Raw genomic sequence first — 48,343 nt, 5'->3', positions numbered from 1 at the left:
ACTGGATCAGGCCGCATCAGTACAACGACGGACTGCCACCTGCGGTGGCCGAAGAAAAACTTAACCCACTGTCCGGGATGGGTTGACCACTACACAATGAGCTTATCGAATTGCAATCCAGCGGCTCGGAAGAGAACGTCGCGCTCGACAAGCTCTCTCCCGAACTGATGCAAGGTTGTGCGATCACGGCGGACACCAAAGGCAATGCCAGCGCATTCGAGAAAACGGAAGCCTGCGACAAGGTCTTCTACAAAGGTTTGATGCCTCTGCTCGGCAAGGTTATGCCAGTCGAAACCGCCAGGCAGTGTTCGGTAACGCTGAACGGTCAGCAGGTCTTTAGTGGCCGCTTCGTTTTCGACTGAGCACTTCAAGACCCTGAATAAAAAAACCACGCTTGGCGTGGTTTTTTTATGGCTGCCCGAATCAGGCCGTGGCCTTCTCCTGTAGCGGCGCGGTGGTGCGGTTGACTCGCGTCTTGGCGCCGAAGAACGCCACGCCGAGAAAATGCAGCGGGCCGATACGCTCCAGCACCAGTTTGAACGCCACCGGCAGCAGCAGTCCCAGCGCCATGCTGACGGTGAAGACCAGCCACTGCTCCTCGACCTGCAGTTTGTTCAGCACGATGCGCGCCCCCGCCGTGCCGAAGACGTGGAACAGGTAGATCTCGAAGGAGAAGTAACCCAGCCAGGCCAGCGGCATGCAGTAGAAGCGCCGGGCGATCAACAGGCTGATGGCGGCCAGGCCCAGGGCGGTGCCGACCAGGGCTAGGTTGGCGTCGTCGAGGTCGAGCAGCGCGAACAGATAGGCCTGGTCGATGCCGACCAAAATCACCAGCGCCGCAGCCATGGTTATGACGCTGCTGCGGGTGATCAGTTGCGCGCTGAAGCGATAAAGCCCCAGGCCCAGCAGGAAGAAGGGAAACAGCTCCACCGCCCGGTCGAGGCTGAACAGGTTCGGAAAACCCTCCGACGCGAAGGACGCCGCCAGGGCCGCCGCGAACACCAGGCCATAGTTGCGCAGGCTAAGCAGCAGGCCTGCTTTCTCCAGCAGCGAGATCACCACGAAGATGCAGAAGATTGCCTGCAAGAACCAGAAGTGCGCATAGCTGAAGAAGTAGATGCTGAAAATGTCGCTCAGCTGCGGCTTGTCATTGGTGTTGGGTACGACCATCTGCAAGACGAAGAACAGCGTCGAGACCGTCAGCAGCGGTATGCCGATGCGTTTGAATTTGCCCTCGTAGAAGCGCGACAGGTCACTGCTGGCGTGCAACGGACGCAGCGCATACACATAGCCGGAGATGGCGGTGAACAGCGGCATGCGAATGTAAACGAGGGATTCATAGAGGTAGCGCAGCACGGAGTCGTCCGGCACCTTCATGCCCAGGTCAGACGAACTACCGATGACATGGCCCGCTACCATCAGAAACAGCGCCAGTCCGCGAATGGTCTCTATTCGCAGATCCTTTTCAGGCGTGGTCTTGGTCATGCTGAGTCCTCTGTACTAGCTAAGCGAGACAGCGTTTCCACGAAGATGGGGAACGAATGCCGACGAATCGCTCATCTGAGCCCGGTGAGCTTCGAGTAGTTCATCAGATGCCTTGCGATAGCGCATACAGACGATTGATTTTCGATAATCCAGCGAGCCCCCCCATACACAGCCACCCGGCGCTACTTCTCCGCGTGAGGAAGATTTCGCGCGCATGGCGCTCTCCCACAAACGGCTGAGTGTCAGTGACTGCTTTGAGAATGGACGACCACAACGGCAGGCTGTCGGCGATCAGGCGTTCTTTTCGCCTGCGTCGCCTTTAGACAGAAAGGCGCAACGGCGGGCCTCGGGACTCGCCGTTGCGCTGCCGGTTACAGCGTAGGGACGGTGCCGCCGTCGATCCGGTGCTCGGAGCCGGAAACCGAGGTGGCCCGCGGCGATGCCAGAAAGACGATCAGGTCGGCTACCTCCTGAGGCGTCGCGGGTCTGCCCAGCGGGATGCCGCCTAGGGCGTCCATGACGATCTGCCTGGCACCCTGGTAGTCGGTACCCGTCTGTTCAGCCAGGCGCCCGGCAAAGGCTATGGACGCCTCGGTCTCTATCCAGCCGGGTGCGACGCTCAGCACGCGCACGCCCTTGGGTGTCACTTCCCGGGCCAGGGACTTGCTGTAGTTGGTGAGCGCTGCCTTGGCGGCTGCATAGGCTGTGGTGGATTCGGGCAACGGCATCATGCGCTGGATCGAGCTCACATGCAGGATGACGCCCGCGCCCTGGGCCAGCATGGACGGCAACAGCGCGCGGTCCAGGCGCACGGCCGGCATCAGGTTCAAGTTCAGCTCAGCCAGCCAGTGCTCGTCACTGAGGGCGGCAAAACCACCAGCGGGCGCGCTCGAACCACCAACCGAGTTGATCAGGATATCGACACCACCCCAGTGATCCAAGACGCTCTGCGCGAGGTGCGTGACGCCTTGCGCGGTGGTCAGGTCGGCGCCGATATAAGTGACGCCCTCTACCGGCGCTGCCGATACGTCGCGCGCCGATGCCATCACCCGGGCGCCGGCTGACACCAGGGTCTGCACCACGGCGGCGCCAAGGCCCTGGGTACCGCCGGTGACCAGCGCACGCAGGCCGTCGAGTCGAAGATCGAAATTCATGCCGTGATCTCCAGCGATGCGATCAGGCCGCGTTCGAGACGAAAGCGGTACAACAGCACGGTCGGGCTGCCCGGAAAGTTGCCGGTGACTCGGGTGCGCACGAGCTGGCAGCCGTCCTCCCGGTCGATGGCGATGGGCTCGCTGGTGGCGCTGTACTTGGCCGATACCTCGGCCACGAAGGCCTTGATGGCATCTATGCCCGCGTAGCGGTGACCGAAGTCGGTCATGACCGCGTGCGGCGTGAAGCAATTCGCCAGGGCAGCGGGATTGTGCTCAGCGGCGAAGTAGGCTGCGATGGGTTCGGGGAGGTTCAGGGTAGACATGCTGTCGGCTCCATGGGATCAGTGACGGCCCTAGGATGCGCAGCGGACAGCATTAAATGAATCGCCTAGAATCCGCATTGGCTATGTAGAGAAAAGCACATAATGCGTGGATCGGAATTTGCCGAGCTGAAAGCCTTCGTGGCCATCGTCGAGCGCCAGAGCTTCGCCCGCGCGGCCGAGTATCTGGGGCTCTCGCCCTCGGCGCTGAGCCAGACCATTCGGCAGCTCGAAGCGCGCCTTGGCGTGCGCCTGCTCAATCGCACGACCCGCAGCGTTGCGCCATCGGCCCACGGCGAGCGGCTCTATCGGCGTGTCGCCCCGTTGTTTCAGGAAATGGCTGTTGCGGTCGCCGAAGCCAGTGAAGCGACCGGCCAACTCGGTGGCACGCTGCGCATCAACACCCCCGGCATCGCCGCCAGAACCCTGATTGCGCCGCGGCTGGCGCGCTTCCATCAGGCCCACCCGAATGTGCTGCTCGACATCGTGGTCGACGACGCACTGGCCGATATCGTGCGTGGCCGTTTCGACGCCGGCATCCGTGTCGGCGGTCGGCTCGAGAAGGACGTGGTGGCCGTGCGCCTCACCCCCGACCTGAACATGATCGCGGTGGCATCTCCCGACTACCTCGCCCGCCGGGGCACGCCGAAGACTCCTGCCGAGTTGCAGCATCACGCCTGCATCAACTGGCGCCTACAGATGGATGGAAGGCCCTATCGCTGGGAATTTCAGGAGCGCGGGCATCCGCTGGAGGTCGCGGTGGATGGCCCCGTAATCACCAACCACCCGGATATCGGCATCGCTGCCGCCCTGCAGGGCCTCGGCATCGCCTACCACTTCGAGCGCGAAGGCGTGGGCGAGTTGCTGGCCCAGGGGCGGCTGGTACAGGTGCTCGCCGATTGGTCGATCTCGCGCCCGGGACTGTTCCTCTATTACCCGAACCGGCAATACCGCCCCGCAGCACTGAGCGCATTCATCGACTGCCTGCTGGATCGCGACCTGCCCTGAGGTGACCGGTTTCCCAGCAGCGATACAGCAATCGCCGCTAGACGATACAACATAACATTACTATATTGTCCGGCCATTTTTACACCGGGCAGTGCGGCGCTGGCTCCTGCCCGTCAATCGGACTCGCCAAGGATTAGCCCATGCTTCTCAGGAACCGCCCTCGCCTTTCACTGCTCGCCGGCGCCTTTGCCACCTGGCTGACGCTGACCGCAAACCCTGTCGCCGCCGAAGACCGCGTATTCGACGTGGTCGCGCCATTCGAGATCGGCGGGCTGGATCCGGCGATCTCCGGGTTCATCTTCCAGCGCATGCAGATCACCGAAACCCTGCTCGAAGCCGACGCCAAGGGCCAGCCGCTGCCGGCCCTGGCCGAGCGCTGGAGCGTATCGGACGACGGCAAGCAGTGGACGCTGTCGATCCGCCAGGGCGTGAAGTTTCATGATGGCAGTGAGCTTACCGCGGCGGTCGCCGCCCACGCCCTGGAGGCGGCGCGCAAGAAGCCCGGCATGCTGCGCGACGCGCCGATCACCGCGATCAGCACCAAGGGCAACGACGTGGTGATTGCCCTGAGCAAGCCCTTCAAGCCACTCGCCGCACTGCTGGCTCACTCGTCCACCAATATCCTGGCCAGCGCGGCTTACGATGCCGAGGGCAATGTCAAACAGATCATCGCCACCGGGCCTTATCGGCTGACCTTGCTGGAGCCACCGCAGCGGTTGGCGGCCGAGCGTTTCGCGGATTACTGGGGTGAGAAGCCGAGCATCGAAAAGGCCACCTACCTGGGCGCCGGGCGTGGCGAAACCCGCTCGCTGATGGCCGAGAGCGGTGGCGCCGAGCTGGTGTTCCAGCTCGACCCACCGAGCATCGCGCGCCTGCAGCGCAACCCCAATGTGCAGGTGCTGATGGGCCCAGTGCCGCGGGTGCTGGTGCTGGCAGCGAATGCCGGCAGCGGCGCAACCGCGCCGATCGAGGTGCGCCGCGCCCTGAGCCTGGCGATCAACCGTGAGGGCATCACCGCTGCCGTGCTGCGCGCCCCGGGCACCGGCGCGACACAGATGTTCGCCGGCAGCGTGCCGGCCTGGCACGACGCCAGCCTGCCGCCGCTGAAGTACGACCCGCAGGCGGCCCGTGACCTGCTCAAGGCCCAGGGCTGGGCGCCGGCTGCCGACGGCATTCTGGAAAAGGACGGCCAGCGCCTGCAGCTCAAGCTGCTCACCTACTCCGACCGCCCGGAACTGCCGCTGATCGCCACCGCCCTGCAGGCGCAGCTGCGCGAAGTGGGTGTGGACGTGGAGGTCGCGGTGACCAACGCCAGTGCCATCCCTGCCGCCCACAACGACGGCACCCTGCAACTGGCCCTGTACGGGCGCAACTACGCCCTGGTGCCCGACCCGCTGCTGACCCTGATGGCCGACTTCGGCAACGGCGGCGCCGAGTGGGGCCCGCTGGGCTGGAACAACCCGCAGTTCGAGCAGACCCTGAGCGCACTGCTGGCCAGCGATGACCCGGCCGCGCAACAGCAACTGCGCAACAAGCTGATGGCGCTGGTGCAGAACGATCTGCCGCTGATTCCCATCGCCTGGTACCGCCAGTCCATCGCCGTGTCCCAACAGGTCGAAGGCGCGTTCATCGATCCGTTCGAGCGCACCTTTGGCCTGAGCGACATGCGGTGGCGTCCATGATGCGGTTGCTGGGCTTTCGCCTGCTGCAGGCGGTGATGGTCGCCGTGCTGATCGGCGCGCTGACCTTCCTGCTGATGAGCCTGCTGCCCGGTGATGCGGCCTATCGCATCGCCGCCGGGCGCTATGGTTACGACATGGTCAACAGCGCGGCGGCCGAGGCGGTGCGCGCCGAACTGGGCCTGGATCAGCCGGTGCTGTGGCGCTTTACCGCGTGGATTGGCGACCTGTTGACCCTTGACCTCGGTAACTCGCTGGTCACCGGCCGGCCAGTCATGGACATGGTCGCCCACGAACTGGGCAGCTCCGTGCGCTTGGCGGTTGGTGCCGTGCTGCTGTCCTTTGTGATCGGCCCGCCGCTCGGGGTGATCGCCGGGCTGCGCCCGGGCGGCATGCTGGACCGTGGTTTGCTGCTGCTCAGCACGCTCACCCGCGCCATTCCGCACTTCGTACTCGGGGTGATTCTGGTGCTGATCTTTTCGGTGTGGCTGATGGTGCTGCCGTCGGCCGGCCATGGCAGCCTCCCCCATACCATCCTGCCGACGCTGACCCTGGCACTGGGTCTGGCGGCGGTGTCTTCCCGCGTGGCGCGGGACGCCACCGTAGCGGTGGCGTCGTCCGCCTACTTCGCTTTCGGCCGCCTCAAGGGCCTCAGCGGCACCCAGGTATTTATGCGCCATGGCCTGCGCAATATCGGCGTACCGGTGGTGACCTATCTCGGCGTGCAGCTGGTGTACCTGATCGAAGGCGTGGTGGTGGTCGAGACCCTGTTCGCCTGGCCGGGCATCGGCCACGGCTTGGTGCACGCCATCGTCCAGCGTGACGTGCCCATGGTGCAGGGCAGCGCATTGGCCATGGGGCTGATGTTCGTGCTGCTCAATACCGTGGTGGACCTGCTCAACCACCTGATCGACCCGCGCCGGAGGACCGCATGAGCCTGGAAATCGCCATCGCCGAAGCGGCACCCGTATCGCGCTCGACCGTTCGTTTCATCGGCCTCGCCCTGCTCGCGGCGCTGGTCGCCTTCGCCATCTGCGTACCGTTTTTCTGGGACGTGGATATCGCCAGGCAGGACTACAGCGCGATTCTCGCTGGCGTGAGCAGCGCCCACCCGCTGGGCACCGATCACCTGGGCCGCGACATGCTCGCGCGCTTGGCCGCTGCGGTGCGCCTGTCCCTGGGCCTGGCGCTGGTCAGCGTCGCCACCGCGGCCATTCCCGGCGTACTGCTGGGCATCCTGGCGGCGTGGAAAGGCGGCTGGGTCGACAAGGGTCTTGGGCTGCTGGCCGAGATGTTTCTGGCCCTGCCCGGCCTACTGCTAGTACTGCTGATCGTGGCCATCTACCCCGGTTCGTTCCTTGCCCTGTATGGCGCAGTGGCGCTGGTGCTGTGGATCGAATACTTCCGCATGACCCGCGCCCTGGCGCGCACCGTACTGGCCTCGCCGGCGGTAGCAGCCTCGCAGCTGCTCGGTTTCGGCCCGGCGTACATCATCCGTCGTCACCTGTGGCCGGAGCTGGCACCAACGCTGATGACCATCGGCGCCTTTGGCGCGGCCGCGGCGATCATGGCCATCGCCGCCCTGGGCTTCGTCAGCGTGGGGGTCAAGCCGCCCACCGCCGAGCTGGGGCTGATGATCACCGAGCTGCTGCCGTACTTCGCCGAAGCGCCGTCGGTGATCGCCCTGCCGATCACCGTGATTTTCCTGATCGTTCTGTCACTGCTGCTGATTGCCGGGGGGCGCAAGCCATGAAACCACTGCTGAGCACCCGCTCCCTGGCCATCCGCACTGCCACGGCGCAACTGGTCGAACCGCTGTCCGTCGATCTGTGGCCGGGCAAGGTGTTGACCATCATCGGCGAGACCGGCTCGGGCAAGAGCCTGTTCGCCCAGGGCATCGTCGGCAACCTGCCAGCGGGCCTCTCGGCCCACGGCGAGATCGAACTGGCCGGCGGCCTGCGCGAACAAGGCCAGGCCAGCGGCCGGCGTGCCGCCTGGGGCCGCGAGCTCGCCGTGCTGCCACAGGAACCCTGGCTGAGCCTGGATCCGACCATGCGTGCCATCGACCAGGTGGCGGAAACCTACCGCTACGTGGTCGGCAAAAGCGCTCAAGAATCCCGTCAGCAAAGCCGCCAGGATCTGACGCAGTTGGGCATCGAACAGGCCGAGGCGAAGTTTCCCTTCCAGCTCTCCGGCGGCATGGCCCAGCGCCTGGCCTTCGCCGCTACACACGCCGGCGGCGCCAAGGTGATGATCGCCGACGAGCCCACCAAGGGCCTCGACAGCGCGCGTATCGGCGAGGTGATCAACCTGCTGCAGGCGGGCATCGCCGATGGCGGCACGCTGCTGATCATCACCCACGACATCGAGGTGGCACGTCGGCTAGGCGGCGAGGTGATGATCATGCTCAAGGGCCAGGTCATCGAGAGCGGCAGCGCCACGCAGGTGCTCGATGCGCCGACCCACGAATACACCCGCCGGCTACTCGCTGCCGATCCGTCGCGCTGGCCGCGCCGTGAGCCGTCAGTGCCGAGCGGCGAGCCCGTGGTGCAGGTGCGCAACCTGGCCGTGGAGCGCGGCGACCGCGTGCTGTTCGAAGGGTTGTCGTTCGACGCGCGCCCTGGCGAGGTGGTCGGCGTGACCGGCCCCTCGGGCTGCGGCAAGTCGACCCTGGGCGACGTCATCCTTGGCCTGATGCAGGCGCGCAGCGGTAGCGTGGGCAAGCAGCGCAACGCGCCGCGCGTAGCCTTCCAGAAGCTCTATCAGGACCCGGTGGCGGCCTTCCCGCCAACCGTCACCCTGGGCCGCTGCCTGGCTGATCTGGTCAAGCTGCATCGCCTCGATGCCAGCCGTATCGACGCTCTGCTGGCGCGCCTGCGTCTCGACCGCGGCCTGCTCGACCGCCTGCCCGGCAACGTCTCCGGTGGCGAGCTGCAGCGCTTTTCGCTGCTGCGCGTGCTGCTGCTCGACCCGGTGTTCATCTTCGCCGACGAACCCAGCTCGCGCCTCGACCTGATTACCCAGCAGGAGATGATCGAGCTGCTGGTGGAAACCGCCCGCGAACGGCGCACCGCGGTGCTGCTGGTCAGCCACGACGAGGCGCTGATCGAGGCGGTAGCGGATCAGCGCATTCGCCTGGGGCACTGACCGGCATGGTTTTGCACGGCCACTTCAGGCCTGTGCAGAACCGTCGTGCGCCGCGAGCAGCTCGGCGATCCAGCGCACTTGCTGCTCCAGCTTTTCCTCGGCTACGCCCTGGCTGGATCGAGCCTGGCCGGCCAGGGTCTGCTGCTTGAGGCGCAGCAGGCGCCGCCATTTGGCGACGAACACCGGGTCGCGCGCCTGCAGCAGCTGCGGGCCGAAATACAGCTCCCGTTCGCTATAGCGCGTCGGCTGGCCGGGCTCGGCGACGATGATTTCATAGAAGAAGCGGTTCTCCTGCAGCAGCTCCTCATGAAGGATGCGGTAGCCGTTGTCCATCAGCCATTGGCGCAGCGGCTGCTCGCCACCGTTGGGTTGCAGGATCAAGCGTTCGGTGCCGCCGAGGCGTGCCCTGTCGCGCGCCAGGATGTCGCGAATGGTCTCGCCGCCCATGCCGCAAAAGCTGATGGCGTCGATGCGGTCGGCAGGCTCGATGGCGGCCAAACCATCGGCCAGACGCACGGCGATGCGCTCCCCCAGGTCATTCTCGCGAACGCTGCGCTCGACCGCGCGCCATGGCGTGAGCGCGACCTCACCGGCCACCGCGGCGCTGATCAGGCCGCGGTTCATCAGCGCGACGAGCAGGTAACCGTGGTCGGTGCCGATATCGGCCAGCCGCGCGCCGGCGGGCACCTGGGCAGCGACGCGCTCCAGGCGGGCGGATAACTTGCGTTCGTTCAACTACAGCCTCATGAGTACACTAGCGGGCTCGACCGAGCCGGCGGGCGATTCTGTCGGGCAATGGCGAGTGAGGCAACCGCCGGAGAGCAGTTTGGGGGGCGATGCGGTGAGCGCGCCACCATATTCCCAGCGTACCGGCGACGCGCTAATCGAGCATTGCGATCAGGTGCAGGGACTGGCCGCCACGCGACGGGCAGCGAATGGGCGAATCACGCTGAGCAAGCCAAGCAGCGCGATGGCGGCGCCAACCCACAGCGGCGCACGCAGCCCAAAGCCGGCTTCGATGGCCGCGCCACCGGCCCAGCTGCCGAATGCCAGCCCAGCGGTGATCACCGAGGTATGCAGAGTGTTGACCAGCGCGCCAGGCTCGGCGGCCTTCATCACCCGCGCGACCATGGCCGGGTTGAGCGCTACGCCGGTGAGGCCGATGGCGATAAAGCAGCTCAGGTTGAGCCATAGCTGGTCGCCCGCCAGAGCGAAAACGCTCATCAGCAGCACCATCATGGCCAGGCCCAGGCCCAATACGCCAAAGGTGTGGCTGTCGGCGAAGCGCCCCACCACCATGTTGCCGATCAGGTTGGCAATACCGTAGAGCGCCAGCATCGGCGCGACCTGACCTGGCGCCAGGCCGACCTCTTCGATCAGGATCGGCGTGCAATAGCTGAAGGCCGCAAAGGTGGCGCCGATGATCAGCCCGCTGGTCAGGTAGGCGCCCCACAGACGGCGGGTGCGCAGGGTTTTCAGCTGGTGGCCGAGCTTGGCTTCACCGCCGGCTCCGGCGGTTGGCAGGCGCATGGCGGCCAGCAAGGTGCAGATCAGCGCCAGGCCGACGACGGCCAAGGAGCTGGCACGCCAGCCGTGGTGCTGTTCGATCCAAGCGGTCATCGGCACTCCAGCAACCGGCGACAGCATCAAGCCGGCGAGCACCACGGATACCGCCCGGCCGCGATCTTCACGAGCGACCATCGCCGCACACAGGGTCATGCATAGGCCGATACACGCGGCACTGGAGACGCCCATGATGATCCGCGCCACCGCCAATATCGCGTAGCTCGGCGCCGCCGCTGCCAGCGCGCCCGCCAGCACGTAAACCGCCAATAGGCCGACCAGCGCATGCTTGCTGCTGATGCCCCGCGCCAGCAGCAGAAGGGTCACAGGTGGGCCACCCAGCGCCATGCCGAGGGCATAGAAGGCGATCAGGTTGCCGACCTCGCCCAGGCTCACCGAGAACGCTGCGGCCAGGGCGGGCATCATGCCGGCGACCATGAATTCGGCGGTGACCAGCGAGAAAATCGTCGCGCCCAGCAGGTAGATGGTGAACGGCAGTTTGGAACGAGCGGACATGGGCAACCTTGAGTCTGGAAAAACGGGTCGCCACCCTATGCACTCACGCCGCGAGGGTCAAATGATCGTGGTGCATAACAGTCATGCCTGTGGGCAATGCAGTGCTGTGGGCCGGCATGGGTATCGCCCATGCGATCATTTTACCAATGCTTGATGGCCCCGCGCTGCCGGGCGGCGCTGACTGCATGCAGGCTCGGGCAAGCCGGCCGCATCATCCCACCTAGCGTCTGACTCACAGGCGCTGTACCTATGCCACCAAAACGCCCAGCAATGGCGCGTTACGCGTGACGTCTGCTTCATTCGGTTACATCCGCTGCCTGGGCGTAGCCCAGGCGATGCCAGGCTGAACTGCCAACTCGCTGTTAAGCCTCGCGATTTCCTGCACGAACAAATACTGGCCCGCTCCTTGCTAAATTGGCTAAACGGATAATTGGATACATTTATTCAGGATCGCCAATATGCTTACCGCCCCGCTTTACGCCCAGCGCCAGCCCGTAACCGCCGAGGAAGAGGCCTACAACTTTCTGCTCGGGGCAATCTGTGCCGGGCGTTACTGCAAGGGCGACCGACTGGTGGCCGAAGACATCGCCGCCGAAATCGGCACCAGCCGTATGCCGGTGCGCGAAGCCTTTCGCCGCCTCGATGCCCAGGGCCTAGTTACCTTGCGCCCCAACCGCGGCGCGGTGGTCAGCGGCCTGGACATCGAGGAGATGCGCGAAGTCTTCGAGATGCGCAGCGCCCTCGAGGGCCTGGCGATGCGTGTTGCGGTAGGCAAGGTGACTGAGCGCCACCTGACCCTTTTGGAGCGGCTGCTCGACGACATGGACGAATGCCGCGACGACACCGCCCAGTGGGTGGTGCGCCACCGCATCTTCCACGAGTACCTGTGCAGCATCAGCGAACGCCCGCGACTGATGAAACAGATCGTCGCGCTCTATTCGCTGATCGAGGCGCCGATGCGCCTGTGGCTCGAGCACGGTGAGAAGCCGCTCAGCGGCCGCGAAGAACACGTGCAGATTCTGACCGCCCTGCGCAGCCGTGACGCCGACCTGGCCGAACGGGTGATTCGCGAGCACATCGAAGGCACCTTGCCGGCCCTGACGCTGTTCCTGCAAACCGAACAATAACAAGCGGACGACCGCCGACGGTCGCCTCTTTCCACTTCACTGCTGCCCTTTCGATCACAGCAAACGGAGTACCACCATGCGCCTTCCATTCTCTCTCGTCGCCGTCGTTTCACTGGGTCTGACCGCTTCGCTGGCCTCGGCCGCCCCCGCCGTTCCGGATCGCCTCAAGGACGTCAGCAAGCTGACCTATTGCTCGGGCATGGACTCGCCACCTCTGGTGTCTTTCGACGCCGCGCAGAAGCCGACTGGCCTGGCCATCGACCTGGGCATGGAAATCGCCAAACGTTTGGGCGACAAGCAGGTGTCCTGGCGCGTCACGCCGTTCGCCGGTCTGCTACCGGCGCTGCTTGCCAAGCAGTGCGACCTGATCGTCGACCAACTGTTCGACAAGCCAGAACGTCGCGAAGTGATCGATATCGTCAACTACATGTACTCCAGCCAGTCGGTTGTCGTGCCCAAGGGCAACCCCAAGAATATCCAGGCCCTCGATGACCTGTCCGGCCGCAAGATCGCCGTGCTCAACGGCTCGACCATCAAGACCCTGCTCGACGCTGAGAACGCCAAGCTGGCGGAGGCCGGCAAAGCGCCGATGAAACTGGTGGTCTACAACGCCGACACCGATGCCTTCCAGGCGCTGCGCATCAACCAGGTCGACGCCTACGGCACCACGGTGGAAACCGCCGGCTACTACGCGGCGATGGCACCGGATCTGTTCCAGGAAGGCGTGCCGGCGTTCGGCCGCATCCTTACCGGTATCGGCGTGCGCAAGGACGACCAGCAACTGTCCGCCGCCGTGCAGCAGATCATCGATGACATGCGCGCCGACGGCAGCTACATGGCGCTGCTCGGCAAATGGCACGTCGCCAGCGACAAGCTGGACTGAGGGGCGGCACGATGAACTTCAACTGGGACATCTTCTGGCAGTACCTGCTGCAACCCAGCGACGTGTACTTGCGCGCGCTGTGGATGACCTGCGTCATCGCCGTACTGGCGATGGCCTTGGGCTGCGTGATCGGGCTGCTGACGGCGCTGATGCGGTTGTCCAGCAACCCGTTCATCCAGGCACCGGCACGCCTCTATGTGTGGCTGATGCGCGGCACGCCGCTGCTGGTGCAGATCGTCTTTCTGTACACGGCGCTGGCGGCGGGCGGCATCTTCCGCTTCGAGGATCTGGATCTGGGCTGGGTAGTGATACCCGGCAACCTGCAGGCCGCGATCATCGCCCTGGGCCTCAACGAAGGCGCCTACATGGCGGAGATCATGCGGGCAGGCATCGGTGCGGTGGACAAGGGCCAGTACGAGGCCGGCCGTTCGCTGGGCATGACCTTCGGCAAGCTGATGCGCCGCATCGTGCTGCCCCAAGCGTTTCGCATCATCGTCCCGCCGCTCGGTAACGAGTTCAACCTGATGCTCAAGAACACCACCCTGGTCAGCGTGATCGGCGTGCAGGAGCTGCTGCTCAGCACCCAGATGATCACTTCGGCGACCTTCCGGGTGTTCGAGCTGTACCTGGTCGTGGCCATCTACTTCCTGGCGCTGACCACCCTGTGGGGCTTCTTCCAGACCTGGCTGGAGCGCCGCTTCGGGCAATCCGACCGGCGCCCGGCCACGGCCTCCAAGCGCATGTTCGGCAGCTACACATCAAAACTCTTGAGGGGTCGTTGAAATGCAGAGCAGTAATCAGGACCTGATCATCGAAGCGCTGGATATCGAGAAGTCCTTCGGCGACCTGCAAATCCTCAAGGGCGTGTCGCTGCAGGTCAAACGTGGCGAAGTGGTGGTATTGATCGGTGCCTCGGGCTCGGGCAAGACCACCTTCATCCGCTGCATCAACCTCTTGGAAGATATCCAGGGCGGGCGCATCCGCGTCAACGGCCGGCCCATGGGTTACCGCGAGCGTGCCGATGGTTCGCTGGTGCGTGAAAGCGAGCGCAACATCGCCCGCCAGCGTCGCGATATCGGCATGGTGTTCCAGCGCTTCAACCTGTTCCCGCACATGACCGCCCTGCAGAACATCATCGAAGCGCCGATCCAGGTGCTCGGCGTCAGCAAGGCGCAGGCCCTGGAGCACGCCCGCCAATTGCTCAAGCAAGTGGGCTTGGCCGACAAGGCCGATCACTACCCGTCGATGCTCTCCGGCGGCCAGCAGCAGCGTGTGGCCATCGCCCGCGCCCTGGCGATGAAACCCCAGGCGATGCTGTTCGACGAGCCGACCAGCGCCCTGGATCCGGAAACCGTCGGTGAGGTGCTGCAGGTCATGAAGCAGCTCGCCGAACAGGGCATGACCATGGTGGTGGTCACCCACGAAATGGGCTTCGCCCGGGAAGTGGCCGACCGCGTGGTGGTGCTCGACCAGGGCGAACTGATCGAACAGGGCCCGCCCGAACAGATTTTCAGCGCACCCAGCCATCCGCGTACGCGGGCGTTCCTGAGTCGCGTACTGCCGGAGGTAACCGCATGCTGAGTTTTTCTGCCCACCGCTATCCCTATGCTTCGCAGCGCCAGAGCGTGTTCGCCCGGCGCGGCATGGTGGCGGCTTCGCAACCCCTGGCCGCCGAGGCCGGCATCGACATCATGCGCCGCGGCGGCAATGCCATCGACGCCGCCATCGCCACTGCCGCTGCGCTGACGGTGGTCGAGCCTACCGGCTGCGGCATCGGCGGTGACGCCTTCGCGCTGGTCTGGGTCAAGGGCCAGCTGCACGGCCTGGACGCCAGCGGCCACGCGCCGGCAGCGCTGAACATCGACGCGGTGAAGGCCGCCGGCCACACGCAGATGCCCACCTACGGCTGGACACCGGTCACCGTGCCCGGCTGCCCGTCGGCCTGGGCCGAACTGTCCCGGCGCTTCGGCCGCCTGCCGTTCGCCGAATTACTCGCACCGGCGATCAGCCTGGCTGCCGATGGTTTTCCGCTGTCGCCGGTGGTCGCCCACCAATGGCAGGTGGCCCTGGATGAATTTTCCGCACACCGCGAGCCGGCCCTGCAGGCCTGGTTCGACACCTTCCTGATTGAGGGCCGCGCGCCGCAAGCCGGCGAACTGTTCCGCAATCCGGCCCAGGCACGCACCCTGCAGGCGCTGGCCGACAGCGGGTGCGAGAGTTTCTACCGCGGCGAGCTCGCCGATGCCATCGACCAGGCCTCGCGCGCCGCCGGCGGCTACCTGCGCAGGGAAGACCTGCAAGGCTACAAGCCGCGCTGGGTCGACCCGATCAGCGTTAACTACCGCGGCTATGACGTGTGGGAAATCCCGCCGAGCGGCCAGGGCCTGGTCGCCCTTATGACCCTGCAGATTCTCCAGGGCTTCGAGTTCGATCACCGCGACAGCCTGCAAACCTGGCACCGCCAGATCGAGGCGCTGAAGCTGGCCTACGCCGACGGCCTGCACCACATCACCGACCCCGAGCACATGCGCGTCGCCGTGGCCGACCTGCTCAGCCCCGGCTATGCCGAGCGCCGCCGCCAGCTGATCGGCGCGCGTGCGATCAAGCCTGAAGCCGGCGACCCGCACGCCAGCGGCACCGTTTACCTGGCCGCCGCCGATGCCGAGGGCAACATGATCTCGTTCATCCAGAGCAACTACCACGGATTCGGCTCCGGTGTAGTGGTGCCGGACACCGGCATCTCCCTGCAGAACCGCGGTCAGGAATTCAGCCTGGACGCCAACCACGCCAACGCCCTGGTCGCCGGCAAGAAGACCTTCCACACCATCATCCCCGGTTTCCTCACCAAGGACGGCGAGGCGGTCGCGCCGTTCGGCGTAATGGGCGGCTATATGCAGCCACAAGGGCATGTGCAGATGGTCATGAACCTGGTCGACTTCGGCCTCAACCCCCAGGCCGCGCTCGATGCACCGCGTTGGCAGTGGCTGGGCGACAGGAAGGTCGGCATCGAACAGGGCGCCTCGCGGGACCTGGCCGCGGCGCTGGCGCGCCTGGGCCACGAGGTGAGCGTGGCCTGCGACTCTACCGACTACGGACGTGGGCAGATCATCGTGCGTGATCCGAAAACCGGCGTGCTCTGTGGCGGCACCGAGCCACGCGCCGACTCGCATATCGCCGTGTGGTAGCCCTCAGTGCCGCGGCACTGGCGGCTGCAGTGGTGGTGACTAGCGCCAGAAGTCGTCGAGGTTGCTGAAGCCCCACTCGGCCGGATCCTCGCGGCCGACGATGCGGTCATTCGCACCTGGCCGCGACAGATCCAGCTCCTGCTGGGTGATCGCCGTCTTGCTCTTCGCCGAGAAGAACACCCGCACCACCGGCGTGGTGAGTTTACCCGGCAGCAGATCGACCACCACGCCAAGGCGCCCCGACTCCAAACGCACCAGCGAACCGAGTGGGTAGATACCCACCGAGCGCACCAGAGCGTGGAATACGTGGGTGTCGAAATGGCCCGTCCACTGCGCCATGCGCGCCAGGGATTCAGCCGGGTTCCAGGCCTGTTTGTAGGGCCGGTTGGAGGTGATGGCGTCGTACACGTCGCACACCGCACCCATGCGCGCCAAGAGGCTGATTTCCTCGCCGGCGAGCTTGTCCGGGTAGCCACTGCCGTCGTATTTCTCATGGTGATGGAGGCACACGTCCAGCGCCGTGGCCGGTAGCGAGCCAGCAGCCAGCAGCATGGCGTACCCACACTGCGGATGGCCGCGCATGATGGCGAACTCGGCATCGGTCAGGCTACCGGGCTTGTTCAGCACCTCCAGCGGCATGGCCATCTTGCCGACATCATGGAGCAGCCCCGCCAGGCCGGCTTCTCGGGCACGCTCTTCGTCCAGGCCCAGCTGCCGCGCCAGTGAGAGCATCAGCGCACACACCGCTACCGAGTGCATGTAGGTGTATTCGTCCTTGTGCTTGAGCCGCGCCAGGCCGAGCAACGCCGAGCTGTTGCGCGCCAGCGACTCGCTGATGTCGGCAACCAGCGGCATGCAGCCCTCGACATTGATGGCATTGCCCAGGCGCGCCTCCTGAAACAGCTCGGTGACCGCCTTCTTGGAACGGTTGATCAGCTTGGTGGCGCGCTGCAGCTCATCACGCACGCTGCAAGTCTGCACCGGAACCGGCTCCGGCACGGCGGGCGGCACCTGCGGCGCTTCGACGGCGACCAGGGCCGCAGGCGAAGCAGCACCCGGAGAGGCCGCGACATCCAGCCCTTTGCTGATATCGATCCATACGCCACTGACACCGCTCTGGCGCACGCGGGCCAGGTCTTCGGCGTCTTCGATGACGAAACGACTTTTCCAGAACGGGTGCGACAGCCAGTTGCCATCGAAACCCTGGATGAACATGCCAACGCGAACAGCCTGCGTGGGGATCTTTTTCAGCATGGGCGCCTCGACACGACTCAGCGAACACGTTGATGCCTGCTCATTAATCTAGCGCATCTTGACACTGTTCAGTGTCAGAGTTGGCTGGCGCCCTCACAAATTCCAGGTTAGTTTGGCCGCCCTGTTCTCCATGACGACTTTTGCCATGCTGCCACGCAATCTTCATCGCCTGACCATCCTCGGCCTGGTGTTCTTCATCCTCGGGCTGATCGGCGTCGTCTACGCCCTGTACCAAATCTACAGCGGCCCACGCCCGGCGGATCCGGATCTCACTCGTAGCCTGGTGATCGCCGCGGGCATGCAGCTGACCGGCTACGTGCTGCTCAACCGCAACCGCTGGAAGATGATGGTCGGCAAGTCAAAAAAATAGGCATGAGCCTGGGAGTCAGACTCATGCCTTCGCTTGTCGCTGAATGATCAGCGGAACGGCGGCTCGTCGAAGCTACGCAGCTTGCGCGAGTGCAGCGAGTTGAGCTGGCCGCGAAGCAGATCCAGCGCGGTGATGCCGATGTGCAGGTGCTGGGTCACCGCCCGCTCGTAGAACGCACCCGCCGCGCCCGGCAGCTTGATCTCGCTGTGCAGCGGCTTGTCCGACACGCACAGCAAGGTGCCGTACGGCACACGCAGGCGATAGCCTTGCGCGGCGATGGTGCCGCTTTCCATATCCACCGCTACGGCACGCGACAGATTGATCAGCGGCCGCTCCTGGGCCCAGCGCAGCTCCCAGTTACGGTCGTCGTAGGTCAGCACGGTGCCGGTGCGCAGACGACGTTTGAGGTCATCCCCGCGCTCGCCGGTCACCTGGGCGGCGGCATCCTGCAGCGCCTGTTGCACTTCGGCCAGTGCCGGTAGAGGAATGTGCGGCGGCAGCACGCGGTCGAGAATGCCGTCGCGGCGCATGTAGGCGTGAGCCAGCACGTAATCGCCAATGGTCTGCGACTGACGCAAGCCACCGCAGTGGCCGATCATCAGCCAGCAATGCGGGCGTAGTACAGCCAGGTGATCGGTGATGTTCTTGGCGTTGGACGGGCCGACCCCGATGTTCACCAGGGTGATGCCATCACCATCGGCGGCCTGCAGGTGATAGGCCGGCATCTGGTAGCGGTGCCAGACCACGGTCTCGATGATCGCTTGCATCTCGCCTTCGGCCATGCCGCGCGAAATGACGATGTTGCCCGGCAGCACCATGCGCTCGAAACGCGACTCGGCGTTGAGCATGTCCAAGCCGTGGCGGATGAACTGGTCGACATAGCGATGGTAGTTGGTCAGCAGAATCCACGGCTGCACATGGCGCCAGTCACTGCCGGTGTAATGCACCAGGCGCCGCAGGGAAAAGTCCACCCGTGCGGCGTCGAACAGCGCCAGCGGCAGCGGGTCGGTGTTCTCCCAGTCATACAAACCGTCGGCAGTGCCATCGGTGGCAGCGGACAGGTCGGTACTCGGGAACACCCGCGCCAGCTCGGCGGCGGTCACCCCGGAGCCGGCCAGCTCGTCGCCCTGCTCCACCACGTAGGGATAGGGAATGTATTGCTGGCTGACGCCGACCTCGACGGTCAGGGTGAAGTCCGCCATCAGCGGCTGCAGCTGCTCGAGCAGGTACTTACGAAACGCCGCCGGGTGGGTGATGGTGACGCTGTAGGTGCCGGGCACCTGCACCTTGGCGTAGGCGCGCACCGTGGTCGGCACTTCGCCCTGGCAATCGTAGGTCAGGCGCAGTTCGGGGTAGCGAAACAGCTCCTGCTCCTCGGCAGTGGGGCGCACGCGGTCTTTCAGGTAGCGCTTGAGCGCCTGGCTCAGGCCCTCGGTGGCGCGCTTGTGCAGCGCAGCCAGACGGTCAACGGCTTCTTCGGCAGAGTTGACGACGATAAAAGCGCCGTCTGTAGAAAGGGACATGCACGGTTCCTTATCGTGAATTTCACGGATCATAGCTGACACTTATTACTGTGAAGGTGCAAGGGGCGCTCATAACGGCCAGGCCTCGGCGATGCGCTCCAGCGCCTGTTTGAGTTCGGCGCGGCTGCGTGCGGCGGCCAGGCTGATGCGAATCGCGCTGGCCTGGGCCGGGCCGACGGCGAACACGTCCGCCGGCACCACCTCCACACCCGCAGCCCGGCAGGCGGTCACCAGGGCGGCGCTGTCCGGCGGTTGCAGCCACAGGTGCGGCGACACTTCGCGGCCGGGCGGCGTGCGCGGACCCAGCACACGGCTCGCCAGGCGCCAGCGCTGCTGCAATTCATCACGCTGCCAGACCAGTTTGCGCGCGGCGGTGCCATCCTCGATCCACTCGCAGGCCAGCGCCAGGCACAACGGCGACACTGCCCAGCTGGTGGCGTGGCCTTGGGGATCGATGCGATTGAGCAGTGCCTGCGGCCCGTGCATGAAGCCAAGGCGCAGGCCCGGTGCCACGGTTTTCGACAGGCTGCTGACCAACAGGCTGCGCGTCGGCGCTGCGGCGGCCAAGGGCGCCTGGCTGCCAAGGGCGCCATAGACGTCGTCTTCGATCAGCCACAAGCCATGGCGCTCGATCAGTTCGGCGATACGTTGGCGACGTTCAGCATCCATGCTGCTGCCGGTAGGGTTCTGCAGGCATGGAGTGAGCACCAGCACACGCGCGCCGGTGGCGCGAATCTGTCGGTCGAGATCCTGAGGGAGAATGCCGCGCTCATCCATCGCCACACCATGCAGCGGCAAGCGCAACTGGCGCGCGGCGGCCTTGATGCCGGGCGCGGTGAAGGCTTCGGCCAGCACCGGGTCGCCGGCCTCGCAGAGCGCCAGCAGCGCTGCCGAAACGCCCTGCTGTGCACCGGCGCACAGCGCCACCTGGGACGGTGGCGTATGCAGGCCGCGCTGCTGCAGCCATTGGCTGACGGCAATCCGACCACGCTGTTCAAGCTCGGCCGACGCATAGGCCTGCAGGCCATCGAGGCGGCCCTCAGCAATCAGCCGCTGCAATGTGCGCGACAGGTCGTCACTGCCGCCATCGTGCACCGGCACATTGGTCGACAGGTCGATGCCGTCGGCTGGCAGCCGTGGCTGCTTGAGGTGGAACAGACTGGCTTCATGGCTATCGGCCAACACGTAAGTGCCGCGGCCGACTTCGCCGGATACCAAGTGCCGCCGCGCCGCCTCGCGATACGCCTGCATCACCGTGCTCGGGTTGATGCCCAGCGTCCAGGCCAATCGCCGCTGAGGAGGCAGCTGTTCGCCGGGCTTGAGCTCGCCGTTGCCGATAGCGCTGGAAATCGCCTCGACCAGCGCCAGATAAGTGGGCAGCGCACTGCCCTTTAGGTCAGGTAACCACATTGCTTGCCATGCAATATAAAGATTTACCCATACAATGCCCGAGCCGTAGCATCTGGTCAAAGCCCCCCCCCGGAGCACCACCCGATGTTCGACCTCGCCGCCCTGCGCCAAGCCACCACGCTGATTCGCCCGAGCATTCCGGCAACGCCGCAGTTCGCCTGGCCGCTGCTCGCCGAACGTCTCGGCTGCGAGGTGTGGGTCAAACACGAAAACCACACCCCGACTGGCGCTTTCAAGGTGCGCGGCGGGCTGGTCTACGTGGATGCACTGATGCGCCGTGAGCCGACCATCACCGGGCTAGTCTCGGCCACGCGCGGCAATCACGGGCAAAGCATGGCGCTGGCCGCGCGCAAGGCCGGGTTGCCCATCGTCATCGTGGTGCCGCAGGGCAACGCCCGCGAGAAGAATGCCGCCATGGCCGCGCAGGGCGCCGAGGTGATCGAGCAGGGCCGCGACTTCGACGAAGCCCGCGCCAAAGCCGCCGAGCTGGCCACCGAGCGCAACCTGCATTTCGTGCCGTCGCTGCACCCGGATCTGATCCGCGGCGTGGCCACTTACGCGCTGGAGCTGTTCGAGGCCGCGCCGCCGCTCAAGCGCATCTACGTGCCCATCGGCCTGGGTTCGGGTATCTGTGGGGTGATCCGCACCCGTGATCTGCTCGGCCTGGATACCGAGGTGATCGGTGTGGTGAGCACCGCCGCCGATGGCTATGCGCAGAGCTTTGCCGCTGGGCGAATCATCTGCACCGACAGCGCCGATACCATCGCCGATGGTATGGCCTGCCGGATCCCACAGGCTGAAGCACTGGAGATCATTCGTGCAGGCGCCGCGCGGATCGTGCGGGTCGATGATGACGAAATCCGCCAGGCCATGCGCATCTATCACGAAGACACCCACAACTTGGCCGAAGGCGCCGGTGCGGCGGCCCTGGCGGCATTGATTCAGGAACGCGAGATCAATCGTGGCGAGCGCGCCGCAGTGGTGCTTAGCGGCGCCAACGTCGACCGTGCGGCGCTGGCCGCGATCCTCGCGTAAATCGCAGCCCCGCAGTGAGGCGTGCTAAACGCTGATCGACAACGACGCGCCAACGGAAACGGAAATGGAAAGGCCACCGCCGCTCATCTCGGTGGCGGCCTTCTCGACATCGGCCAATTGCTTGTCGATGCCCTCGATCAGCTTCTTGCTCTCGTCGTCCGGCTTGCCACTGATTTGCGAGCGCACCATGGCCAGCAACTGCTTGAGCTGGGCGGCCACTTTCTTCAGTTCTTCGGCGTCGGCGCGACGCTGACGCTCATTGCGCTCGTTACGGGTCTGATTGATAGCAGCTTGCGCCTGCTCGCTGACCTCCTCTTCGCTGGCGACGGGTTCGTCACCCTCCTCGGCTTCTTCACCAGCAGCCAGCTCGGCAGCCTCGGCATTCACCTCAGGAGTTTCAGCCTCGACCTCGACCTCTGCATCCGGTGCAACTTCAGTCACCGCATCGACCGTTTCCGTCCCCTGAGCAGCAGTGCCCTCGCTCTCGCCACTCGCGGCCTGAGCCGTATCGATCGTGGAGCTGCCACCGCCGGATGGCTCCTTGAGCACCGCGGCAGCTTGGCCTAGTTCCTGAGCCAGTTGCTTGATCTGACGCAGCGCCCCTTTCGCCGCTGCCGGCCCAAGGGCCATGACCAATTGCTTGAGCATTTCGATGCGTCGCTTGATGTCTTCGAGGCGCTGGCGTGCCGCGTCCTTGCGCGTCTCGGCCTGCCTGGCCTGCATTTCGCTCAACTTGCCAAAGGCCTCACGCATAGTTTTCGCGCGTTTCTGGGCGTATTCGCTGAGGGTGACGGTAACCGAGGGCTGCTGCTCGGGCTCGCTGGCCGGTTTGGCTTTCGAGTTGCTGCTATCGGTAGTGCGCCCAGGCGAGACCTTGAGCGGTGGCGCGGAGCTTGCGCCGGAGGGGGTGATCGTCGACATGCTACGTCCTGTGCCTGGCGAGTATGGTCATGGTATCGACCCGCAGACGGCAAACTTGAAGTTCGCCGCCAGCTGGCGACGCTCACCATACGCCAAAAAGCAGAAAGCCCCAGCACAGGCTGGGGCTCTCCGAGAATCAGTGGCGCAGGTAACGCCGGTGAAGAATCAGTACTTGCTGCGGAAATCGCGCAGCTCGTCCTCGACTTTTTCCTTGGTCCAGCCGTAACGCTCCTGCAGCTTGCCAGCCAGGTATTCGCTATGGCCTTCGGCGACGTCAACGTCGTCGTTGGTCAGCTTACCCCAGCGCGCCTTCATATCGCCGCTGAGCTGCTTCCACTTACCTTTGATGATGTCGGAATTCATGATTCATTCTCCTGTTATCGAGAGAGACGGCAGGCCCCAAAGGGCCTGCCCGAACACATGATCAGTCGGCAGCTTTCAGGCCGTCAGCGGAGACCGCTTGAACGCCTTTGATTTCCTTGGCTTTGGCAACAGCCAGGTCACGCTCAGCTTCGGTTTTCACGACGCCGGACAGGGAAACCACACCTTTGTTGGTCTCGACCTTGATGTCCAGAGCGCTGAGGCCGTCGTCAGCCAGGAAGGACGATTTGACTTTGCTGGTGATCCAGGTGTCGGAAACAGCTTCTTCAGCCTTGTCCATGGTGTTGGCAGCCAGCATGGTCGGCTGGGTGCTGTTGTAGGTATCGGCGAAAGCGGTACCCGCCACGGACAAGCTCAGGGCGGTCGCAGTGATAGCGGCAAAAGCGAACTTATTGACTGGCAGTTTCATGGGCAACACTCCTGTTTCATTCAAGTTCGCCACATCCAACTTCTGGACTGTGGCTTCCTCCTGAATATCGCAAGCGCTGTGCCAGGTTTTTAAATCAAAAATAATCATTAAAAATCAATAATTTAAGCAATTATGTGAATTCTATTTTCCGTGCAAACTGCATGTTAAAGCGTAGCGGCTCAGGCAGATTGCACGAACTGCCAAAATGCCATTGCAGCGCGTGGAAAGTTTCGCCCCGCCCATAAAAAATGCCGGTCATGAGACCGGCATTTTGCAAGCGACAAGCGATAAAAGCGCTTACTTGACGACCTTCAGGCTCGGCCGTCCGCTTGGCCGCGGCGGCTCGTCGTCCGGTGGCGTGTCCTGCTCTTCGACAACCTCGACCTCGTTTTGCACGGGCGGTGGCTCTTGATCGAAGACCATGCCCTGGCCATTTTCCCGCGCGTAGATCGCCAGCACGGCAGGCGACGGCACGAACAGGCTGTGGCCGACGCCACCAAAGCGGCCCTCGAAGCTGACCGCCTCGGTGCCAAGATCCAGTTCACGTACTGCGGTGGGCGATACGTTGAGCACGATCTGCCCGTCACTGACGAACTTGGTCGGGACCTGAACACCGGGATACTCGGCGTTGACCAGCAGATGGGGGGTGCAACCGTTGTCGACGATCCACTCGTACAGCGCGCGAATCAGATAAGGACGACTGGAGTTCATCAAACCTCCTGAACGGGGTGCGCCTACTGCGGCGCCCCGGAAAAATGGGTCAGCGCATGTCTCGTTCGACAGACGACAGGCTCTGGCGAAAACTCGCGCGCGCAAACTGCCGGTCCATGTAATCGAGCAGCGGTTTAGCCGGCCTTGGCAATTCGATCCCCAGCACCGGCAGGCGCCAGAGGATCGGCAACAGGCAGCAGTCTACCAAGCTCAGCTCGTCGCTGAGAAAAAATGGCTTCTCGGCGAACAGCGGAGAAACCCCGGTCAGGCTTTCGCGCAATTCCTTGCGCGCCTGCACACGGGCCGGCTCTTTGCTGCGCGGGTCGAGAATCAGGTCGACCAGCGAGCACCAATCGCGCTGAATGCGGTGCATCAGCAGGCGCGTGTTGCCGCGTGCCACCGGATACACCGGCATCAACGGCGGGTGCGGGTAGCGCTCTTCCAGGTACTCCATGATCACCGTGGGCTCGTAGAGCGCCAAGTCACGGTCGACTAGAGTCGGCAGCGTCGCGTAGGGGTTGGCTTCGAGCAGCTTGTCAGGCAAGCGGCCCTGCTCCACGTCGATGATTTCCACAACGACGTTCTTCTCGGCAAGCACGATGCGCACGCGGTGAGAGTAGTGATTGGCGGCGTCGGAAAAACAGGCCAACCGGTTGGTCGCAGCCAAGGCGATCCTCCAGATTTGTGAAACATAAAATCGCCGGAAACGCTGTCGCAAGCGACGGCTCCCGGCTGCCCATGAATGAGTTTTCAGGGCATAAAAAAGCCCGCGGGGTACGCGGGCTGAGCATGATACCGGAACCGACAGTTTAAAAACGTAAGCGAGGCCGCCGGCGCAGGTAGTTTTTAATGCACGTCTTTCCAATACTCGCGCTTGAGCAGATAGGCGAATACGAAGAAGAACGCCAGGTAGATCAGCACGTAAGTGCCGATGCGCCTCATGTGCAGCTTGTTCGGATCCGCCGAGTAGGCCAGGAAAGTCACCAGGTTGCGCACCTTGTCATCGAAAGCCTGGGGGCTGAGCTGGCCGCTGTTCGGCTCGAGCACCAGCTGGTCGCAGGCTTCATGAGTCAGCGGTGTGCCGGTCAGTGGGTCGAACTGCTTCTTGCCGTTGTCGACCACCTGCACCTGCTTGCAGCCCATGTACTGACGCCCCTGCAGGCGACCCAGCACGTTGGGCATGCCGACGTTGGGGAACACCAGATTGTTGGCGCCCAGCGGCCGCGCCGGATCGTCATAGAAGGTACGCAGATAGGTATACTGCCAGTCGTTGCCGCGTACCCGGGCGACCAGGGTCAGATCGGGCGGCGCGGCGCCGAACCAGCGCTTGGCGTCCTCGGGCTTCATGCCGATGGTCATGTGGTCGCCGATCTTGGCGTCGGTGAACACCAGGTTCGCCATCATTTGTTCTTCGGACACGCCGATGTCCGCAGCAACGCGCTCGTAGCGCTGGAACTTGGCGCTGTGACAGCCCATGCAGTAGTTGGCGAAAGTACGCGCGCCATCCTGCAGCGCAGCCTTGTCGGTCAGGTCGATATCGGCGTTGTCCAGGGCCACGCCGTGGCCACCGGCCGCCAGCGCGAATGCCGGCAGTAACGCGACCACACATGCAGCAAATAGCTTTCTCATCAGCCGGTCACCCTTTCAGGAACGGGTTTGGTCTTTTCCATCCTGGTGTAGAACGGCATCAGGATGAAGTACGCGAAATACAGCGCCGTGCACAGTTGCGACAGCAGCGTACGGCCCGGCGTGGGAGGCAGAACGCCGAGCACACCGAGGATGACGAAGGACACGCAGAACACCAGCAACCACAGCTTGCTCAGCCAGCCCTTGTAGCGCATCGAGCGCACGGGGCTGCGGTCCAGCCAGGGCAGCACGAACAGCACGGCAATGGCGGCGCCCATGGCGATCACGCCCATCAACTTGTCGGGGATGGCGCGCAAGATTGCGTAGAACGGCGTGAAGTACCACACCGGAGCGATGTGCTCGGGGGTCTTGAACGGGTTGGCCTGCTCGAAGTTGGGCTTCTCGAGGAAGTAGCCGCCCATCTCTGGGAAGAAGAACACCACGAAGCAGAAGACGAACAGGAACACCACGACGCCGACGATATCCTTCACCGTGTAGTACGGGTGGAAGGGAATGCCGTCGAGCGGGATGCCGTTCTCGTCCTTGTACTTCTTGATGTCGATGCCGTCCGGGTTGTTCGAGCCGACTTCGTGCAGCGCCAGAATGTGCAGCACCACCAGGCCGAGAATGACGATCGGCAGGGCCACCACGTGCAGAGCGAAGAAGCGATTCAGGGTGATGCCGGAAATCAGGTAGTCACCGCGAATCCACTCAGTCAGCTCGCCGCCGATGTACGGAATGGCGCCGAACAGCGAGATGATCACCTGGGCGCCCCAGTAGGACATCTGCCCCCACGGCAGCAGGTAGCCCATGAAGGCTTCGGCCATCAGCATCAGGTAGATCAGCATGCCGAAGATCCACACCAGCTCACGGGGCTTCTGATACGAGCCATAGAGCAGGCCGCGGAACATGTGCAGGTAGACGACGATGAAGAACGCAGATGCGCCGGTGGAATGCATGTAGCGCAGGATCGCACCGTGGGGCGTATCGCCGGTGCGCACGTCGCGCATCAGCCCCTCGACCGACGCGAAGGCACCCTCGGCAGTCGGGTTGTAGCTCATGGTCAGCCACACACCAGTCAGCAATTGATTGACCAGCACCAGCAGCGCCAGGGAGCCGAAGAAATACAGGAAGTTGAAGTTCTTCGGCGCGTAATACTTGGCGAGGTGGTCGTTCCACATATTGGTGGCGGGGAAGCGTGCGTCCACCCACTCCATGAATTTGCTCATCATGCTTGCTCCTGATCCACACCGATGATGATCACGTCAGCCGACTCGTAGGTGTGCGCCGGCACCGGCAGGTTCAGCGGCGCCGGTTGCGACTTGTAGACGCGGCCGGCGAGGTCATAGCGCGAACCGTGACACGGGCAGAAATAACCACCGACCCAGTTCTCGCCAAGGTCAGCAGGTGCCACCTCGGGACGGAATGACGGCGCGCAGCCCAAGTGCGTGCACAGCCCGACCAGCAGGAGGATTTCCGGCTTGATCGAGCGGGTTTTCGGGTCAACGTAACGAGGCTGCACCGAATGCTGGGAGTCCGCATCGGCCAGCTGCCCTTCGATCTTGGTGAGGTTCTCGAGGATCGCCTCGGTGCGCCGCATGATGAACACCGGCTGGCCACGCCATTCGGCGACCATCTGCTGGCCCGGCTCGATCTTGCTGACGTTGACCTTGACCGGAGCACCCGCGGCCTTGGCCTTGGCACTCGGGTACCACGACCCCACAAACGGAATTGCAGCCCCCACCGCCCCGGCGGCCCCAACCACCGAAGTGGCTGCCACCAGAAAGCGACGCCGGCCCGCATTCACGCCGTCATTGCTCATTCAGTCGTCTCCCATCGGCTTTCCGGCCTGTTGTTCAGGCCTCTAATAAGTAAGTGTCTGTCGCGAGGCAGCAGCGGCCAGAGGGACATAGCGGCGCCATACGCGCACTCGCCCGTCTCTATTCAGGGCTGCGCACGTCCGGGGCGCTTCCATTCGACGTTCATCAGCGACTTTAATCGATTGCCTCGGCCATACGGCCCCGCAGAACAAGTCGGCGGCCGGGCGGCGGAGGTAGAACGTGGTAGTGGTGGTGCATCGGATCGGCGCTACTGCAATCCGGCGCGAGATTCGCACAGGCCCACCGGGCGACTCATGACGCGCATCAACGAAGCGGTGAGTAGGCCGCAAACACCAGAGTTCGAGCGGAGCGGACGGAAATCGGCGGCGCCTGGAGCAGCAATTAAAAATGGCAGGGCGCCATTTCTAACGTAGTTTGCGACGGGCCGCAGGGTAGCCGCCAAAAATGGCAGGCAATAAAAAACGCCCAGCTCCGTGAGGAAACTGGGCGTTTTCGAGTACCGAAGCGAATTAACGCTTGGAGTACTGAGGACGCTTACGTGCTTTACGCAGACCGACTTTCTTACGTTCTACTTCACGAGCATCGCGAGTCACGTAGCCTGCTTTACGCAGAGCCGGACGCAGAGTTTCGTCGTAGTCCATCAGAGCGCGGGTGATACCGTGACGAATTGCACCAGCTTGACCGCTCACACCGCCACCGATAACGGTAACGTAGATGTCGAATTTCTCGGTCATCTCGGTCAGCTCCAGCGGCTGGCGAACTACCATGCGGGCAGTTTCACGACCGAAGAAGGTGTCCAGGGTGCGGTTGTTGATGGAGATCTTGCCAGTGCCCGGACGCAGGAAAACGCGTGCGGTTGCAGTCTTGCGACGGCCAGTGCCGTAATTTTGAGTCGCCGACATAATGAACTATTCCGTTAAATCTTCAGTTCTTGAGGCTGCTGAGCAGTATGAGGGTGAGCAGCGCCCGCATAGACTTTCAGCTTACGGTACATGTCGCGGCCCAGCGGGTTTTTCGGCAGCATGCCTTTAACCGCGGTCTCGATCACGCGCTCAGGGGCCTTAGCGATCAACTTCTCGAAGCTGATCGACTTGATGCCGCCCGGGAAACCGGAGTGGGAGTAGTACATTTTGTCGCTGGTTTTAGCGCCAGTCACACGTACCTGCTCGGCGTTGATAACGACGATGTAGTCGCCGGTGTCAACGTGAGGGGTGTACTCAGGCTTGTGCTTGCCACGCAGACGGCTCGCGATTTCTGTAGCCAGACGACCCAGGGTCTGACCAGCAGCGTCAACGACGAACCAGTCGCGTTTTACTGTTTCCGGTTTAGCGGTAAAAGTTTTCATTCTTTATAGCCTCAGGGGCCGCCCAGCAAAAATAGACGGCGGATCTTACTGAATAGTGCGTACTTTGACAAGTCAAAGGCAGCCGGATGCGGGCGCTATTCGGGGGCTCGGGTCAGCGCGTCCGCGTACGGCAAGATTCTTCGGCAGGCGGCGCATCACTTCCACCGCAGAAAGAGGAGGCGGATTATCCTGATTGCGAAAAAAATTTCAACCTGCTTGTATGCCCCTTTTGTCAGAGGACGCTCCAATGGAATACCGCAAGCTCGGCCGAACCGATCTCAACGTCAGCGCCCTGTGCCTGGGCACCATGACCTGGGGCGAGCAAAACGACGCTGCCGAAGCGTTCGCACAGATCGAACGCGCCAAGGCCTACGGCATCAATTTCATCGACACGGCGGAGATGTACCCGGTACCGCCGCGTGCAGAAACCTACAGCAAGACCGAGCAGATTATCGGCGACTACTTCAAGCAACGCGGTGATCGCGCCGACTGGATTCTGGCCAGCAAGATCGCCGGCCCCGGCAATGGCATCACCCATATTCGCGACGGCCAGCTCAAGCACAACCGCCAGCACATCGTCGCCGCGCTGGACGCCAGCCTCAAACGCCTGCAAACCGACTGGATCGACCTCTACCAGTTGCACTGGCCAGAGCGCCCGACCAACTTCTTCGGCCAGCTCGGCTACAACCATCAGGACAGCGACTTCACCCCAATCGAGGAAATCCTCGAAGCGCTGGAAGAGCAGGTCAAGGCTGGCAAGATCCGCCACATTGGCCTGTCCAACGAAACGCCGTGGGGCACCATGAAATTCCTGCAGCTGGCCGAAGCCCGTGGCATGTCTCGGGTGGTGTCAGTGCAGAACCCCTACAACCTGCTCAACCGCAGCTACGAAGTGGGCATGGCCGAAGTATCGATTCGTGAGCAATGCGGCTTGCTGGCCTACTCGCCCCTGGCGTTTGGCATGCTCTCGGGCAAATACGACAATGGCGCCCGTCCGGAAAACGCCCGCCTGACCTTGTTCAGCCGCTTCGCCCGCTACAACAGCCCGGAAACCGTGTCGGCTTGCTCGCGCTATGTGGCCCTGGCCCGCGAACACGGCCTGGATCCGGCACAGATGGCCCTGGCGTTCGTGACCAGCCGCCCGTTCGTGACCAGCAACATCATCGGCGCCACCTCGCTGCAACAGCTGGACGCCAACCTGGCGAGCAGCGAGCTGAAGCTCAGCGATGAAGTGCTGGAAGGTATCGAGGCGATTCACAAGACGCAGCCCAACCCGGCGCCATGATTTTTCAGGGTTAAGGGTTATTGGTGGGTTGTCACCCACCCTACGGGATGCTGGGGGTGACAACCCACAAGATCTTCACGCAAATCTAGTAGGGTGGGCTTTAGCCCACCCTACTACTGCAAACCTACCAGTCGTAGGATGGGTGACAACCCATCGCACAAGCCTTAACACTGCCTACAGCAGCTTCGGCCCCCTGCTATCGCGCCGCGATGCCAACCGGTCGGCCAAACGCGTCGGCTCTGGCAGCCGATAACCGCGATCCCAGCTCAGCACCAGCTCTGCTGCCGTGTACATGCTCACCCGGTTACCCGGCGAAACGATCAGCGGCCGCACTTTGCGCTTGCTGCGCAGCACCCAGCCGATCTGCCGGTTCTGGCGGTCGAGCAATTCAACCTTGTAGCCCCGCTCGTCACCCAGCTCACAGTGATGCCCAGTGAGAATCTTCTTCGCTACTCCGATGGTCGGCCTCCCCGTCACCACACCCAGATGCGCAGCGATACCCAGCCCACGCGGATGGGCGATACCGTGACCATCGACCACAATCAGATCAGGCTCCTGTGGCAACCCCGCCAAGGCGCTAATCAGCGCCGGCAGTTCGCGAAACGACAACAGCCCCGGCACGTACGGCATGCTGGTGGGAATTCGCGCCACGCATTCGGCCAGTGGCTGCAGGGTTTCGGCGTCGAGCAGGATCGCTGCTGCGCGGGTGATTTCGCCGCCTTCCTCAAAGCCGACATCGACGCCTGCCAGCACCCGCAACGGCGGAAAATCGTCCTCTAGGCACACTTGCTCGGCCAGCTCTTTCTGCAGAATTCTCGCCGCAGCCGGCGTGCCGTCCCAATCGGCGAATGGCGCGGCGGCCAGCTCGGAAAAACTAATCATGACGGTGTATCCCCCAACAGTGCTGTAAGAACCTGTTCAAAGTCTGCTGCGCGTCGGCACTGCGGCGTTAAAAACAGGCTCGGACTGCTCATTTACAGCCCGTAAACTCCGCGTCCTCGCCTATTTTCGCCTTGCATTGCTCTAGCTCGCGAGACTTTGAACAGGCTCTAAGACCAGACTGGACGCAGGCGGGATAAAAGAAGACGATTCAGCCGCAGCCTGACGGCTTTACCATCAGGCTGACCCAATCACTCAAAATAAGAACAACAGCCATGCCCAGCCTGCCATTCCCGCTCACGCGCGTGAGCATCCTCGCCACGCCCGGTGTATTCGCTTCGACCCTCATGCAGGCCAGAGATTTCTTTCATATGGCCGGCCTGCGCCATGGCAAGCAGCAGGGGTTGGGGCTGGTGCCGACCTTCGAGGTGCGTCTGGTCAGCCCGGATGGCCTGCCGGTGCGCAGCTTCAGCGACGTGCAGCTGCCTGTCGATGGAGGCCTCGACAACCAGGCTGAGCTGATCATCCTGCCGGCCTTCTGGGACGATTACGACGCGCTGTGCAGCCGCTACCCGCAAGTATTCGACTGGCTGCGTGAACGCCATGCAGCCGGCGCCAGCCTCTGCGGCGAAGCCAACGGGGTTTACTGGATGGCCGCAGCTGGCCTGCTCGACGGTAAGGAAGCGACCACCTGCTGGCGCTTCTTCGGCGAGTTCGCCACGCGCTTTCCGGCCGTGGCGCTAAACCAGGACAAACACCTGACCGACGCCGACAACCTCTACTGCGTGGCCGGCCCAACCTCGGCGTGCGACCTGTACATCTACCTGATCGAGCGTTTCTGCGGCACGGGCGTGGCGCAGAGCGTGGCCCGCGACATCCTCTACGAAGTGCGCCGCAGCTATACGCCGGGGCGCATCGGTTTCGGTGGCCAGAAGCAGCATCAGGACACCAAGATCCTGCAGATCCAGCAGTGGCTAGAGGAGCACTTCGCCGAGCGTTTTCGCTTCGAAGACGTAGCCCGCGACCACGGCATGAGCATTCGCAACTTCATGCGCCGCTTCCACGCCGCTACCGGCGACAAGCCGCTGTATTACCTGCAGCGCCTGCGTATCGAAACAGCCAAGGGGTTGCTGTCGTCATCCGCGAAAAGCATCAAGGCCGTCAGCTACGAGATCGGCTATGACGACGCCAGCTTCTTCGCCCGCCTGTTTCGCCAGCACACCGGGCTGTCGCCCAACCACTACCGCCAGCAGTTCCAGCAGCAGGCGCAGCCGGCCGGCAACTGAAACGAAAAAGGCCGCACGCCGTGCATCCTTTCCGGAAGCGAGCGTGCGGCCTTTGCCGTTGCAATCAGCCGATCAGGGCTTGTGCGGGCGCGAGAGGAACTCGTGGGACTGCATTTCCAGCAAGCGGCTGAGGGTGCGCTGGAACTCGAAGCTCAGGCGCCCGCCGGTGTACAGATCCTTGAGCTCCACTTCGGCGGAGATGATTAGCTTGACGTTGCGGTCGTAGAACTCGTCCACCAGGTTGATGAAGCGCCGCGCCATGTCTTCCTTGGCCACGCTCATCTGCTCGACGTTGGAGAGGATCACCGAGTGGAAGATCTTGCCCAGCTCGATGTAATCGTTCTGGCTGCGCGGGCCGTCGCACAGCTCGCGGAAATCGAACCAGCCCACGTCACCGCCGACCCGACGCGCGACGATGGCGCGGTTCTCGATCATCAGTGACTCGTTTTCCTGCACGGTGGTTTGCTCGTGCAGCAGGCTCTTGAAGCTCTTTTCCAGGCTCTGCTCGGCGGCTTCGCCCAACGGGAAGTGGAACAGCTCGGCTTGTTCCAGTGCCCGCAGGCGGTAGTCGATACCGCTGTCGACGTTGACGACCTCGGTATGCACCTTCAGCAGCTCGATGGCCGGCAGGAAGCGCGCGCGCTGCAGACCGTCCTTGTAGAGGCCGTCGGGCACGATGTTGGAGGTCGAAACCAGGGTCACGCCGTTCTTGAACATCTCTTCGAGCAGCGTCGCCAGGATCATCGCGTCGGTGATGTCGGAAACGAAGAACTCGTCGAAGCAGATCACCCGGAACTGCTCGGAGAAGCGCTTGCCGATCACCGTCAGCGGGTTCTTGACGTCCTTGAGGGTGCGCATCTCTTCGTGCACGCGCTTCATGAAGCGGTGGAAGTGGGTGCGTTCCTTTTCCTTGAACGGCAGGGCATCGAAGAAGGTGTCGACCAGATAGGTCTTGCCGCGGCCGACGCCGCCCCAGAAATACAGGCCCTTGACCGGGGTGACGGTCTTCTTGCCGAACAGTTTGCCGAGCACGCCGGGCTTGCTGCGATCATCGGCGACCAATTCGTCATACAGACGCTGCAGGTGGCGCACAGCCTTTTCCTGGGCGGCATCGTGAAAGAAGTCCGGACGTTTGAGGTCGGCCTGGTAGCGTTCGAGCGGAGTCATAGTGCGAAAACCGGGCAAGTAAAGCGGGGGCGACACTTTAACGACGCCCCCGAGGATTGGCAAATAGGCCCTATGGGCAGCGGGGCTAAGGCTTCAGACCGTAGCGCCGCCCATAGGTGTCAGGCTTCTTCCGGCGCCAGTGCTTCGCGCAGGCGGGCAATTGCTGCCTCGGTGGCGCCCGCATCGGCGAACGCCGGGCTTTCAGCGACCTGCTGCTCGTCCAGCCAGACGCCGAAGGCATTGCCCTGAACACGGATATCCAACACATCACCAGCCTGCAGGCGCTTGCTCACCTGCCCTGCCGCCTTGCCGTCAGCGAAGGACGACGACAGCAGCAGTTGCTCGCCATCGGCATCCAGCAAACGGAAGCGGAAGCTGCCGTCTTCATCGCGGAAGCTGACGAAGCGGGCGCGCTTGGCAGCCTTTTTCTTGCTGTCCGTGGCGACCTGCACTTGCTCGCGGAACGAGCGCAGGCCAACCGCTTCGCGCAGTTCGCCGAGGAACGGCGTAGCGATCTTGCGCGCCTTGGCAGCGCCGGCCAGCAGGATGTCTTCCAGATCGGCCGGGCGGGCGATCAGCGTGTGGTAGCGTTCGCGCGCCTCACCCAGCTCAGCCTCCAGCAGCTCATAAAGCGCCTGTTTGGCTTCGCCCCAGGCCAGCCCGCCGAGCAGCGCGGCGCGGAAATCCGCCTGCTGGGTCGGTGCGGCAAAGGCCTGATAGATGGTGAACAGGTGCGAGTTGTCCGGATCCTTCGCCTCGCCGGGCTGTCGGGAGTCGGTGACGATCCGCGCCACGGCATCCTTGAGCTGCTTGGAGCTGCCGAACAGCGGAATGGTGTTGTCGTAGCTCTTGCTCATCTTGCGGCCGTCGAGGCCTGGCAGCGTGGCGACGTCTTCCTCGATTACCACTTCAGGCAGCTTGAACAGGTCCTTGCCCTGGCCGAACAGGTGGTTGAAGCGCTGGCCAATGTCGCGGGCCATCTCCACGTGCTGGATCTGGTCACGGCCGACCGGCACCTTCTGGGCGTTGAACATCAGAATGTCCGCCGCCATCAGCACCGGATAGCTGAACAGCCCCATGCTCACGCCGGCATCCGGGTCTTCACCGGCTTCGACGTTCTTGTCCACCGAGGCCTTGTAGGCGTGGGCGCGGTTGAGCAGGCCCTTGCCAGCCACACAGGTCAGTAGCCAGCACAGCTCGGGGATTTCCGGAATGTCGGACTGGCGGTAGAAAGTCGCCTTGTCGGTATCCAGGCCCAGCGCCAGCCAGGTCGCGGCGATTTCCAGACGCGAACGCTGGATGCGTGCCGGGTCATCACACTTGATCAGCGCGTGATAGTCGGCCAGGAAATAGAAGGAATCCATGTCGGCGCGGCGGCTGGCGACGATGGCTGGGCGAATCGCGCCCGCATAGTTGCCCAGGTGCGGCGTGCCGGTGGTGGTGATGCCGGTAAGGATACGAGTGGTCATGTTCAGGTTCGCTTTACGTGGACCAACTTGAGGATCTGCCGTGCCAGGCTGGCACGTGGCAGATCAAAGACGAGGCAGCAGCAGATCCTTGAGATCGGTCAGCTTGCCGTGAAAAAAGTGGCCGCATTCTGCCACTTTCAGGAGCTCATGAGCACGCCCGAGGTCGGCCGACCAGTCGTAGACCCGCTGCGGCTCGATCACTTCGTCGGCGTCCGGCTGGATCATCACCAGCGGGCAGCGCTCGGCAGGCGGCGTATCGGCGCTCAGGCGGGTAACGGCCGGGGCGATCATGAACAGCTTCGCCAGCTCGACGCCCTGCAGCTCCAGGCGACCGCCCAGGGCAGCAGCCACGAAGCCACCGAAGGAGAAGCCCATCAGGGTGATCGGTAGATCCGGGTAGCGCTCGCGCAGCCAATGGGAGACGGCTTCGGCGTCATCCACTTCACCGGTGCCCATGTCGTGGCTGCCGGCGCTGGCGCCCACGCCGCGATAGTTGAAACGCAGGGTGTGGTAGCCAGCATCACGGGCGGTGCGTTGCAGGGTCGACACCACCTTGTTGAGCATGGTGCCGCCCTGCACGGGATTCGGGTGACAGATCAGCGCGACACCGCGCGCTTCGGCCACTTCCAGGCAAAGGGCCTCGAGCTGGCCGCTTGGGCCATCGATCATTACGGGGGTTTCGCGGATCAGCAACAGTGAACTCCGTGACCTTGAATCGGGTCGACTCGTCTAGCATTTAGCCTTCGCATACACACACTTAGCGGTGTACAGCGCAGGTTCCAGCCGTTAACGTAAAGCAAAGCCGTTTAGAGAGGAAGGACTCGTGGAACAGACGCTCACCGCCTGGTTGCTACCGGCGCTCACCCTGGTCGCTGGCATCGCCATCGGTTTCCTGATCGCCCGTCTTGCGCCCAATGCTGCTCCCAGCCGCACTCAGCGTCAGCTGGACGAGATGCAGGAACGTTTCGAGGCCTACCAGAACGAAGTGGTCACCCACTTCAACACCACCGCTAGCCTGGTCAAGAAGCTGACCCAGAGCTATCACGACGTTCAGGAGCACCTGTCGCATGGTGCCGACCGCCTGGCACTCGACGAAGTGACCCGCCAGCGCTTGCTCGCCACCCTGCACGCCGAGCCGAGCGCCGATAAACGCGAGCGCCTGACGCCGCCGCGCGACATGGAAATCCCCAAGGATTACGCGCCCAAGACTGGCGACGTGCCAGGCATGCTCGACGAGGGCTACGGCCTGAAGAACCGTTACTGAGCCACTGACTAGCAATACCCGAACCCCGCCCTTTGGCGGGGTTTTGTTTTAGGATGCTTGCACCGAGCCCGACAAGGAAGTGATTCCATGCCAGCACGTCCCTCACACCACCCTACCCGCCAAGCGCTGATGGATGCCGCCCGCGAGCTGCTGGACGGCGGCCGGGCCTTCAGCAGCCTGAGCTTGCGTGAAGTGGCACGCGCCGCCGGTATCGTGCCGACCGGTTTCTATCGCCACTTCAAGGACATGGACGCCCTCGGCCTAGCCCTGGTGGCCGAAGTGGGCGAAACCTTCCGCACCACCCTGCGCCAGGTGCGCCGTAACGAATTCGAGCTGGGCGGGATCATCGATGCCTCGGTGCAGATCTTTCTGCGCGCCGTGGAAGAGAACCGCGGGCAGTTCCTGTTTCTCGCCCGCGAGCAGTTCGGTGGTTCGCTGCCGGTACGCCAGGCGCTGGCGACCTTTCGCGACGATATCGCTGAGGACCTGGCCAGCGACCTGAGCCTGATGCCCAAGCTGCAGCACCTCGATGAAGCTGCCCGCAGCATGTTGGCCGACCTGGTGGTGAAAACCGTATTCGCCACCCTGCCGGAGCTGATCGACCCGCAAGGCGCTGCCCTGCCCGCCCATCGCCGGCCGGAAACCAAGATGATCGAGCAGCTGCGCTTTATCCTCATCGGCGCCAAGCGCTGGCGTGGCCTGAGTGCCTCGGAGCAGGACTGATTCAGCACGCAGCCAAGAGAGCGAAAAATCACCAGTGTGCGCAACCGCGCGCCCTTTCTGGCCTGCGCAGCGCTGCTCCCACGTTATCCACAGCTTGCTCCACATCTTTCGTGGACAACCTCGCTGGCAGAGCAGGCAACTCGCTGAAATACCTCAACTAATTGTTGACTTTCCGGCGCTTCGAAAACGCAAAAACAGCTGATCAAATAACGATCACCACTCGCCAAACCACAGCCGGCGAGGGCTGTAGCCGAGCATGCTCACCTTATCCACAGCAATGCCCACAACTGCCGTGGAAAACTCCGCCAGTCACAGTTTTAGCCATGCAAGTCACTGTTTCAAAACAGGTATGAGGCCTGCTCAAAAAAAGCGCTATGCCCTGCGAGTCACACCGCTCGAGCGCTACGCGGTCTTTTACACATCTTCGATACAGGCTTATCAACAGGCTCTGTGGGTAACTGAGGCAACCGACTGATGCTCCTGGATAAAAAGGCCTGCACAAAAGAAAAGGCCGCTGACATGCAGCGGCCTTTGCGATAACAGCCTGGCTTAGTCGACCAGAGTCACCGCGCCTTTCATCATGGCGGCGTGGCCCGGGAAGGAGCAGAAGAACTGGTAAGCCTCGCCCGCATCCAGCTTGCTGACGTCGAAGGTCACCGAGTCGGACTCGCCACCGCCAATCAGCTTGGTATGAGCGATCACCCGGGCGTCATCGGGTTTCAGGTAATCCTTGTCGACGCCGGCTGCGATGCCGTCGGTGCTGATGCCCTGAACGTCTGCGGTCTTGGCGACTACCAGGTTGTGACCCATGATTTTCTTAGGCAGGTTGCCCACGTGCTTGAGCTCGACGGTAAAGGTCTTGCAGCTCTTGCTGATCTTGATCTCCTTGGTATCGAAGGTCATCTGGTCGGTGGAGTGCACTTCCACCGAGCATTCGGCAGCCAACAGCGGCGCACTGACCAGGGCCAGCACAGAGGCGACGACAAACTTGCGAATCATGGGAGTCTCCTTGGCAGTAAAAATGTTCACAGCCTGCAGGGTGCCCTATCGGCCGGGCATTTCCCATGACCTGAGGCAACAGACCGCAGGCCATCCAGCCAGGCGATCCAGAAAAGCTATCGAGGCCATCCAGACAAACAAGCGGCCGAACGGATGCGCAGGCCCTACGCTGTGCCGAGGTTCAAAAGGAGAAGACCATGACCTTCATCGATAGCCTGCAGCAATGGTTTGCCGCTTATGCACAGGCTGCGAGCGGCAGCGCCAGCTAAACCATCCGGAAACACAACGGCCGCTGCAGAGCATGACCCTGCAGCGGCCGTCGCGTTACCTCCTAGTGCCCGCCCAGGTAGGCGTTGCGCACATCCTGATTGCCGAGCAGCTCCTGGCCGGTGCCGGTCATGCGGATTTCCCCAGTGACCATCACGTAGGCGCGATCACTCAGGCGTAGCGCGTGGTTGGCGTTCTGCTCGACCAGAAAGATGGTCATGCCGGTCTGCGCCAGCTCCCGCAAGGTGGCGAAGATCTGCTTGACCACGATGGGCGCCAGCCCCAGCGACGGCTCGTCGAGCAGCAGCAGCTTGGGTCGGCTCATCAATGCCCGGGCGATGGCCAGCATCTGCTGCTCACCGCCGGACATGGTCATCGCCCGCTGGTTGCGCCGCTCCTTGAGCCGCGGGAACAGCTCGAACATGCGCTGCATATCCTCGTCGGCGTGTTTGGTGCCGATCGGGATGGTGCCCATCAGCAGGTTTTCTTCCACGCTCATGTCCGGGAACACCCGGCGCCCTTCCGGGGACTGGGCGATACCGTTGGACGCCACGAAGTGGGTGCTCTTGCGGGTGATGTCCTCGCCGCGGTAGAGAATCTGCCCACCGCTGGCCCGTGGCTGGCCGAAGATCGACATCAGCAGCGTGGACTTGCCCGCGCCGTTGGCGCCGATCAGGCTCACCGTCTCGCCGGGGTTGATGTGCAGGTTGACCTTCTTCAGCGCCTGGATCTGCCCGTAATGCACGTCGACGTCCTTGAACGCCAGCAGCGGTGCCGTATTCACATCGCTCATGCCACTTCCTCCTCGTCCGCGCCGAGGTAGGCGGCGATCACTTTCGGGTCGTTCTTGATGGCGTCCGGGCCGCCCTGGGCGATCACCAGCCCGTGGTCGAGGACGATGATGTGGTCGCTGATGCTCATCACCATGCCCATGTCGTGCTCGATCAACAGCACGGTCAGGCCGTGCTCGTCACGCAGCAGGCGGATGATCTTGCTCAGCGCGTGAGTTTCCGAGGGGTTGAGGCCCGCGGCTGGTTCGTCCAGGCAGATCAGCTCTGGGCCGGTGCACATGGCGCGGGCGATCTCCAGACGGCGCTGCTGGCCATAGGAGAGTTCGCCAGCCAGGTGGTTGGCCTGCTCGACCAGGTCGACCACTTCCAGCCAGTAGAAGGCGGTGTCCAACAGCTTGTTCTCGGCACGCCGGTAGCCGGGCGTGTTGAGAATGCCCTTGATCATGCTGCGCTCGGCGAGCATGTGCTGGGCCACCAGCAGGTTTTCCAGCACGGTCATTTCCTTGAACAGGCGAATGTTCTGGAAGGTACGCGCCAGCCCTGCCCGGTTCACCAGGTGAGTGCCGCCAAACATCTTGTACCAGAGGCGCGAGCCGAACTGCCGGGGCTTGATGAAGTCGGCAGCCTGGAAGGGTTCCCCGAGAATCTGGATCACGTCGGTCTGCCGGCCCTGGGCGTTGAGCATGATCTTGCCGCCAGTGGCCGAGTAGAAACCGGTCAGGCAATTGAACACCGTGGTCTTGCCGGCGCCGTTGGGGCCGATCAGGGCCGAGATGGAATTGCGCTTGATCGAGAAATTGACGTCGCTGAGCGCCTTGATGCCGCCGAAGTGCATCATCAGGCCGTCGACCGAGAGGATTTTATCGCTCATGGCGCGACTCCTTTACGCGGGGCGATGCCGATGCGGTTGATGCGAATCAGCCCGCGCGGTCGCCAGATCATCATCACCACCATCAGCACACCGAACAGCAGCACGCGGTAGTCGGCGAAGCTGCGCAGCAGCTCCGGGGCGATAGTCAGCACGAACGCGGCGATCACCACGCCCACAGTCGAGCCCATGCCGCCGAGCACCACGATGGCGAGGATCAGCGCCGACTCGAAGAAGGTGAACGAGGTAGGGTTGACGAAGCCCTGGTAGGTGGCGAAGAACACCCCGGCGATGCCCGCAGTCGACGCACCGAGCATGAACGCCGAGAGCTTGACCAGCACGTGGTTCAGGCCCATGGAGCGGCAGGCGATTTCATCCTCGCGCAGCGCTTCCCAGGCGCGGCCGACCGGCATACGCGTGAGGCGATGCTTGACGTACAGCACCAGCAGCACGACCAGCACCAGCACCGCATAGATGAACAGGAACTTCATGTTGGGGTTGTAGGCCACGCCAAAGAACTCGTGATACGGCACGCCGCCGTCCTTGGCACGGCGGGCGAACTCCAGGCCGAAGAAGGTCGGCGACGGCGCGCTCATGCCGTTCGGGCCGCCGGTCACTTCCAGCCAGTTGGTCAGCACCAGGCGGATGATCTCGCCAAAGCCCAGGGTGACGATGGCCAGGTAGTCGCCGTGCATCCTCAGCACCGGAAAGCCCAATATCATTCCTGCGAACGCCGCCATCAGCGCCGCCAGCGGCAGCATGCTCCAGAAGCCCAGGCCCAGGTACTCATAGCCCATGGTCAGGCCGTAGGCACCGATGGCGTAGAAGCCGACGAAGCCCAGATCGAGCAGCCCAGCGAGGCCGACCACGATGTTCAGGCCCAGGCCGAGCAGCACGTAGATCAGGCCGAGAATGATCACCGTCAGCAGGTATTTGTTGGCGAAGAACGGAAAGATGATCGCCAGCACGATCAGCGCCGGAATGATCCAGCGCATCCGCGACACGTAGCCCGGTGGCTGCACGCCAACGCCACCGCCGGAGCGCTCGAAGCCCTCCAGCACCGTGCGCCCCTTGCCGGTCTGCAGAAACAGGCTGAGCAGCAGGCGGCCGACCATCACCACGCCGACCATCCAGGCCACGCGGTCGAACTGCGGGGTGAAGTCGTAACCCTTGAGCACCACGCCCACCACCGGGCCGAACACGATCAGGGCGATCAACCCGGCCATCAGCGCATCGACCAGGCTCTTTTTCACATCGATAGAAGTCGTACTCACGGCATCACACCTTGGTTACCTGAGGACGGCCCAGCAGGCCCTGGGGACGGAAAATCAGAATCAGCACCAGCAGCGAGAAACTGAACACGTCCTTGTAGTCGGAATTCACCATCCCGGAGAACTGCGCCTCGGCCACGCCGAGAATCAGCCCGCCGAGCATCGCGCCGGGCAGCGAACCGATGCCGCCGAGCACCGCTGCGGTGAAGGCCTTGATGCCGATGATGAAGCCGGCGTAGAAATCGAAAGTGCCGTAGTTGAGGGTGATCAGCACCCCGGCCAGCGCGCCCATGGAAGCGCCAATGACGAACACGTAGGAAATCACCCGATCGGTATTGATGCCGAGGATCTGCGCCATCTTGCGGTCCTGCTGGGTGGCGCGGCACATGCGCCCGAGGCGGGTCTTCTGGATGATGAAGGTCAGCGCCAGCATGCCGATGATGGCCGCGGCGATGATGAACAGCTTGGTGTAGGTGATCATCACGTAGCCGTCCCCCACATGCAGGCGCAGCGCGCCCTCGAGCATGGTCGGGATGCCCTGTTGCCGCGCGCCCTGGCTGAGCTGCACGTAGTTCTGCAGGATCAGCGACATGCCGATGGCGCTGATCAGCGGCGCCAGCCGCGTGGAGTTGCGCAGCGGTTTATAGGCGATGCGCTCGATGGCGAAGCCGTACACCCCGGTGACCACGATGGTGAACACCAGCGTGCCAAGAATCACCAGTGGGAAAGAATGCACACCGAAGAACGCCAGTACGGCGATGGCGATGGCGGCGAGGTAGGCCGAGACCATGTACACCTCGCCATGGGCGAAGTTGATCATGCCGATGATGCCGTAAACCATGGTGTAGCCGATGGCGATCAGGCCGTAGACAGAACCAAGGGTCAGGCCGTTGACCAGTTGCTGCAGGAAGATACCGTCCATTGAAAAATCTCTGAGTCCGTGACGGAAAGAAGCGCGTAGTCGCCAGGCGACCGCAGCAGCCCCGGCAGGTCATGGCCCGCCGGGTTTGGAGGTTTGTTCACGAGAGGCAAGGTGAGATAAGACAAAGCAACCATCTTGTGGGAGCGGGCCATGCCCGCGATTCGCGCACAGCGCGACATCAGGCACATGACCCCATCCCAAGAACGGCGACTCCGACTCCACCCTGCCGCTCGAGAAAACCCTGCTCTTAAAGCTGCTTGTACTTGCCGTCAGCGCCCCACTGGTACATCACGTAGTCAGAGACTTTCAGGTCGCCCTTCTCGTCGAACTCCTTCTTGCCCATCACCGTCTGCACCGGGTTGGCCTTCAGCCAGGTAGCGGCTTCGGCGCCATCGGTGCCCTTGATGCCGGCGAAGGCCGCGGCGACCACCTGCATCGAGGCGTAGGAGTACAGGGTGTAGCCTTCCGGCTCGTAGCCATTGGCGCGGAATTTCTCGATTACCGCCTTGCCGTCGGCGATCTGGCGCGGGTCGGCACCAAAGGTCATCAGCACGCCATCGACGTACTGCGGGCCGCCGGCAGTGCCGACCATCTCGTCAGTAACGATGCCGTCGCCGGAGATGAACTTGGCGGTAACGCCCTGCTCGCGCATCTGCCGAACCAGCGGGCCGGCCTCGGCATGCAGGCCACCGAAGTACACCACCTCGGCACCGCTGGCGCGGATCTTGGTGACCAAGGCATTGAAGTCCTTCTCGCCACGGGTCAGACCTTCGTACATCACTTCCTTCACGCCGCGCTTGTTGAGTTGCGCACGGGTGGCATCGGCCAGGCCCTGACCGTAGGTGTCCTTGTCGTGTACCACGGCGATTTTCTTGGCCTTCAGCACGTCGACGATATAGTCGCCGGCGACGATGCCCTGCTGGTCGTCACGGCCGCACATGCGGAACATCGCGGTCAGGCCGCGCTCGGTCACCTGCGGGTTGGTGGACGCCGGCGTTACCGCCAGGATGCCCGCCTCGTCATACACCTCGGACGCCGGCATGGTCGACGACGAGCAGAAGTGCCCGATCACCGCCACCACCTTGTCCGCATCGACCATGCGGTTGGCTACCGACACCGCCTGCTTGGGCTCACAGGCATCGTCGCCCTTCACCAGCTTGATCTTCTCGCCGTTGATACCGCCCGCCGCGTTGATATCCGCCGCAGCCTGCTCGGCACCGCGCCACAACTGGTCACCAAACGCTGCGTTGCCGCCGGTCATCGGCGCACCGACACCAATGATGATGTCCGCGTGAGTCAGCGAGGAAAAACCCAGTGCGCCAGTGATCGCGAGCGCCAAGAAACCTTTCTTGAAAGACGTGTGAGGCATGGACGTGCTCCTGAGGAGTTTTAGGATTGGCCCGCCTGTTGGAGCAAGCGCTATGCCATTCGCACGGCCGTTTGAAACTTCTAGACGAAAGTCGCGGTTGAGGGTGGTGTAACCGGAGATGTACCCGTGCAATGCGTCACTTTCGATAGAAAAGGCGCCACGTTCACCACAAACCGCCGCCAGTTACGCACCGTAGCCGGGCAAGGCGTCGTCCATGCTGGTGCAACCATGGGAAACACTGCACAACCTTGGACAGGGTGCTCGGAAGCTTGTGAATGGCTGCCGCTTTGCCAGCCAAGGCTTATTCCAGAGCGGTCTATGCACCTTTCGGATTGGCCTAACGGCTGATTGCCGGCGTTGTAACCGGTAACAGCGTCGCCCTGGCCTCAGCGCTGCCAGGACGATGCCCGTTGCGGCCACTTCACCTCGCCCTTGATCACCTGGGCACTCAGCTCCAGGGACGACTCATCGGCCAGGTTCGGGTAGCGCTTGCGCATGGCGGTGATCAGCTGCGCCGAATCCTTGGCCTTGCCGGCCTCCTCCTCGAACGCCTGCAGGTACTCGCGGGTTGCGGCGACGGTCTGCGGCGAATCCGGCAGGCTACCATCGGCGTTGGCCAGGTAATGACCGGGCACCACGCGGCTCGGCTTCAACGCCTCGATGGCCGCCAGCGTAGCCAGCCAGTCGCGGCGCGATTGCACAGTCTGGGTATCGGCCATCCACACATGAATATTCGCCGACACCGGGATGCCGCCGACCACCGTCTTCAGCGACGTAATCCACACGAAGGTACGCGCCGGCTCCGGCCCGCGAATCTCCAGCACCTGACCATCCACGATCAGCTTCGGCGCCTTCAGCGCTTCGGGCACCACCAGCGCCGCCGGCGCATTGCCCTCCATGATCGGCCCCCAGTGAGCCAGCTTGCCGTCCTTGCTCGCCTCGATGGCAGCCACCGTCTCGGCAGTGGCGACGATCTTCGCGTCCGGGAAGGCGCGGTGGATCACATCCAGCCCGAAGTAATAATCCGGGTCGCTGTGGCTGATATATACGGTGGTCAGCTTATTGCCGGTAGCGCGCACCTTCTCGACCAGCGCCTGGGCATCGTCACGCTGGAACTGCGCATCGATCAGCACCGCCTCGGTAGGCCCAGACACGATCTGCGCTGACACCGGGAAAATCGACTTGGCACCGGGGTTATACACCTCCAGCTTGAGCGGCTCAGCCGCCAGCACCTGACCGGCCACGGCCAGCACGGCACTGCCTAACAACAAAGGACGTAACAGACGGAGAGCTTTCATGGCATGGCCTCGCAAGGGAAAGTGCGAGCCATCATAGAGAGACGGATAGGTTCGAAATACAGACTAACGCGCAATGTTTTGTTGCGCGTTTTGGCGCAAATAGCTGCTCTGTTCTGGCGGCGAGTTCGCCCATGCGACTAAAAGCCATCCACACCTGGTGGCGCACCGCCAGCATTTCGCAGTAAGGTCGGCCATCGCCTCTCAAGGAAGAACCATGGCCAGCAAGAACGCGCCTGCCGCTCATCAAAAGCACCTCGCCGTCCTCATCGACGCCGACAATGCGCTGCCGCCGTTGAAGGCCTCCTCAAGGACATTCACGTTAAACGAGTTTTCGATTAAATAAGAACTTAAAAAATAGCTCCGCAACTCAAGATGGCGCTCGGCTAGAAAATTTGATTGCAGCTTAGCAATATCGAGCCAAGCCACTACTATATAAAATAAAATCAGGAATATCCAAAACGTGAAAAACAACGAGAGCACACACGCACATACCCCTAAAGAAAAATACGAAATATTAATCAAAATTCTTGACACAATTCGCGAAGAATCCAGAGTTTCGGGACACAAGCGATACACGCCATCCGAGGCAGAAGAAGATCGCCTAAATAATGCGCGCGCACGAGCATACATACACCTCTTTCTAAAGGTAATGTTTGGGATAACTGATTTTAGCGAGCGAGAAAGATGGATTACAGACGATTCATATGACGGCGGCATTGACGCATACTACATAGATAAAGAGACAAAGCAGATATTCTTAATTCAGTCAAAATTCAGAACAACTAACAAAAATTTCGAAACCAAAGAAATAGCTCTTTCAGAAATACTACAAATGGACATTGATCGAATACTGGACGGAGAAACCCACGACGAAGAACAAAACGAATACAACGGCAAGATAAAACAACTACAGAGAGAAATAGGGAGAATTGATGACATAGCAAGATACAAGTATAGAATTGTAATCTTGGCAAATCTAAATGGAGTTTCAAGCCAAAAAATAAGGAATTTAACAGGCGGATATAACGCCGAGGTATTTGATTTTAAGAAAAGCTATGAGAAACTTGTTTTTCCAGTAGTGTCTGGAAATTATTTTGCTGCCTCCGAAATAACAATACCGGTCGACATTTCGAACAAAAGCTCAGGCACAAAAATCAGCTACACCGTCACAACAAAAGCAAACGACTGCGAGATAACTGTTTTATTCGTACCCGCAATTGAAATAGCCAAAGTAATGAGCAAGTACAAAAACTCAATTTTGCAATTCAACCCAAGAAGTCACTTAGAGCTTGAAGGGCAACAGGTAAATACAGCCATCAGAAACACTATTGAAAAAACATCAACCAATGAACTGGCCTTATTCAACAACGGAATCACAATAATATCCGACGAAACCAGTATAAACGAGAAAGTAGGCATCAAGTACCAAGCACAACTCCTAATAAAGAACCCACAAATAATTAACGGAGGCCAAACATCTTATACTCTAAGCAAGATTTATGAAGAACAGAAAGAGTCAGGAGACTTAACTGTATTTAACAACAAAGAAATCTTGCTAAAAGTAATTACACTAGTAACAAACACAGACACTCAAGCCAAACTTCAGCTAATAGATGAAATCTCAAACGCAACTAACAAACAAACACCCGTAATCACTGCTGACAAACTAGCCAACGACACAATCCATAAAAAGATCCAATCGGTGCTTTTTGAAGAAAGCGGCCTACTTTACGAACGAAAGCGAGGCGAATTCGCTGACGGACTCCATAACAAATATATATCTGAGCAACAAATAATCGAAAGAAACCTGTTCTTCAGACTTTTCTATTGCTGCAAAGGATTAATAGAACTAACAAACCAAAAAAGGCTATTCCAACGAAGTGAACTACAAGAACTAAACGAGCAAGACACCATAGTAATAAAGAGAGTCCCTAACGCGTACAAACTATATGAAGCACTAACATCTACAAAAAGAAAAAACACCAAGGTAAGCCAAACACAGTATGCAAAAATTTACATAGGCACGCTATTGCTTGGTGATAGAACAAACATCAGCGAACAGGATCTAGACCATATAAATGAAATCTGGACCGACTTAGAAAACAACTTAAAGAAAAAGTACCCAAATTTTACTAGCAAAAAGAACAAGACCACATCAGATTCTTCAAACCTGATAGAAACATTCAGCTATCGCAGCTATTTCAGAAGCAAATTCTTTCTCCTAGACGCCAAAGACGGCGTTGCAAAATTCACTAATACATCTGGCCCTCTTAGCAAGTAAATCAATTATTAAAACTTGGCCCGCAAGAACTCCACGCGGTGTATGAGTCGTACTCCAATCGCCCCTTCAGAAGGCCGAACGAAATCGTTGTGTAGAGGGCCGGGCGGGCAGCCTTGAGCGGCATGGATGCCGCGAGAGCCGCGATGGGCCAGGGATGGCCCTTCGCGGCGGGCCCTCGGAGCAATGATGGAGTGAGGGGAGTCGAGCGTAGCGAGTCGGGACGCCTAGTTCCGGATGCAGGGGCACAGCGTTTTTGCTTACTTTTTTGCGGGGCCGGCCTTCCGGCGTTTGAAAAAAGTGAGTCGCCGTAAGGGCGAAACCGGTTTTTCAGGCGATAGATGGGCGGCGCCGGAGTGCGGTACCCAACCGCAAACCATGTGTCGCTGCCGATAGCGATTCGCGGGCATGGCCCGCTCCCACAGTTGGGGATCTCACAATTCCTACTCACACAGCTCATCTCCCACAGAGATGAGCCGCACGCCGACTTTCCGGGCACCAACAAAAAGGCCGATCATCTGATCGGCCTTTTCGCTACCTCACCCCACCTCAGCTATTGCTGGGAAACGCAAACTGCGCCGCCTCGTGGGTCTTGCGCTGCGGCCAGCGCTGGGTGATCGACTTGCGGCGGGTGTAGAAACGCACGCCGTCCGGGCCGTAGGCGTGCAGGTCACCGAACAGCGAGCGCTTCCAGCCGCCGAAGCTGTGGTAGGCCACCGGCACCGGCAGCGGCACGTTGACGCCGACCATGCCCACTTCGATCTCGTCGCAGAACAGCCGCGCCGCTTCGCCATCGCGGGTGAAGATGCAGGTGCCGTTGCCGTACTCGTGGTCGTTGATCAGCTTCATGGCGGTTTCCAGGCTGTCCACACGGACGATGCACAGCACCGGGCCGAAGATCTCGTTGGTGTAGATGCTCATGTCCGCGGTCACCCGGTCGAACAGGCTGCCGCCGAGGAAAAAGCCGCTTTCATTGCCGGAAACGCTCAGGCCGCGACCGTCGACCACCAGTTGAGCGCCAGCAGCCACGCCAGCCTCGATGTAGCCGGTGACCTTGTCCTTCGCTGCAGCGGTAACCAGCGGACCCATGTCCAGGCCGCACTGGGTGCCGGCGCCGATCTTCAGGGCCTTGATCTGCGGGACGATGCGCTCGACCAGGGCATCGGCGATCTGGTCGCCCACGCACACGGCCACCGAAATGGCCATGCAGCGCTCGCCGCAGGAACCGTAGGCGGCGCCCATCAATGCGCTGACGGCGTTATCCAGGTCGGCGTCGGGCATCAGCACTGCGTGGTTCTTGGCGCCGCCCAGGGC

Annotated in this window: 49 protein-coding genes (1 of these 49 running past the window's edge); 19 read left to right on the top strand and 30 right to left on the bottom strand. The window is 62.3% G+C overall.

Annotated features, from left to right (window positions below; all coding sequences use genetic code 11):
* Positions 1–110: 110 nt before the first annotated feature.
* Positions 111–362 carry a hypothetical protein gene (locus BUC40_RS22800; protein WP_073268100.1) on the top strand — a complete coding sequence of 84 codons (252 nt, stop codon included), beginning with the start codon at positions 111–113 and terminating at the stop codon, positions 360–362.
* 61 nt (positions 363–423) lie between these two features.
* Here the strand turns inward: BUC40_RS22800 and BUC40_RS19965 are convergent, their stop codons facing one another.
* From BUC40_RS19965 to BUC40_RS19955, 3 genes are all read right to left on the bottom strand, one after another.
* A complete protein-coding gene (locus BUC40_RS19965; protein ID WP_073268098.1) occupies positions 424–1,485 on the bottom strand; it encodes an acyltransferase family protein in 1,062 nt (353 codons plus the stop codon).
* Positions 1,486–1,856: 371 nt separating this feature from the next.
* Positions 1,857–2,639, bottom strand: a complete 783-nt coding sequence (locus BUC40_RS19960; protein ID WP_073268096.1) for an SDR family oxidoreductase — start codon at positions 2,637–2,639, stop codon at positions 1,857–1,859.
* Complete coding sequence (locus BUC40_RS19955) at positions 2,636–2,962, bottom strand: nuclear transport factor 2 family protein (RefSeq protein WP_073268094.1); 327 nt, start codon at positions 2,960–2,962, stop codon at positions 2,636–2,638. The genes BUC40_RS19960 and BUC40_RS19955 overlap by 4 nt, the downstream gene beginning before the upstream one ends.
* A gap of 102 nt (positions 2,963–3,064) precedes the next feature.
* Here BUC40_RS19955 and BUC40_RS19950 point away from each other — a divergent pair, with 102 nt between their 5' ends.
* The 5 genes from BUC40_RS19950 (at position 3,065) to BUC40_RS19930 (ending at position 8,793) form a co-directional block, all read left to right on the top strand.
* Positions 3,065–3,967: a LysR family transcriptional regulator gene (locus BUC40_RS19950; protein ID WP_073268092.1), complete on the top strand. Its 903-nt coding sequence runs from the start codon at positions 3,065–3,067 to the stop codon at positions 3,965–3,967.
* 140 nt (positions 3,968–4,107) lie between these two features.
* Positions 4,108–5,649, top strand: a complete 1,542-nt coding sequence (locus BUC40_RS19945; RefSeq protein ID WP_083593640.1) for an ABC transporter substrate-binding protein — start codon at positions 4,108–4,110, stop codon at positions 5,647–5,649.
* The gene (locus tag BUC40_RS19940; protein WP_073268090.1) at positions 5,646–6,581 is read left to right on the top strand and encodes an ABC transporter permease; all 936 of its coding nucleotides are present in this window, start codon (positions 5,646–5,648) and stop codon (positions 6,579–6,581) included. Before BUC40_RS19945 ends, BUC40_RS19940 begins: the two co-directional genes overlap by 4 nt.
* A complete protein-coding gene (locus tag BUC40_RS19935; RefSeq protein ID WP_073268089.1) occupies positions 6,578–7,399 on the top strand; it encodes an ABC transporter permease in 822 nt (273 codons plus the stop codon). The genes BUC40_RS19940 and BUC40_RS19935 overlap by 4 nt, the downstream gene beginning before the upstream one ends.
* Entirely contained in the window at positions 7,396–8,793 is a 1,398-nt protein-coding gene (locus BUC40_RS19930) for an ABC transporter ATP-binding protein (protein ID WP_073268088.1), read from the top strand. The genes BUC40_RS19935 and BUC40_RS19930 overlap by 4 nt, the downstream gene beginning before the upstream one ends.
* Before the next feature lie 24 nt (positions 8,794–8,817).
* Here BUC40_RS19930 and BUC40_RS19925 read toward each other — a convergent pair whose 3' ends face one another.
* The gene (locus BUC40_RS19925) at positions 8,818–9,528 is read right to left on the bottom strand and encodes a tRNA (adenine(22)-N(1))-methyltransferase (RefSeq protein WP_073268087.1); all 711 of its coding nucleotides are present in this window, start codon (positions 9,526–9,528) and stop codon (positions 8,818–8,820) included.
* 162 nt (positions 9,529–9,690) lie between these two features.
* Positions 9,691–10,872 (bottom strand): MFS transporter, encoded by a 1,182-nt coding sequence (locus BUC40_RS19920; RefSeq protein WP_073268085.1) that lies wholly within the window; start codon positions 10,870–10,872, stop codon positions 9,691–9,693.
* A 458-nt stretch (positions 10,873–11,330) separates the two neighbouring features.
* Here BUC40_RS19920 and BUC40_RS19915 point away from each other — a divergent pair, with 458 nt between their 5' ends.
* The 5 genes from BUC40_RS19915 to BUC40_RS19895 all read left to right on the top strand — a co-directional run bounded on the left by BUC40_RS19915 (position 11,331) and on the right by BUC40_RS19895 (position 16,067).
* The gene (locus BUC40_RS19915; protein ID WP_073268083.1) at positions 11,331–11,999 is read left to right on the top strand and encodes a GntR family transcriptional regulator; all 669 of its coding nucleotides are present in this window, start codon (positions 11,331–11,333) and stop codon (positions 11,997–11,999) included.
* A 76-nt stretch (positions 12,000–12,075) separates the two neighbouring features.
* Positions 12,076–12,882, top strand: a complete 807-nt coding sequence (locus BUC40_RS19910) for an ABC transporter substrate-binding protein (protein ID WP_073268081.1) — start codon at positions 12,076–12,078, stop codon at positions 12,880–12,882.
* A gap of 11 nt (positions 12,883–12,893) precedes the next feature.
* On the top strand, positions 12,894–13,664 hold the full coding sequence (locus BUC40_RS19905; protein ID WP_073268079.1) for an amino acid ABC transporter permease: 771 nt from the start codon (positions 12,894–12,896) through the stop codon (positions 13,662–13,664).
* 1 nt (position 13,665) lies between these two features.
* The gene (locus tag BUC40_RS19900) at positions 13,666–14,463 is read left to right on the top strand and encodes an amino acid ABC transporter ATP-binding protein (RefSeq protein WP_073268077.1); all 798 of its coding nucleotides are present in this window, start codon (positions 13,666–13,668) and stop codon (positions 14,461–14,463) included.
* The gene (locus tag BUC40_RS19895) at positions 14,457–16,067 is read left to right on the top strand and encodes a gamma-glutamyltransferase family protein (protein WP_073268075.1); all 1,611 of its coding nucleotides are present in this window, start codon (positions 14,457–14,459) and stop codon (positions 16,065–16,067) included. The genes BUC40_RS19900 and BUC40_RS19895 overlap by 7 nt, the downstream gene beginning before the upstream one ends.
* Before the next feature lie 39 nt (positions 16,068–16,106).
* On the opposite strand, the gene BUC40_RS19890 is transcribed toward BUC40_RS19895, so the two are convergent.
* The gene (locus BUC40_RS19890) at positions 16,107–17,321 is read right to left on the bottom strand and encodes a cyclic di-GMP phosphodiesterase (RefSeq protein WP_073268073.1); all 1,215 of its coding nucleotides are present in this window, start codon (positions 17,319–17,321) and stop codon (positions 16,107–16,109) included.
* 145 nt (positions 17,322–17,466) lie between these two features.
* On the opposite strand from BUC40_RS19890, the gene BUC40_RS19885 reads away from it, so the two are divergent.
* Positions 17,467–17,691 (top strand): hypothetical protein, encoded by a 225-nt coding sequence (locus BUC40_RS19885; protein ID WP_073268071.1) that lies wholly within the window; start codon positions 17,467–17,469, stop codon positions 17,689–17,691.
* A 47-nt stretch (positions 17,692–17,738) separates the two neighbouring features.
* Here the strand turns inward: BUC40_RS19885 and amn are convergent, their stop codons facing one another.
* Positions 17,739–19,214 (bottom strand): AMP nucleosidase, encoded by a 1,476-nt coding sequence (gene amn / locus BUC40_RS19880; protein WP_073268069.1) that lies wholly within the window; start codon positions 19,212–19,214, stop codon positions 17,739–17,741.
* A gap of 69 nt (positions 19,215–19,283) precedes the next feature.
* Positions 19,284–20,624, bottom strand: coding sequence for an aminotransferase-like domain-containing protein (locus BUC40_RS19875; protein WP_073268067.1), 1,341 nt, complete (start codon positions 20,622–20,624; stop codon positions 19,284–19,286).
* A gap of 84 nt (positions 20,625–20,708) precedes the next feature.
* On the opposite strand from BUC40_RS19875, the gene BUC40_RS19870 reads away from it, so the two are divergent.
* On the top strand, positions 20,709–21,659 hold the full coding sequence (locus BUC40_RS19870) for a threonine dehydratase (RefSeq protein WP_073268065.1): 951 nt from the start codon (positions 20,709–20,711) through the stop codon (positions 21,657–21,659).
* A 24-nt stretch (positions 21,660–21,683) separates the two neighbouring features.
* Here the strand turns inward: BUC40_RS19870 and BUC40_RS19865 are convergent, their stop codons facing one another.
* The 10 genes from BUC40_RS19865 to rplM all read right to left on the bottom strand — a co-directional run bounded on the left by BUC40_RS19865 (position 21,684) and on the right by rplM (position 28,893).
* Complete coding sequence (locus BUC40_RS19865) at positions 21,684–22,580, bottom strand: hypothetical protein (RefSeq protein ID WP_073268063.1); 897 nt, start codon at positions 22,578–22,580, stop codon at positions 21,684–21,686.
* Positions 22,581–22,745: 165 nt separating this feature from the next.
* Complete coding sequence (locus tag BUC40_RS19860; protein WP_073268062.1) at positions 22,746–22,943, bottom strand: CsbD family protein; 198 nt, start codon at positions 22,941–22,943, stop codon at positions 22,746–22,748.
* Between the two features lie 61 nt (positions 22,944–23,004).
* The gene (locus BUC40_RS19855) at positions 23,005–23,370 is read right to left on the bottom strand and encodes a BON domain-containing protein (protein ID WP_013789896.1); all 366 of its coding nucleotides are present in this window, start codon (positions 23,368–23,370) and stop codon (positions 23,005–23,007) included.
* 297 nt (positions 23,371–23,667) lie between these two features.
* Complete coding sequence (locus BUC40_RS19850; RefSeq protein WP_073268061.1) at positions 23,668–24,081, bottom strand: ClpXP protease specificity-enhancing factor; 414 nt, start codon at positions 24,079–24,081, stop codon at positions 23,668–23,670.
* A 49-nt stretch (positions 24,082–24,130) separates the two neighbouring features.
* On the bottom strand, positions 24,131–24,748 hold the full coding sequence (locus tag BUC40_RS19845; protein WP_073268060.1) for a glutathione S-transferase N-terminal domain-containing protein: 618 nt from the start codon (positions 24,746–24,748) through the stop codon (positions 24,131–24,133).
* 179 nt (positions 24,749–24,927) lie between these two features.
* Complete coding sequence (locus BUC40_RS19840) at positions 24,928–25,710, bottom strand: cytochrome c1 (protein WP_073268059.1); 783 nt, start codon at positions 25,708–25,710, stop codon at positions 24,928–24,930.
* Entirely contained in the window at positions 25,710–26,936 is a 1,227-nt protein-coding gene (locus BUC40_RS19835) for a cytochrome b (protein WP_073268058.1), read from the bottom strand. Before BUC40_RS19835 ends, BUC40_RS19840 begins: the two co-directional genes overlap by 1 nt.
* Positions 26,936–27,529 (bottom strand): ubiquinol-cytochrome c reductase iron-sulfur subunit, encoded by a 594-nt coding sequence (petA, locus tag BUC40_RS19830; protein ID WP_073268056.1) that lies wholly within the window; start codon positions 27,527–27,529, stop codon positions 26,936–26,938. Before petA ends, BUC40_RS19835 begins: the two co-directional genes overlap by 1 nt.
* A 528-nt stretch (positions 27,530–28,057) precedes the next feature.
* Positions 28,058–28,450 carry a 30S ribosomal protein S9 gene (rpsI, locus tag BUC40_RS19825; protein ID WP_073268054.1) on the bottom strand — a complete coding sequence of 131 codons (393 nt, stop codon included), beginning with the start codon at positions 28,448–28,450 and terminating at the stop codon, positions 28,058–28,060.
* Positions 28,451–28,464: 14 nt separating this feature from the next.
* Positions 28,465–28,893, bottom strand: a complete 429-nt coding sequence (rplM, locus tag BUC40_RS19820) for a 50S ribosomal protein L13 (protein ID WP_027976847.1) — start codon at positions 28,891–28,893, stop codon at positions 28,465–28,467.
* A 247-nt stretch (positions 28,894–29,140) separates the two neighbouring features.
* On the opposite strand from rplM, the gene BUC40_RS19815 reads away from it, so the two are divergent.
* Positions 29,141–30,178: an NADP(H)-dependent aldo-keto reductase gene (locus BUC40_RS19815; RefSeq protein WP_073268052.1), complete on the top strand. Its 1,038-nt coding sequence runs from the start codon at positions 29,141–29,143 to the stop codon at positions 30,176–30,178.
* A gap of 174 nt (positions 30,179–30,352) precedes the next feature.
* Here BUC40_RS19815 and nfi read toward each other — a convergent pair whose 3' ends face one another.
* On the bottom strand, positions 30,353–31,060 hold the full coding sequence (gene nfi, locus BUC40_RS19810) for a deoxyribonuclease V (RefSeq protein ID WP_073268050.1): 708 nt from the start codon (positions 31,058–31,060) through the stop codon (positions 30,353–30,355).
* A 272-nt stretch (positions 31,061–31,332) separates the two neighbouring features.
* On the opposite strand from nfi, the gene BUC40_RS19805 reads away from it, so the two are divergent.
* Complete coding sequence (locus tag BUC40_RS19805) at positions 31,333–32,343, top strand: GlxA family transcriptional regulator (protein WP_073268048.1); 1,011 nt, start codon at positions 31,333–31,335, stop codon at positions 32,341–32,343.
* 72 nt (positions 32,344–32,415) lie between these two features.
* On the opposite strand, the gene zapE is transcribed toward BUC40_RS19805, so the two are convergent.
* The 3 genes from zapE to BUC40_RS19790 form a co-directional block, all read right to left on the bottom strand.
* Positions 32,416–33,510, bottom strand: a complete 1,095-nt coding sequence (gene zapE / locus BUC40_RS19800; protein ID WP_073268046.1) for a cell division protein ZapE — start codon at positions 33,508–33,510, stop codon at positions 32,416–32,418.
* A 119-nt stretch (positions 33,511–33,629) separates the two neighbouring features.
* Positions 33,630–34,979, bottom strand: coding sequence for a tryptophan--tRNA ligase (locus BUC40_RS19795; RefSeq protein WP_073268044.1), 1,350 nt, complete (start codon positions 34,977–34,979; stop codon positions 33,630–33,632).
* A gap of 63 nt (positions 34,980–35,042) precedes the next feature.
* Positions 35,043–35,672, bottom strand: a complete 630-nt coding sequence (locus tag BUC40_RS19790) for an alpha/beta hydrolase (RefSeq protein WP_073268042.1) — start codon at positions 35,670–35,672, stop codon at positions 35,043–35,045.
* Between the two features lie 130 nt (positions 35,673–35,802).
* Here BUC40_RS19790 and BUC40_RS19785 point away from each other — a divergent pair, with 130 nt between their 5' ends.
* Together BUC40_RS19785 and BUC40_RS19780 are read left to right on the top strand one after the other, a co-directional pair.
* On the top strand, positions 35,803–36,243 hold the full coding sequence (locus tag BUC40_RS19785) for a Z-ring associated ZapG family protein (RefSeq protein ID WP_073268040.1): 441 nt from the start codon (positions 35,803–35,805) through the stop codon (positions 36,241–36,243).
* 87 nt (positions 36,244–36,330) lie between these two features.
* Positions 36,331–36,966, top strand: coding sequence for a TetR family transcriptional regulator (locus BUC40_RS19780; protein ID WP_073268038.1), 636 nt, complete (start codon positions 36,331–36,333; stop codon positions 36,964–36,966).
* Positions 36,967–37,515: 549 nt separating this feature from the next.
* Here BUC40_RS19780 and azu read toward each other — a convergent pair.
* The 7 genes from azu to BUC40_RS19745 form a co-directional block, all read right to left on the bottom strand.
* Positions 37,516–37,965: an azurin gene (gene azu / locus BUC40_RS19775; RefSeq protein WP_073268036.1), complete on the bottom strand. Its 450-nt coding sequence runs from the start codon at positions 37,963–37,965 to the stop codon at positions 37,516–37,518.
* Positions 37,966–38,296: 331 nt separating this feature from the next.
* Positions 38,297–39,025 carry an ABC transporter ATP-binding protein gene (locus tag BUC40_RS19770; protein ID WP_073268034.1) on the bottom strand — a complete coding sequence of 243 codons (729 nt, stop codon included), beginning with the start codon at positions 39,023–39,025 and terminating at the stop codon, positions 38,297–38,299.
* Positions 39,022–39,894 carry an ABC transporter ATP-binding protein gene (locus tag BUC40_RS19765; RefSeq protein ID WP_073268032.1) on the bottom strand — a complete coding sequence of 291 codons (873 nt, stop codon included), beginning with the start codon at positions 39,892–39,894 and terminating at the stop codon, positions 39,022–39,024. Before BUC40_RS19765 ends, BUC40_RS19770 begins: the two co-directional genes overlap by 4 nt.
* Positions 39,891–41,165 (bottom strand): high-affinity branched-chain amino acid ABC transporter permease LivM, encoded by a 1,275-nt coding sequence (gene livM / locus BUC40_RS19760; protein ID WP_073268030.1) that lies wholly within the window; start codon positions 41,163–41,165, stop codon positions 39,891–39,893. Before livM ends, BUC40_RS19765 begins: the two co-directional genes overlap by 4 nt.
* A gap of 4 nt (positions 41,166–41,169) precedes the next feature.
* Positions 41,170–42,084, bottom strand: coding sequence for an ABC transporter permease subunit (locus tag BUC40_RS19755; RefSeq protein WP_070887221.1), 915 nt, complete (start codon positions 42,082–42,084; stop codon positions 41,170–41,172).
* Between the two features lie 247 nt (positions 42,085–42,331).
* Positions 42,332–43,453 carry a branched-chain amino acid ABC transporter substrate-binding protein gene (locus tag BUC40_RS19750; protein WP_073268028.1) on the bottom strand — a complete coding sequence of 374 codons (1,122 nt, stop codon included), beginning with the start codon at positions 43,451–43,453 and terminating at the stop codon, positions 42,332–42,334.
* A 386-nt stretch (positions 43,454–43,839) separates the two neighbouring features.
* Positions 43,840–44,751, bottom strand: a complete 912-nt coding sequence (locus tag BUC40_RS19745; RefSeq protein ID WP_073268025.1) for an MBL fold metallo-hydrolase — start codon at positions 44,749–44,751, stop codon at positions 43,840–43,842.
* Between the two features lie 214 nt (positions 44,752–44,965).
* Between BUC40_RS19745 and BUC40_RS23255 the strand changes: the two genes are divergently transcribed.
* A complete protein-coding gene (locus BUC40_RS23255) occupies positions 44,966–45,094 on the top strand; it encodes a hypothetical protein (protein WP_279627154.1) in 129 nt (42 codons plus the stop codon).
* A 117-nt stretch (positions 45,095–45,211) separates the two neighbouring features.
* Positions 45,212–47,032: an AIPR family protein gene (locus BUC40_RS19740; RefSeq protein ID WP_208605791.1), complete on the top strand. Its 1,821-nt coding sequence runs from the start codon at positions 45,212–45,214 to the stop codon at positions 47,030–47,032.
* A 546-nt stretch (positions 47,033–47,578) separates the two neighbouring features.
* On the opposite strand, the gene BUC40_RS19735 is transcribed toward BUC40_RS19740, so the two are convergent.
* Positions 47,579–48,343 carry the 3' portion of a CoA-acylating methylmalonate-semialdehyde dehydrogenase gene (locus BUC40_RS19735; protein ID WP_073268021.1) on the bottom strand. It continues 735 nt past the right edge of the window, so only the last 765 of its 1,500 coding nucleotides appear in the window; its start codon lies beyond the right edge, outside the window — the gene reads right to left on this strand; its stop codon occupies positions 47,579–47,581.

It is taken from the genome of Phytopseudomonas punonensis (assembly GCF_900142655.1).
Classification (GTDB): domain Bacteria; phylum Pseudomonadota; class Gammaproteobacteria; order Pseudomonadales; family Pseudomonadaceae; genus Aquipseudomonas; species Aquipseudomonas punonensis.
Note: the sequence above shows the minus strand (reverse complement) of the source record. Positions and strands in the feature narration are given on the sequence as shown.

What these genes read in the sequence shown, in the direction of transcription:
- BUC40_RS19870 (WP_073268065.1), top strand. Translation starts at nt 20,709, where the DNA reads ATGTTCGACCTCGCCGCCCTGCGCCAAGCCACCACGCTGATTCGCCCG.
- BUC40_RS19750 (WP_073268028.1), bottom strand. Translation starts at nt 43,453, where the DNA reads ATGCCTCACACGTCTTTCAAGAAAGGTTTCTTGGCGCTCGCGATCACT.
- BUC40_RS19910 (WP_073268081.1), top strand. Translation starts at nt 12,076, where the DNA reads ATGCGCCTTCCATTCTCTCTCGTCGCCGTCGTTTCACTGGGTCTGACC.
- azu (WP_073268036.1), bottom strand. Translation starts at nt 37,965, where the DNA reads ATGATTCGCAAGTTTGTCGTCGCCTCTGTGCTGGCCCTGGTCAGTGCG.
- BUC40_RS19920 (WP_073268085.1), bottom strand. Translation starts at nt 10,872, where the DNA reads ATGTCCGCTCGTTCCAAACTGCCGTTCACCATCTACCTGCTGGGCGCG.
- BUC40_RS19860 (WP_073268062.1), bottom strand. Translation starts at nt 22,943, where the DNA reads ATGAATTCCGACATCATCAAAGGTAAGTGGAAGCAGCTCAGCGGCGAT.
- BUC40_RS19945 (WP_083593640.1), top strand. Translation starts at nt 4,108, where the DNA reads ATGCTTCTCAGGAACCGCCCTCGCCTTTCACTGCTCGCCGGCGCCTTT.
- BUC40_RS19875 (WP_073268067.1), bottom strand. Translation starts at nt 20,624, where the DNA reads ATGTGGTTACCTGACCTAAAGGGCAGTGCGCTGCCCACTTATCTGGCG.
- BUC40_RS19815 (WP_073268052.1), top strand. Translation starts at nt 29,141, where the DNA reads ATGGAATACCGCAAGCTCGGCCGAACCGATCTCAACGTCAGCGCCCTG.
- BUC40_RS19965 (WP_073268098.1), bottom strand. Translation starts at nt 1,485, where the DNA reads ATGACCAAGACCACGCCTGAAAAGGATCTGCGAATAGAGACCATTCGC.
- BUC40_RS19855 (WP_013789896.1), bottom strand. Translation starts at nt 23,370, where the DNA reads ATGAAACTGCCAGTCAATAAGTTCGCTTTTGCCGCTATCACTGCGACC.
- BUC40_RS19940 (WP_073268090.1), top strand. Translation starts at nt 5,646, where the DNA reads ATGATGCGGTTGCTGGGCTTTCGCCTGCTGCAGGCGGTGATGGTCGCC.
- petA (WP_073268056.1), bottom strand. Translation starts at nt 27,529, where the DNA reads ATGAGCAATGACGGCGTGAATGCGGGCCGGCGTCGCTTTCTGGTGGCA.
- BUC40_RS19960 (WP_073268096.1), bottom strand. Translation starts at nt 2,639, where the DNA reads ATGAATTTCGATCTTCGACTCGACGGCCTGCGTGCGCTGGTCACCGGC.
- BUC40_RS19895 (WP_073268075.1), top strand. Translation starts at nt 14,457, where the DNA reads ATGCTGAGTTTTTCTGCCCACCGCTATCCCTATGCTTCGCAGCGCCAG.
- BUC40_RS19795 (WP_073268044.1), bottom strand. Translation starts at nt 34,979, where the DNA reads ATGACCACTCGTATCCTTACCGGCATCACCACCACCGGCACGCCGCAC.
- rplM (WP_027976847.1), bottom strand. Translation starts at nt 28,893, where the DNA reads ATGAAAACTTTTACCGCTAAACCGGAAACAGTAAAACGCGACTGGTTC.
- BUC40_RS19835 (WP_073268058.1), bottom strand. Translation starts at nt 26,936, where the DNA reads ATGAGCAAATTCATGGAGTGGGTGGACGCACGCTTCCCCGCCACCAAT.
- BUC40_RS19780 (WP_073268038.1), top strand. Translation starts at nt 36,331, where the DNA reads ATGCCAGCACGTCCCTCACACCACCCTACCCGCCAAGCGCTGATGGAT.
- BUC40_RS19890 (WP_073268073.1), bottom strand. Translation starts at nt 17,321, where the DNA reads ATGCTGAAAAAGATCCCCACGCAGGCTGTTCGCGTTGGCATGTTCATC.
- nfi (WP_073268050.1), bottom strand. Translation starts at nt 31,060, where the DNA reads ATGATTAGTTTTTCCGAGCTGGCCGCCGCGCCATTCGCCGATTGGGAC.
- rpsI (WP_073268054.1), bottom strand. Translation starts at nt 28,450, where the DNA reads ATGTCGGCGACTCAAAATTACGGCACTGGCCGTCGCAAGACTGCAACC.
- BUC40_RS23255 (WP_279627154.1), top strand. Translation starts at nt 44,966, where the DNA reads ATGGCCAGCAAGAACGCGCCTGCCGCTCATCAAAAGCACCTCGCCGTC.
- BUC40_RS19935 (WP_073268089.1), top strand. Translation starts at nt 6,578, where the DNA reads ATGAGCCTGGAAATCGCCATCGCCGAAGCGGCACCCGTATCGCGCTCG.
- BUC40_RS19805 (WP_073268048.1), top strand. Translation starts at nt 31,333, where the DNA reads ATGCCCAGCCTGCCATTCCCGCTCACGCGCGTGAGCATCCTCGCCACG.
- BUC40_RS19850 (WP_073268061.1), bottom strand. Translation starts at nt 24,081, where the DNA reads ATGAACTCCAGTCGTCCTTATCTGATTCGCGCGCTGTACGAGTGGATC.
- BUC40_RS19905 (WP_073268079.1), top strand. Translation starts at nt 12,894, where the DNA reads ATGAACTTCAACTGGGACATCTTCTGGCAGTACCTGCTGCAACCCAGC.
- BUC40_RS19865 (WP_073268063.1), bottom strand. Translation starts at nt 22,580, where the DNA reads ATGTCGACGATCACCCCCTCCGGCGCAAGCTCCGCGCCACCGCTCAAG.
- BUC40_RS19900 (WP_073268077.1), top strand. Translation starts at nt 13,666, where the DNA reads ATGCAGAGCAGTAATCAGGACCTGATCATCGAAGCGCTGGATATCGAG.
- BUC40_RS19915 (WP_073268083.1), top strand. Translation starts at nt 11,331, where the DNA reads ATGCTTACCGCCCCGCTTTACGCCCAGCGCCAGCCCGTAACCGCCGAG.
- zapE (WP_073268046.1), bottom strand. Translation starts at nt 33,510, where the DNA reads ATGACTCCGCTCGAACGCTACCAGGCCGACCTCAAACGTCCGGACTTC.
- BUC40_RS19755 (WP_070887221.1), bottom strand. Translation starts at nt 42,084, where the DNA reads ATGGACGGTATCTTCCTGCAGCAACTGGTCAACGGCCTGACCCTTGGT.
- BUC40_RS19745 (WP_073268025.1), bottom strand. Translation starts at nt 44,751, where the DNA reads ATGAAAGCTCTCCGTCTGTTACGTCCTTTGTTGTTAGGCAGTGCCGTG.
- BUC40_RS19885 (WP_073268071.1), top strand. Translation starts at nt 17,467, where the DNA reads ATGCTGCCACGCAATCTTCATCGCCTGACCATCCTCGGCCTGGTGTTC.
- BUC40_RS19930 (WP_073268088.1), top strand. Translation starts at nt 7,396, where the DNA reads ATGAAACCACTGCTGAGCACCCGCTCCCTGGCCATCCGCACTGCCACG.
- BUC40_RS19840 (WP_073268059.1), bottom strand. Translation starts at nt 25,710, where the DNA reads ATGAGAAAGCTATTTGCTGCATGTGTGGTCGCGTTACTGCCGGCATTC.
- BUC40_RS19765 (WP_073268032.1), bottom strand. Translation starts at nt 39,894, where the DNA reads ATGAGCGATAAAATCCTCTCGGTCGACGGCCTGATGATGCACTTCGGC.
- BUC40_RS19770 (WP_073268034.1), bottom strand. Translation starts at nt 39,025, where the DNA reads ATGAGCGATGTGAATACGGCACCGCTGCTGGCGTTCAAGGACGTCGAC.
- BUC40_RS19950 (WP_073268092.1), top strand. Translation starts at nt 3,065, where the DNA reads ATGCGTGGATCGGAATTTGCCGAGCTGAAAGCCTTCGTGGCCATCGTC.
- amn (WP_073268069.1), bottom strand. Translation starts at nt 19,214, where the DNA reads ATGTCCCTTTCTACAGACGGCGCTTTTATCGTCGTCAACTCTGCCGAA.
- BUC40_RS19955 (WP_073268094.1), bottom strand. Translation starts at nt 2,962, where the DNA reads ATGTCTACCCTGAACCTCCCCGAACCCATCGCAGCCTACTTCGCCGCT.